At 63.4% G+C, this 54,635-nt stretch carries 53 protein-coding genes and 2 pseudogenes (2 of these 55 cut by a window edge); 28 read left to right on the top strand and 27 right to left on the bottom strand.

Annotation, left to right across the window (positions count from 1 at the left end; translation table 11 throughout):
- Together ACVILI_RS28245 and ACVILI_RS28240 are read right to left on the bottom strand one after the other, a co-directional pair.
- On the bottom strand, positions 1–956 hold the 5' portion of the coding sequence (locus tag ACVILI_RS28245) for a DmpA family aminopeptidase (protein ID WP_038648887.1). The gene continues 76 nt to the left of window position 1, outside the view; 956 of the gene's 1,032 nt are visible here — the first part of the coding sequence; its start codon is at positions 954–956; the stop codon falls past the left edge of the window.
- A gap of 62 nt (positions 957–1,018) precedes the next feature.
- The gene (locus ACVILI_RS28240) at positions 1,019–1,438 is read right to left on the bottom strand and encodes a MerR family transcriptional regulator (RefSeq protein WP_019860490.1); all 420 of its coding nucleotides are present in this window, start codon (positions 1,436–1,438) and stop codon (positions 1,019–1,021) included.
- 112 nt (positions 1,439–1,550) lie between these two features.
- On the opposite strand from ACVILI_RS28240, the gene ACVILI_RS28235 reads away from it, so the two are divergent.
- The gene (locus tag ACVILI_RS28235; RefSeq protein WP_038653214.1) at positions 1,551–3,770 is read left to right on the top strand and encodes a heavy metal translocating P-type ATPase; all 2,220 of its coding nucleotides are present in this window, start codon (positions 1,551–1,553) and stop codon (positions 3,768–3,770) included.
- A gap of 2 nt (positions 3,771–3,772) precedes the next feature.
- Here the strand turns inward: ACVILI_RS28235 and ACVILI_RS28230 are convergent, their stop codons facing one another.
- From ACVILI_RS28230 to ACVILI_RS28220, 3 genes are all read right to left on the bottom strand, one after another.
- Entirely contained in the window at positions 3,773–4,957 is a 1,185-nt protein-coding gene (locus tag ACVILI_RS28230; RefSeq protein WP_038648884.1) for an MFS transporter, read from the bottom strand.
- A 153-nt stretch (positions 4,958–5,110) separates the two neighbouring features.
- Entirely contained in the window at positions 5,111–5,320 is a 210-nt protein-coding gene (locus ACVILI_RS28225; protein WP_019860487.1) for a DUF2061 domain-containing protein, read from the bottom strand.
- Positions 5,321–5,451: 131 nt separating this feature from the next.
- Positions 5,452–7,116, bottom strand: coding sequence for a Na/Pi cotransporter family protein (locus ACVILI_RS28220; RefSeq protein WP_038648881.1), 1,665 nt, complete (start codon positions 7,114–7,116; stop codon positions 5,452–5,454).
- Between the two features lie 387 nt (positions 7,117–7,503).
- On the opposite strand from ACVILI_RS28220, the gene ACVILI_RS28215 reads away from it, so the two are divergent.
- The 9 genes from ACVILI_RS28215 (at position 7,504) to ACVILI_RS28175 (ending at position 16,289) form a co-directional block, all read left to right on the top strand.
- A complete protein-coding gene (locus ACVILI_RS28215) occupies positions 7,504–7,872 on the top strand; it encodes an RcnB family protein (RefSeq protein WP_019860485.1) in 369 nt (122 codons plus the stop codon).
- A 140-nt stretch (positions 7,873–8,012) separates the two neighbouring features.
- A complete protein-coding gene (gene dnaG / locus ACVILI_RS28210; RefSeq protein ID WP_038648879.1) occupies positions 8,013–9,947 on the top strand; it encodes a DNA primase in 1,935 nt (644 codons plus the stop codon).
- A gap of 366 nt (positions 9,948–10,313) precedes the next feature.
- Entirely contained in the window at positions 10,314–12,338 is a 2,025-nt protein-coding gene (gene rpoD, locus ACVILI_RS28205) for an RNA polymerase sigma factor RpoD (protein ID WP_019860483.1), read from the top strand.
- Between the two features lie 183 nt (positions 12,339–12,521).
- The gene (locus tag ACVILI_RS28200; RefSeq protein ID WP_027047268.1) at positions 12,522–12,815 is read left to right on the top strand and encodes a GYD domain-containing protein; all 294 of its coding nucleotides are present in this window, start codon (positions 12,522–12,524) and stop codon (positions 12,813–12,815) included.
- A gap of 102 nt (positions 12,816–12,917) precedes the next feature.
- Positions 12,918–13,187, top strand: a complete 270-nt coding sequence (locus ACVILI_RS28195; RefSeq protein ID WP_038648876.1) for a putative hemolysin — start codon at positions 12,918–12,920, stop codon at positions 13,185–13,187.
- A gap of 26 nt (positions 13,188–13,213) precedes the next feature.
- Positions 13,214–14,272: a DMT family transporter gene (locus ACVILI_RS28190; protein WP_457102676.1), complete on the top strand. Its 1,059-nt coding sequence runs from the start codon at positions 13,214–13,216 to the stop codon at positions 14,270–14,272.
- A gap of 13 nt (positions 14,273–14,285) precedes the next feature.
- Positions 14,286–14,678, top strand: coding sequence for a thiol-disulfide oxidoreductase DCC family protein (locus ACVILI_RS28185; protein ID WP_038653207.1), 393 nt, complete (start codon positions 14,286–14,288; stop codon positions 14,676–14,678).
- Positions 14,679–14,779: 101 nt separating this feature from the next.
- A complete protein-coding gene (locus tag ACVILI_RS28180) occupies positions 14,780–15,394 on the top strand; it encodes a GyrI-like domain-containing protein (protein ID WP_038648873.1) in 615 nt (204 codons plus the stop codon).
- A gap of 220 nt (positions 15,395–15,614) precedes the next feature.
- On the top strand, positions 15,615–16,289 hold the full coding sequence (locus tag ACVILI_RS28175) for a PadR family transcriptional regulator (protein ID WP_064980470.1): 675 nt from the start codon (positions 15,615–15,617) through the stop codon (positions 16,287–16,289).
- Between the two features lie 70 nt (positions 16,290–16,359).
- On the opposite strand, the gene ACVILI_RS28170 is transcribed toward ACVILI_RS28175, so the two are convergent.
- A complete protein-coding gene (locus ACVILI_RS28170; RefSeq protein ID WP_019860476.1) occupies positions 16,360–16,620 on the bottom strand; it encodes a YiaA/YiaB family inner membrane protein in 261 nt (86 codons plus the stop codon).
- A 61-nt stretch (positions 16,621–16,681) separates the two neighbouring features.
- A complete protein-coding gene (locus ACVILI_RS28165; protein WP_038648870.1) occupies positions 16,682–17,359 on the bottom strand; it encodes a PspA/IM30 family protein in 678 nt (225 codons plus the stop codon).
- A gap of 179 nt (positions 17,360–17,538) precedes the next feature.
- Here ACVILI_RS28165 and ACVILI_RS28160 point away from each other — a divergent pair, with 179 nt between their 5' ends.
- Positions 17,539–18,177 (top strand): TetR/AcrR family transcriptional regulator, encoded by a 639-nt coding sequence (locus ACVILI_RS28160; RefSeq protein WP_038648867.1) that lies wholly within the window; start codon positions 17,539–17,541, stop codon positions 18,175–18,177.
- Positions 18,178–18,248: 71 nt separating this feature from the next.
- Positions 18,249–19,025 carry a TylF/MycF/NovP-related O-methyltransferase gene (locus ACVILI_RS28155; RefSeq protein ID WP_038653204.1) on the top strand — a complete coding sequence of 259 codons (777 nt, stop codon included), beginning with the start codon at positions 18,249–18,251 and terminating at the stop codon, positions 19,023–19,025.
- A gap of 6 nt (positions 19,026–19,031) precedes the next feature.
- Here the strand turns inward: ACVILI_RS28155 and ACVILI_RS28150 are convergent, their stop codons facing one another.
- Positions 19,032–19,685 carry a CmcI family methyltransferase gene (locus tag ACVILI_RS28150; RefSeq protein ID WP_240564805.1) on the bottom strand — a complete coding sequence of 218 codons (654 nt, stop codon included), beginning with the start codon at positions 19,683–19,685 and terminating at the stop codon, positions 19,032–19,034.
- Positions 19,686–20,052: 367 nt separating this feature from the next.
- Between ACVILI_RS28150 and ACVILI_RS28145 the strand changes: the two genes are divergently transcribed.
- Both ACVILI_RS28145 and ACVILI_RS28140 read left to right on the top strand, forming a co-directional pair.
- Entirely contained in the window at positions 20,053–20,340 is a 288-nt protein-coding gene (locus tag ACVILI_RS28145; protein ID WP_038648865.1) for an HlyU family transcriptional regulator, read from the top strand.
- 129 nt (positions 20,341–20,469) lie between these two features.
- Positions 20,470–22,908, top strand: a complete 2,439-nt coding sequence (locus tag ACVILI_RS28140; RefSeq protein WP_240564804.1) for a GcvT family protein — start codon at positions 20,470–20,472, stop codon at positions 22,906–22,908.
- Between the two features lie 26 nt (positions 22,909–22,934).
- Here the strand turns inward: ACVILI_RS28140 and ACVILI_RS28135 are convergent, their stop codons facing one another.
- From ACVILI_RS28135 to ACVILI_RS28125, 3 genes are read right to left on the bottom strand one after another with little or no spacing between them, the layout of a single operon-like run.
- Entirely contained in the window at positions 22,935–25,229 is a 2,295-nt protein-coding gene (locus ACVILI_RS28135) for a xanthine dehydrogenase family protein molybdopterin-binding subunit (protein ID WP_240564803.1), read from the bottom strand.
- Positions 25,222–26,586 carry a c-type cytochrome gene (locus tag ACVILI_RS28130; protein ID WP_276315407.1) on the bottom strand — a complete coding sequence of 455 codons (1,365 nt, stop codon included), beginning with the start codon at positions 26,584–26,586 and terminating at the stop codon, positions 25,222–25,224. The genes ACVILI_RS28135 and ACVILI_RS28130 overlap by 8 nt, the downstream gene beginning before the upstream one ends.
- A 2-nt stretch (positions 26,587–26,588) precedes the next feature.
- The gene (locus ACVILI_RS28125; protein ID WP_038648859.1) at positions 26,589–27,047 is read right to left on the bottom strand and encodes a (2Fe-2S)-binding protein; all 459 of its coding nucleotides are present in this window, start codon (positions 27,045–27,047) and stop codon (positions 26,589–26,591) included.
- 429 nt (positions 27,048–27,476) lie between these two features.
- Here ACVILI_RS28125 and ACVILI_RS28120 point away from each other — a divergent pair, with 429 nt between their 5' ends.
- A complete protein-coding gene (locus ACVILI_RS28120) occupies positions 27,477–28,226 on the top strand; it encodes a DUF4142 domain-containing protein (RefSeq protein WP_038648856.1) in 750 nt (249 codons plus the stop codon).
- Positions 28,227–28,251: 25 nt separating this feature from the next.
- The gene (locus ACVILI_RS28115; RefSeq protein WP_038648854.1) at positions 28,252–28,854 is read left to right on the top strand and encodes a general stress protein; all 603 of its coding nucleotides are present in this window, start codon (positions 28,252–28,254) and stop codon (positions 28,852–28,854) included.
- Between the two features lie 53 nt (positions 28,855–28,907).
- Here the strand turns inward: ACVILI_RS28115 and ACVILI_RS28110 are convergent, their stop codons facing one another.
- The 3 genes and pseudogenes from ACVILI_RS28110 to ACVILI_RS28100 all read right to left on the bottom strand — a co-directional run.
- Positions 28,908–30,074: an extracellular catalytic domain type 1 short-chain-length polyhydroxyalkanoate depolymerase gene (locus ACVILI_RS28110; RefSeq protein WP_441936417.1), complete on the bottom strand. Its 1,167-nt coding sequence runs from the start codon at positions 30,072–30,074 to the stop codon at positions 28,908–28,910.
- A 136-nt stretch (positions 30,075–30,210) separates the two neighbouring features.
- Entirely contained in the window at positions 30,211–30,444 is a 234-nt protein-coding gene (locus ACVILI_RS28105) for a hypothetical protein (RefSeq protein WP_027047260.1), read from the bottom strand.
- Positions 30,445–30,558: 114 nt separating this feature from the next.
- Positions 30,559–30,852: pseudogene (locus ACVILI_RS28100) on the bottom strand (ATP-binding cassette domain-containing protein); the annotation flags it as partial.
- 207 nt (positions 30,853–31,059) lie between these two features.
- On the opposite strand from ACVILI_RS28100, the gene ACVILI_RS28095 reads away from it, so the two are divergent.
- Positions 31,060–31,893, top strand: a complete 834-nt coding sequence (locus ACVILI_RS28095; RefSeq protein WP_457102429.1) for an IS5 family transposase — start codon at positions 31,060–31,062, stop codon at positions 31,891–31,893.
- Positions 31,894–32,231: 338 nt separating this feature from the next.
- A complete protein-coding gene (locus tag ACVILI_RS28090) occupies positions 32,232–32,702 on the top strand; it encodes a hypothetical protein (protein ID WP_457102675.1) in 471 nt (156 codons plus the stop codon).
- Between the two features lie 520 nt (positions 32,703–33,222).
- Here the strand turns inward: ACVILI_RS28090 and ACVILI_RS28085 are convergent.
- The 5 genes from ACVILI_RS28085 to ACVILI_RS28065 all read right to left on the bottom strand — a co-directional run bounded on the left by ACVILI_RS28085 (position 33,223) and on the right by ACVILI_RS28065 (position 38,477).
- Positions 33,223–34,017 (bottom strand): ATP-binding cassette domain-containing protein, encoded by a 795-nt coding sequence (locus ACVILI_RS28085; protein ID WP_240564801.1) that lies wholly within the window; start codon positions 34,015–34,017, stop codon positions 33,223–33,225.
- Positions 34,017–35,114, bottom strand: a complete 1,098-nt coding sequence (locus tag ACVILI_RS28080; protein WP_038648845.1) for an ABC transporter permease — start codon at positions 35,112–35,114, stop codon at positions 34,017–34,019. The genes ACVILI_RS28085 and ACVILI_RS28080 overlap by 1 nt, the downstream gene beginning before the upstream one ends.
- Before the next feature lie 155 nt (positions 35,115–35,269).
- Positions 35,270–36,226 (bottom strand): rhizopine catabolism ABC transporter substrate-binding protein, encoded by a 957-nt coding sequence (locus ACVILI_RS28075; protein ID WP_051726859.1) that lies wholly within the window; start codon positions 36,224–36,226, stop codon positions 35,270–35,272.
- Between the two features lie 257 nt (positions 36,227–36,483).
- Entirely contained in the window at positions 36,484–37,383 is a 900-nt protein-coding gene (iolE, locus tag ACVILI_RS28070; RefSeq protein WP_019860459.1) for a myo-inosose-2 dehydratase, read from the bottom strand.
- Positions 37,380–38,477 carry a Gfo/Idh/MocA family oxidoreductase gene (locus ACVILI_RS28065; RefSeq protein ID WP_240564800.1) on the bottom strand — a complete coding sequence of 366 codons (1,098 nt, stop codon included), beginning with the start codon at positions 38,475–38,477 and terminating at the stop codon, positions 37,380–37,382. The genes iolE and ACVILI_RS28065 overlap by 4 nt, the downstream gene beginning before the upstream one ends.
- A 118-nt stretch (positions 38,478–38,595) precedes the next feature.
- Between ACVILI_RS28065 and mocR the strand changes: the two genes are divergently transcribed.
- Positions 38,596–40,065, top strand: a complete 1,470-nt coding sequence (mocR, locus tag ACVILI_RS28060; RefSeq protein ID WP_038648840.1) for a rhizopine catabolism transcriptional regulator MocR — start codon at positions 38,596–38,598, stop codon at positions 40,063–40,065.
- Positions 40,066–40,114: 49 nt separating this feature from the next.
- On the opposite strand, the gene ACVILI_RS28055 is transcribed toward mocR, so the two are convergent.
- Positions 40,115–41,821, bottom strand: a complete 1,707-nt coding sequence (locus tag ACVILI_RS28055) for an AfsR/SARP family transcriptional regulator (protein WP_240564799.1) — start codon at positions 41,819–41,821, stop codon at positions 40,115–40,117.
- 146 nt (positions 41,822–41,967) lie between these two features.
- Here ACVILI_RS28055 and ACVILI_RS28050 point away from each other — a divergent pair, with 146 nt between their 5' ends.
- Together ACVILI_RS28050 and ACVILI_RS28045 are read left to right on the top strand one after the other, a co-directional pair.
- Positions 41,968–42,636, top strand: a complete 669-nt coding sequence (locus ACVILI_RS28050) for a peroxiredoxin (protein ID WP_038648836.1) — start codon at positions 41,968–41,970, stop codon at positions 42,634–42,636.
- Positions 42,637–42,673: 37 nt separating this feature from the next.
- Positions 42,674–43,807 (top strand): NAD(P)/FAD-dependent oxidoreductase, encoded by a 1,134-nt coding sequence (locus ACVILI_RS28045; protein ID WP_038648834.1) that lies wholly within the window; start codon positions 42,674–42,676, stop codon positions 43,805–43,807.
- Positions 43,808–43,860: 53 nt separating this feature from the next.
- Here the strand turns inward: ACVILI_RS28045 and ACVILI_RS28040 are convergent, their stop codons facing one another.
- On the bottom strand, positions 43,861–45,063 hold the full coding sequence (locus ACVILI_RS28040; protein WP_038648832.1) for an MFS transporter: 1,203 nt from the start codon (positions 45,061–45,063) through the stop codon (positions 43,861–43,863).
- Between the two features lie 144 nt (positions 45,064–45,207).
- Entirely contained in the window at positions 45,208–45,666 is a 459-nt protein-coding gene (locus ACVILI_RS28035; protein ID WP_038648829.1) for an Lrp/AsnC family transcriptional regulator, read from the bottom strand.
- Between the two features lie 171 nt (positions 45,667–45,837).
- Between ACVILI_RS28035 and ACVILI_RS28030 the strand changes: the two genes are divergently transcribed.
- Together ACVILI_RS28030 and ACVILI_RS28025 are read left to right on the top strand one after the other, a co-directional pair.
- Positions 45,838–46,572 (top strand): AzlC family ABC transporter permease, encoded by a 735-nt coding sequence (locus tag ACVILI_RS28030; protein ID WP_038648828.1) that lies wholly within the window; start codon positions 45,838–45,840, stop codon positions 46,570–46,572.
- A complete protein-coding gene (locus tag ACVILI_RS28025; RefSeq protein ID WP_038648827.1) occupies positions 46,569–46,868 on the top strand; it encodes an AzlD family protein in 300 nt (99 codons plus the stop codon). Before ACVILI_RS28030 ends, ACVILI_RS28025 begins: the two co-directional genes overlap by 4 nt.
- Before the next feature lie 54 nt (positions 46,869–46,922).
- Here ACVILI_RS28025 and ACVILI_RS28020 read toward each other — a convergent pair whose 3' ends face one another.
- Entirely contained in the window at positions 46,923–47,555 is a 633-nt protein-coding gene (locus ACVILI_RS28020; RefSeq protein ID WP_019860448.1) for an FMN-dependent NADH-azoreductase, read from the bottom strand.
- Between the two features lie 107 nt (positions 47,556–47,662).
- Here ACVILI_RS28020 and ACVILI_RS28015 point away from each other — a divergent pair, with 107 nt between their 5' ends.
- Positions 47,663–48,622 (top strand): LysR family transcriptional regulator, encoded by a 960-nt coding sequence (locus tag ACVILI_RS28015; protein WP_038648821.1) that lies wholly within the window; start codon positions 47,663–47,665, stop codon positions 48,620–48,622.
- A gap of 73 nt (positions 48,623–48,695) precedes the next feature.
- Here ACVILI_RS28015 and ACVILI_RS28010 read toward each other — a convergent pair whose 3' ends face one another.
- Positions 48,696–49,301: a TetR/AcrR family transcriptional regulator gene (locus ACVILI_RS28010; RefSeq protein ID WP_038648817.1), complete on the bottom strand. Its 606-nt coding sequence runs from the start codon at positions 49,299–49,301 to the stop codon at positions 48,696–48,698.
- A gap of 66 nt (positions 49,302–49,367) precedes the next feature.
- Here ACVILI_RS28010 and ACVILI_RS28005 point away from each other — a divergent pair, with 66 nt between their 5' ends.
- On the top strand, positions 49,368–49,793 hold the full coding sequence (locus ACVILI_RS28005) for a VOC family protein (protein WP_019860445.1): 426 nt from the start codon (positions 49,368–49,370) through the stop codon (positions 49,791–49,793).
- 3 nt (positions 49,794–49,796) lie between these two features.
- Here ACVILI_RS28005 and ACVILI_RS28000 read toward each other — a convergent pair whose 3' ends face one another.
- A complete protein-coding gene (locus ACVILI_RS28000) occupies positions 49,797–50,747 on the bottom strand; it encodes a S1C family serine protease (RefSeq protein ID WP_038648814.1) in 951 nt (316 codons plus the stop codon).
- Between the two features lie 223 nt (positions 50,748–50,970).
- Here ACVILI_RS28000 and ACVILI_RS27995 point away from each other — a divergent pair, with 223 nt between their 5' ends.
- The 3 genes from ACVILI_RS27995 to ACVILI_RS27985 all read left to right on the top strand — a co-directional run bounded on the left by ACVILI_RS27995 (position 50,971) and on the right by ACVILI_RS27985 (position 53,455).
- Positions 50,971–51,843, top strand: a complete 873-nt coding sequence (locus ACVILI_RS27995; RefSeq protein WP_240564982.1) for a S1C family serine protease — start codon at positions 50,971–50,973, stop codon at positions 51,841–51,843.
- 8 nt (positions 51,844–51,851) lie between these two features.
- The gene (locus ACVILI_RS27990) at positions 51,852–52,487 is read left to right on the top strand and encodes a helix-turn-helix transcriptional regulator (RefSeq protein ID WP_038648811.1); all 636 of its coding nucleotides are present in this window, start codon (positions 51,852–51,854) and stop codon (positions 52,485–52,487) included.
- A gap of 101 nt (positions 52,488–52,588) precedes the next feature.
- Entirely contained in the window at positions 52,589–53,455 is an 867-nt protein-coding gene (locus ACVILI_RS27985) for an SDR family oxidoreductase (RefSeq protein WP_038648807.1), read from the top strand.
- 81 nt (positions 53,456–53,536) lie between these two features.
- On the opposite strand, the gene ACVILI_RS27980 is transcribed toward ACVILI_RS27985, so the two are convergent.
- Both ACVILI_RS27980 and ACVILI_RS27975 read right to left on the bottom strand, forming a co-directional pair.
- Positions 53,537–54,055, bottom strand: coding sequence for a TIGR00645 family protein (locus ACVILI_RS27980; RefSeq protein WP_019860440.1), 519 nt, complete (start codon positions 54,053–54,055; stop codon positions 53,537–53,539).
- 314 nt (positions 54,056–54,369) lie between these two features.
- Positions 54,370–54,635 (bottom strand): annotated as a pseudogene (locus ACVILI_RS27975) (OmpA family protein); it runs 2,004 nt beyond the window's last position.

The following is a 54,635-nucleotide window of genomic DNA, read 5'->3' as shown; positions in this document are numbered from 1 at the left end:
GACAGCATGGAGTTCAACACCGCCTCGTGCGTGGCTTCCGCCGCCGCGCGAAAAAGGATGTCGATGCGCGCCTCATTGAGCGCGAGCAGGGGCACCAGATCGCGGCTTTCATCGTGGTCGACCAGATTGCCGGTGCTGAAGGCGATGGCGATGTCACCACTGCCATGGCCCCAGAAGGAGCCGAGCCTGGCGATGCCGGCTCCGGCGCGGCGCGCCACTCTTTCAAGCTGGCGGTGTTCGAGCGGCACATCGGTTGCCAGCACGATCATGACCGAACCGCGCTCGACCCCGGCCGGTTGTCCGGGGTCCGGCCGGCGCCCATCGGGCAGAACGAGGTCTCCGGGTCTGCCGAAATTCGACAGAACGAGAACACCGAGGTGATGGCCGCCGCCGAGCGCGATTCTTCTGGACGCCGAGCCGATGCCGCCCTTGAAGCCGAAGCAAGTCATTCCCGTTCCGGCGCCGACATTGCCTTGTTCGACTTCGCCCTCATGCGCGTCCGCCAGCGCGGCGAGGGCGTGTTCCTCTGATATCGCCAGAGCCTGGATGTCGTTCAGCGGACCGTCATTGCATTCGCCGACCAGCGGATTGACGGTTCCGGTGGAGCGGCCGATATCCGGGTTCTGGCGGATGGCGTCGCGGATCAGCGCCGTGGCGCAGGTGCCGACCGAGAGCGTGTTGGTCAAGAGAACAGGCGTTTCGATGGTGCCGAGCTCCTGCACTTGCGTCAGGCCGATGGTCTTGCCGAAGCCGTTGATGACATGGCTTGCCGCCGTCACCTTCTTGCGAAACAGATTTCCGCCATGCGGCAGGATCGCGGTCACGCCGGTGTTGGTGTCGCCGTTGCGCAGCGTGCAATGGCCGACGCGTATACCGGGCACATCGGTGATCGCATTGCGCGCGCCCCCCGGCAAGATGCCGCAGCTCAGGCCGAAACCGCTGACAGTGCTCGCCATGTCTGCTCCTGGTCTCACGAGCGCACGCGCCCAAGCCGAGGTCCGCGCCGGACCGGATTTCGCTATGAGACGTGCTCGTCCGCACACAGCGCATGGTCGGACAGCGCGCGAATGACGTAGCAGTCGCCGACCGTCTTGCCGTCGCAGCAGGAGGCGATGCGCTCCAGCTCGGTTTCCAGCCGCTTCAGTTGGGCGATCTTTTCGCGCACCGAAATCAGCTGTTCCTGCGCGATCTTGTCGGCATGGCCGCAGGGCTGCTCGGGATGACCGCTGAGATCGATCAGGGCGCGGATGTCTTCGACGGCGAAGCCGAGGTCGCGGGCGTGGCGGATGAAGGCCAGCCGTTCCAGCTCGTGCCGGGAGTAGCGGCGCTGGTTGCCTTCCGAGCGCTCGGCCGCCGCGACCAGGCCCATCTGCTCGTAATAGCGGATGGTCGGCACCTTGACCCCGGTGCGGCGGGAGAGATCACCGATCGAAAACATGCATTTTGCCTCTTGAAGCTCTAGTGACTAGAGCAATTACAGTGGCTGGCATCAGGGTTCAAGACCCGTGCGGCGGCACGCCGCGTGGGTGAGAAAGCAGACGGGTGATGGCATGACTTCTCCTCTAACGCAGACACGGTTCAAGATCGGCGGCATGGATTGCGCGTCCTGCGCGGCCAAGATCGACACGGCGGTGCGCCGTCTCGACGGTGTCGCGGATGTCTCGGTTTCGGTGACCGGCGCCAGCATGACGGTCAGCCATGGCGGGCCGCTCAGCGACGTCAAGGTGCTGCGGCAGGTGGCGCGGCTGGGCTACGGCATCGTCAAGGCGGAGGCCAGGACCGATGGGCCGGAGACCAGGGCGCATGATCATGCCGCTCATGATCACGAAGGCCATGACCATGGCGGCGGCCAACAAATCACCAAAGAGGCCGCTGGGTCGTCCCATCTGCACAGCCACCCCGCACCGGGGCAGGCGTGGTGGCGTACCCGCCGTGCGGCGCTGACGCTGGCTTGTGCCGCAGCGGTGCTCGCCGCCTATGGCATAGGCCATCTGTTTCTTTCGGCCGAGCGCTGGGCTTTCCTGGCGGCGTTGCTGGTCGGTCTCGTGCCGATCGCGCGGCGCGCGCTGATGGCTGCCTTGGCCGGAACGCCGTTCTCGATCGAGATGCTGATGACCATTGCCGCTGCTGGTGCGGTGATGATCAATGCAACGGAAGAAGCCGCCGCCGTGGTGGTGCTGTTCCTGATCGGCGAGCTTCTTGAAGGGGTCGCCGCCGGCCGGGCGCGGGCCAGCATACAGGGCCTGGCTGATCTGGTGCCGAAGACGGCGCTTGTCGAGCGGGGAGGCGGCACGGTCGAAGTTCCCGCCGAACAGCTCGCCGTGGGCCACGTCATCGTGGTGCGGCCGGGCGACCGCATCCCGGCCGATGGCGAGATTGTGGAAGGCTCGAGCGACATTGACGAGGCGCCGGTGACCGGCGAAAGCACGCCGAAGCGCAAGGGTGTCGCGGAACCCGTCTTCGCCGGCACGATCAACAGCGATGGCGTGCTGAAAGTGCGCGTGACAGCGGCGGCTTCCGACAACACCATCGCCCGCGTCGTGCGCCTGGTCGAGGAGGCGCAGGAGGCCAAGGCGCCGACCGAGCGCTTCATCGATCGCTTCTCGCGATACTATACCCCGGGCGTGCTGGCGGTCGGCGCGTTGGTGGCCGTGCTGCCGCCGCTCATCGCCGGCGGCGACTGGAGCGAATGGATCTACAAGGGCCTGGCGATCCTCTTAATCGGCTGCCCCTGCGCGCTGGTCATCTCGACGCCCGCCGCGATCGCCGCCGGTCTGGCGACCGGGGCGCGGCGCGGCCTGCTGATGAAGGGTGGCGCGGTGCTGGAAGGCTTTCGCCGGATCACGGCGGTGGCCTTCGACAAGACCGGCACGCTGACCGCGGGCAAGCCTGCCATTACCGACATCGTTGCCTATGGCCGCGATGAGCGCAGCGTGCTGGCGCTGGCGGCGGCGCTCGAACAAGGCTCCAGCCATCCGCTGGCGGTGGCGATCCTGGACAGGGCCAGCGCCGCCAAGGCGCCGGTGCCGCCGGCGCTGGCCGCCAGAGCGATCTCGGGCAAGGGGGTTGAGGGCAGTGTCGGCGGCGTGGCTGTCTTCCTCGGATCCGGCCCGGCGGCGGGCGAACGCGCAGATATTACGGAAGCACAGCGCCTTGCCATCGACAGCCTCAACGGCCAGGGCAAGACCGTGTCGGTGCTGGTCGCCGATGGCGTGGTGGCCGGGCTGATCGCCATGCGTGACGAGCCACGGCCGGATGCGGCGGCTGGCATTGCGGCGCTCAAGGCGGAGGGCATCCGCGCGGTGATGCTGACCGGCGACAATCGCCGCACGGCGCAAGCCATCGCCGCTTCGCTCGGCATCGAGGCGCGGACGGAACTGCTGCCGCAGGACAAGCAGCGCATCGTCGGCGAATTGCAGCGCGAGGGGCTGAAGGTGGCCAAGGTCGGTGATGGCATCAACGACGCGCCGGCGCTCGCCGCAGCCGACATCGGCATCGCCATGGGCGGCGGCACCGACGTGGCGCTGGAGACGGCGGACGCGGCGATCCTGCATGGCCGCGTCCTGGACGTTGCCCGCATGGTGCGGCTGTCGCGGGCGGTGATGGCCAATATCGGCCAGAACATCACCGTGGCGCTGGGACTGAAGGCGGTGTTTCTGGTCACCACCATTTCAGGCATTACCGGCCTGTGGCCGGCGATCCTGGCCGACACCGGCGCCACCGTGCTGGTCACCGCCAACGCCATGCGTCTGTTGCGCTGGCGCGGGTGAGGCTACTCCGCCGGTGCCGTCAGCGGCGGCGTGGCGTTGCTGCGCGCTTCCCAGACCTGGGAGATGGCAGCCACCACCACGGCGACCAGCATGGCGAAAGCGCCCACCACGGGCAAGCTGCGGTAGCCGTAGCCGGCATTGAGCATGGCGGCGCCCAGCGACGCGGCCAGCGCGATGCCGACATTGAAGCCGGACGGGATCAGTGATGAGGCAAGATTGGACGCGTCGGCCGTCCAGGCCAGGATGCGGGTCTGGATCGGCGTGCCGATGGCGAAGTTGAGGCCGCCCCAGATGACGATCGCCACGATCATCGGCACGGGGTAGGGGCTGACGGCATAGATGACCGCCAGCGTCACCGCTTGCAGGGCCAGCATGGTGATGAGCGACGGCATCAGCTTCCAGTCCGACAGCTTGCCGCCGAGGAAGACGCCAAGCGTCGCGCCGACGCCGTTGAGCAGCAGCACCCAGGGCACCAGGTCTTCGTCGAGCCCGGTGACCTCAAGCAAGGTCGGCGTGATGTAGGTGAACAGGCAGAACTGGCCGAGCATCAGCATGAGCATCAGGATCAGCGAGGTCCAGACCTGCTGGCGCGCCAGCACGCGGACCTCACGCGCCAGGCCGGCGGGCTTGGCCTGATACCCGGCGGTGCGCGGCAGAAGGGCAGTCATCGCGAGCGTTGCCGCCACGCCGAGCACACACATCACCCAGAAGGTGGCGCGCCAGCCCCAGATGTTGCCGATGGCGGTGCCCGCCGGCACGCCGATGACGTTGGAGACGGTGAGGCCGGACAGGATGACCGCGACCGCCATGCCGCGTTTGTCCTCGGGAACCAGGCCGACGGCGACCACCATGGCGACGCCGAAATAGGCGCCGTGCGCGACTGCCACGGCGATGCGCAGCAGCAGCATCGAGGTAAAGTCGGGCGCCAGCGCGCAGGCCGCCTGGCCGATGGTGAAGACGATGGCGAGGCCGAGCAGCAAGGTCTTGCGCGGCAGGGATTTGGTGGCGAGCGCCAGCAGCGGGCCGCCAATGGCGATGCCGCAGGCATAGCCGGAGACGAGATAGCCGGCGGATGGAACCGAAACGCCGAGCCCTTCCGCCACTTGCGGCAGCACGCCGGCAATGACGAATTCGGTGGTGCCGAAAGCGAAAGCGGCGATGAACAGGGCAATGAGCGGAAGCGACATGGGAAAGCCTTGGCTGGAACGGCGTCAAACCACGGATGGGCGGCGCGGGCAATCCAGAAATTTTTGTCGCGACTTTAGGTTTTCTTGACCGAACCCCCTCGCGTCAGCCGCTGGCTTGGCAATTGGCAGTGCATGCCGGCAGTGGGCAAGCTGCTAGACCGGGGTCCTGCGCCCGTAAGGGATCTTCAGCCATGCGCGCTCATGAAAATAGTAGAGCAGCGACTTGGTGAAGACCTCCGTCACGCCGATGGCGGCCGCCAGCTTGATGCTACCAGTCACCACAAGCGAGATGATCATCGTGTCGATGGTGCCGGTTATGCGCCAGGAAAGCGCCTTGGCGAAACTGCGCGAATGGGTGTCCATCGATTTCCTCCCGGGGGCATCAGATGCTTAGCCGACGGGCGGGAGGGTGAGCAAAGACTAATTTTGCCGTTCGAGCCGGAACGACGCAAGCTTGTTCCCAAATTGACGCCGCCGTGGCAAATCCCTTCTCGTTAGCTGGCCTTCAGTCGTGATCCTGTGAGAAGGCCGCGCTCTTCGAGCACCGGATAGGCCATCGAGGCCAGCAGTGAATTGATCTGCTTCAGGTCGCGGATGGTGTCGAGGTGGATCGAGCTGGTCTCGACGCTTTTGGCGGTGCCTTCGCGCAGCCGCAGGAAATGGCTGGCGCTGGTTTCCTTCTCGCGGTCGCGCAGTTGGTCCTTCTCCAGCACCAGCTGACGCGCCGTTTCGGGGTCGCGCGAGACCAGCACGTTGAAGGCAAGCCTTGCATTGGCCAGCACCGAGCCGTGGAAGGCGCACAATTCGCTCCAGCCCTCGTCGGTGAACTCCAGCCCGCGATCGACCTTCTTCTTCACGTGCACCAGCATGTTGCGCACGATGATGTCGCCGACCTGCTCGAGCTTGACGCAGGCGCCGATCAGTTCCTGGCAGCGCAGCGCCTCGTCCTCGGTCAGCGGGTTCTTGGTGACCTTGGCGAGGTAGAGTTTGATCGCCGCATGCTTGCGGTCGACACGGTCGTCGAGGGCGGCCAACGCCTTGATCTTGTCGGTGTCGGCACTCTCGTAGAGCTCGATGATGCGCTTCAGCATGATCTCGACTGTCTCGCAGACCCGCACCACCTCGCGCGTCGCATTGGCCAGCGCCTGGCTCGGCACATCCAGCGCGCTCTCGTTGAGCGCGGACAATTCGATGACGTCGAGCGAGGCGGCCGGCGCTGCCTTGGTGCCGAGCGCGACGATCTTCTCCGAGGCGCGGTAGACGAAGCCGGCCAGCGGTAGGCCGGCCAGCAGGATGATGACGTTGAACAGGATGTGGGCGTTGACTATCTGGTCGGCCGCCGTCGCGCCGAGGAAGCCGACATGCGGCCGGACGATCATGAACAGGACCAGCATGACCAGCGAGCCCAGCCCGCGCATCAGCAGATTGCCGATCGGCACGACGCGCACGGCGGGCCCGGCTGACCGGGTCAGCATCGGGGCGATGATGGAAGAGCCGAGATTGACGCCGAGGATGAGGACGACGCCGAGTTCAGGGCTGATCAGGCCGCGGCCGGCCAGGGTCGCCATCAAAAGCACCGCGGCGATGCTGGACTGGAACAGCCAGGTGATCAGCGCCGCCAAGAGATAGGCGGTGACGGAATCGCTGGAGAAGTAATTGATGATGACCGGCATGAGCTGGCTGTTGCGCAGCGGCTCCGACGCCTGGCCGATCATTTCCAGCGACAGGATCAAGAGGCCGATGCCGACCAGGATGCGGCCGGTCTGGCGCCAGTCGCGACGCTCGGTGGCCATAAACATCACCGTGCCGGTGATCAGGCAGAGCGGCACCAGCAGCGTGAGGTCGAAAGTCAGCAGCTTGACCACCAGCGCCGAGCCGATCTCGGCGCCGCGCACGGCCAATTGGCCGGCGGCGCCCGAGACGATACCAGAACCGGCGAAGGAGCCGACCAAAAGCGTCACGGCAGTCGAACTCTGCAGGGCGATGGCAAGGCCGGTGCCGGCCAGCACCGCCATGATCGGATTGCGCATGGTGGCGCGCAGCCTGTGGCGCAGCACATCGCCATAGGCGCGCTCGACGCCGGTCTTCACCATGCGGGTGGCAAACAGCATCAGCGCCACGGCGCCGGCCAGATGCAGAAGGACGACGGAGCCGCTCATTTCGGCGCCTGCATGAGGACAGGGCACGCAGTGCGGGCGGCGCGGCGAACAGGCGGAAAAGCAAGGGTTCGAATCATGATCATGACACTGTGAATAATAGCGGGAATATTTTAGCCGGATAATAAAACTTTGTCGATTTCAAGAGGCCGCCGCGTGGCGACAGGCCGTGTCGGGAAATGGACGGGTATGCAAATGGTTGCACAGCCGGGCTTTGGCCGATCCGGAGAACGGCTGCTTTTGCCGAGTGGCCGACACTCATCTTTGCGATGATGCTCAAATATCTGCAATAAGCACAAGATTTCATTACACAATTGTAATGCCGGCGTTCAGTTTCAGTTCATCCGTCGGCCGCTATTCCTCGGGCATCGACAACCAAGGAGATTTCTCATGAAGCGCATTGTTCTTTCTGTCCTCGCCGTCTCGATGCTGGCCGCCACCTCACTTGCCGGCCAGGCCGCGCCGATGAACGCGCCGGTCGCGCCGCAGTCGAATTACACCAAGGTCGACTGGCAGAAGCCGGGCCACCACAATGATGTGAGGAAGCGCGTCTTCAAGAAGAAGGTCGTCGTGAAGCGGAACCACTGGCGCAACGGCCAGAAATATTCGGGCTGGAGGCAGCACCAGCCGATCCGCGACTATGGCCGGTACGGCCTGCATCGTCCCGGCCGCGGCCAGGAATGGATCCGCGTCGGCAACGACTATGTGCTGGTGAGTGTCCTATCCGGCATCATCTTCGGCGCGATCGCCGCGCATTAAGCTTCCAGCATTGGCCTGGAAAAGAGGGCGGCCCGCAACGGCCGCCTTTCTTTTTGCCCTGTGGAAACCGGGTATGGCCGGTATTGGGGGTCGTCGGATTTCGCTGGCATGATTATATGGTGGGGAAACGAGTTCCCTCAATGCGCTTTCCGCCCGCCTTTCTCGACGAGATCCGCGACCGCGTGCCGATTTCATCGGTTATCGGCCGGCGCGTCGCGTGGGATCGCAGGAAGACCAACGCGTCGCGTGGCGACTTTTGGGCCTGCTGCCCGTTCCATGGCGAGAAGAGCCCGTCTTTCCACTGCGAGGACAAGAAGGGCCGCTACCATTGTTTCGGCTGCTCGGTCTCGGGCGATCATTTCAAATTCCTGACCGAACTCGACGGAATGAGTTTCCCCGAAGCGGTCGAGAAGATCGCCGACATGGCAGGCGTGCCGATGCCGGTGCGCGACGCCCAGGAAGAGCGGCGCGAGAAGGAACGCGCCAGCCTGACCGACGTCATGGAGATGGCGACCACCTTCTTCCAGGAGCGGCTGCAGGGGCCTGAGGGGGCAAAGGCCCGCGCCTATCTCAGGGACCGCGGGCTGACGCCGGCGACGCAGCAGTCGTTCCGGCTGGGCTACGCCCCGGACAGCCGCAACGCGCTCAAGGAACATCTTGCCGCCAAGGGCGTGCCGAAGGCCGATATCGAAGCCTGTGGGCTGGTGCGGCACGGCGACGACATTCCGGTCTCCTATGACTGGTTCCGCGACCGCATCATGTTCCCGATCCCGGATTCGCGCGGCAAGATCATCGCTTTTGGCGGCCGGGCGCTGGCGCCCGATGCGCTGGCCAAGTACATGAACTCGCCCGACACCGAGCTCTTCCACAAGGGCAACGTGCTTTACAATTTCGCCCGGGCGCGCAAGGCGCTCGCCAAGGATGGCACGGTCATTGCCGTCGAAGGCTATATGGACGTCATCGCGTTGGCGCAGGCCGGGTTCGAGAATGCCGTGGCGCCGCTCGGCACCGCGCTCACCGAAAACCAGCTCGAACTGTTGTGGCGCATGGCGCCGGAGCCGATGCTGTGCTTCGACGGCGACAAGGCCGGGCTGAAGGCGGCATGGCGTGCCGCAGATCTGGCATTACCGTCGGTGCAGGCCGGGCGCTCGGCACGTTTTGCGCTGCTGCCGGAGGGCAAGGATCCCGACGACCTGGTCAAGGCCGAAGGGCCGGACGCGTTCCGCGCCGTGCTCGCCGACGCGCGGCCGCTGGTCGACCTGTTGTGGATGCGGGAGACCGCGGGCGGTGTCTTCGACACGCCGGAGCGCCGGGCGGAACTGGGAAAGACGCTGCGGGAGTTGACCAGCCGCATCCGCGACGAAAGCACGCGCTATCACTATCAGCAGGAAATGCGTGAGCGGGAAAAGAGCTTCTTCGGCTCGCAGCGCGATACACGGCAAGGGCGCCAGGACTGGAAACCGGGGCAGGGCAAGGCAGCCGCACCCGGTGGGCAGTTCGCCAAGCCTGGTGGCGGCCGCATGGCGATCACCGAAAGCCTCGGCCAGTCGGCGCTGGTCAAGCGCGGCAGCGAGGGCATGTCGGTGCGCGAGGCGACGATCATCGTGGCGCTGGTCAACCATCCGGCGCTGATCGACGAGAATTTCGCCCATGTCGAATTTCTCGACCTCGCCAATTCCGAGCTGCAGCGGCTGCACGCCGCCATCCTCGACGCGATGGCGCATGACATGGCCAATGACCGCCACGCCGTGGTGGCGACGATCGAGCGTGCCGGCTGCGCCGAGATCTGGGAGCGCGCCGTCGGCCTGATCCGGCGGGCACGGCAATGGCCGGCGCTGGAGACGGCAGCACTCGACGACGCCCGCGACGCTCTGAACCAGGCGCTGCACTTGCAGCGCAGCGCGCGCACCTTACATAAGGAGCTGAAACAGGCGGAAGCGGCGCTCGAAGCAGATCCATCGGACGAAAACTTCCGCCATCTGATCGAAATTCAGGCGCAATTTCAGGATGTACAGGCGACGGAAGCGCTGATCGAAGGATTCGGCGTTTCGTCGGGCAGGGCTGGGCGAGCCTAAGTGCAACTGAGTGCAGGAATGAGAGCGTGGCCGGGCTTCCCAGGGGAGCAAGGCGCGCTAAGTCGGGTAATTGATTCGCTTTTTTCATGCGAATCATGCCAGAGGCGCTTGACCTTCAGACAGAATGGCGGAATCAGGACGATTCGAAACGTTAACCCGCACCCGCGCCGACGGGAAATGAGCGATGTGAGGTACTGGTCACTGGACAGGCAGGCCGCCTGCCACAGATATCAGGGTTAATCTGGACTTAACGATCAATGAAGTTAGTGGCCCGGTGAAGCGCGTTTCGAAACGAGCCTATCCGATTTGACTGGTCCGACAGCTTACGCGGCCCCGATGCCCGGCCGCTAGGAGAAGATAAAAATTATGGCGACTAAGGAAAAGGAAGAGGTCGAGACCGAACGCGAAGGCGCCACCGATGGCCCTCTGCTCGACCTTTCCGATGATGCTGTCAAGAAGATGATCAAGGCCGCCAAGAAGCGCGGCTATGTCACGATGGACGAGCTGAATTCGGTGCTGCCTTCCGAGGAAGTGACCTCCGAGCAGATCGAGGACACGATGGCGATGCTGTCCGACATGGGCATCAACGTCGTCGAGGATGACGAGCAGGGCGAAGAGGCCGAGGCCGGCGACACCGCGGCGGACGCCGAGGAAGACGCCAACGAGCTGGCCGAACAGACCGGCACGGCGGTCGCCGCCACCACCACCAAGAAAGAGCCGACCGACCGCACCGACGATCCGGTGCGCATGTATCTGCGCGAAATGGGCTCGGTCGAGCTGCTGTCGCGCGAGGGCGAAATCGCCATTGCCAAGCGCATCGAGGCCGGTCGCGAGACGATGATCGCGGGCCTGTGCGAAAGCCCGCTGACCTTCCAGGCCATCATCATCTGGCGCGACGAGCTCAACGAATCCAAGATCCTGCTGCGCGAGATCATCGATCTCGAAGCGACCTATGCCGGCCCGGAAGCCAAGCAGGCGCCGGTGGTCGAGCGCATCGAGGAAGCGCCGAAGGCCGAGGAAAAGCCGCGCCGCGGGCGTGACGATGAAGACGACATCACCAATGTCGGCGCCGATACGCGCGGCATCGGGGACGATGACGAGGAAGACGAGGACGAGGCGAGCCTGTCACTGGCGGCGATGGAAGCCGAACTGCGTCCGCAGGTGATGGAGACGCTCGACGTCATCGCCGACACCTACAAGAAGCTGCGCAAGCTGCAGGACCAGCAGGTCGAGAACCGTCTGGCCGCCGCCGGCACGCTGTCGCCCAGCCAGGACCGCCGGCTGAAGGAGCTGAAGGACCAGCTGATCAAGGCGGTGAAGTCGCTGTCGCTCAACACGGCGCGCATCGAGGCGCTGGTCGAGCAGCTTTACGACATCAACAAACGCCTGGTGCAGAACGAGGGCAAGCTGTTGCGCCTCGCCGAAAGCTATGGCGTGCGCCGCGAGGAGTTCCTGAAGGAATACCAGGGTTCCGAGCTCGATCCCAACTGGACGCGCGCGATCGGCAATCTGACCTCGCGCGGCTGGAAGGAATTCACCAAGAACGAGAAGGATGCGATCAAGGACCTGCGCGCCGAGATCCAGCACCTGGCCACCGAAACGGCGATCTCGATCCTTGAATTCCGCAAGATCGTCAACCAGGTGCAGAAGGGCGAGCGCGAAGCCGCGATCGCCAAGAAGGAAATGGTCGAGGCCAATCTGCGCCTCGTCATCTCCATCGCCAAGAAATACACCAATCGCGGCCTGCAGTTCCTCGACCTGATCCAGGAAGGCAATATCGGCCTGATGAAGGCGGTCGATAAGTTCGAATACCGCCGCGGCTACAAGTTCTCGACCTACGCGACATGGTGGATCCGGCAGGCGATCACGCGTTCGATCGCCGATCAGGCGCGCACCATCCGCATCCCGGTGCACATGATCGAGACGATCAACAAGATCGTGCGCACCTCGCGCCAGATGCTGCACGAGATCGGCCGCGAGCCGACGCCGGAGGAACTGGCCGAAAAGCTCGCCATGCCGCTCGAAAAAGTGCGCAAGGTCTTGAAGATCGCCAAGGAGCCGATCTCGCTCGAAACGCCGGTCGGCGACGAGGAGGATTCGCATCTGGGCGATTTCATCGAGGACAAGATGGCGATCCTGCCGATCGACGCGGCGATCCAGGCCAATCTGCGCGAGACCACCACGCGGGTTCTCGCCTCGCTGACACCGCGCGAGGAGCGTGTGCTGCGCATGCGCTTCGGCATCGGCATGAACACCGACCACACGCTGGAAGAAGTCGGCCAGCAGTTCTCGGTCACCCGCGAGCGTATCCGCCAGATCGAAGCCAAGGCGCTACGCAAGCTCAAGCACCCGAGCCGGTCGCGCAAGCTGCGCAGCTTCCTCGACAGCTGAGACAGACCGACAGCAAAATCTAAAAGGGCGCCACTGGCGCCCTTTTTCGTTTGTGGCGCGCGCTCTTGCAGCTCGCAGCCTTCGGGAGGATAATTTCCAGGTCGGATGCATTTTCTGGGCGACAACCCGGATGCCCGCCCCGGCGAAGATGCCGTGCTCCGTGGCCCCGGAGGGAGGTGTGCCATGACAAGCTACATCGTGCTGATGAACTGGACGGAGCAGGGCGCGAAGAACGTGCGCGACTCGCCGAAGCGGCTCGATGCCGCCAGGAAGCAGCTGGGCGACATGGGCGGCTCGTTCAAGGCGTTCTACCTGACGATGGGTGAATACGACATGGTGGCGGTGGTCGAAGCACCCGACGATGCCGTCCTGGCACGTTTCTCGCTGATGCTTGCGGCGGCCGGCAACATACGGACGCGGACGCTGAAAGCCTTTCCCGAATTCGCCTACCGCGAGATCATCTCGTCGCTTGGATAGCAAGCGGCAGGTTTGAAGGCGATGACAAGGGTATCCGGCCTGACGGCGCTTTGCCGCAGGACAGGACGCTTCGCCGTGATAGACTGCGGCCAGGGGAACGCGATGAAGAAAGTCTCGATACTGGCTGCCAGCATTGCCTTGATATCGTCGATGCCTTTCGCCGCAGGTGCTGCCGCGCAAAAACCGGTCGGCATGGCCAATCCGGCATCCGCCCATTGCGGCGAGATCGGCGGGCGTCTGGTGATCAGGAAGGACAGAGCCGGCAACGAATACGGGTTTTGCCGGCTGCCCAAAGGGCGCCTGTGCGAAGAGTGGGCGCTGTTTCGCGACAACAAATGCATCGGGCCAAAGGCGGCGATGGGCGGCAAATGACATGCGCGCTGTCATAGGGTGAGATGATGTCCGAAACACATTCGCATCTTTGGCCCGGCGTGCCGCTCGCCCTTGGCTCGGCCGCTCTGTTCGGCGCGACGCCGCCGCTTTCCAAGCTGCTGCTCGATGCCGTGAACCCCTTCATGCTGGCTGGCCTGCTCTATCTCGGCGCCGGTCTCGGCCTCGCTCTCTATCGCTTGCTTCGCGGCAAGCAGGCGGCGGCTGGCGAACCGCAACTGGCCGCCCGGGAAATCCCTTGGCTGGCGCTTGCAATCGGCATGGGTGGCATCCTCGCGCCGGTGCTGTTGATGTTCGGCCTCAGCCTCAACACGGCATCCAGTTCAGCGCTGCTGCTCAACCTGGAAGGGTTGGCGACGATGGCGATCGCCTGGCTCGTCTACCGCGAGAATGTCGACCGGCGCCTGCTTTTCGGCGCCGTCGCCATCCTGGCGGGCGCGGTGCTGTTGTCGTGGGACGGCGGCGGCGTTGCCTTCAACCCGGGCGCCCTGCTGGTGGCGGGGGCTTGCGTGGCCTGGGGGCTGGACAACAATTTCACGCGTAGGATTTCAGCCACCGACCCCGTGGTGATCGCCATGCTGAAAGGCCTGGTGGCGGGTGCAGCCAATGTCGGGTTGGGGCTGGCTTCCGGGGCGTCGTTTCCCACGACGCCCATTGTCGCGGCCACGGCCGCGGTCGGCTTCCTCGGCATCGGCGTCAGCCTGGTGATGTTCATCCTGGCGCTGCGCCATCTCGGGACGGCGCGCACAGGCGCCTATTATTCGCTGGCTCCGTTCATTGGTGCGCTGCTGGCCATCGCCATGCTGGGCGATGCCGTCACACTCAAGCTGGGGATCGCGGGGCTTCTGATGGGCGTCGGCCTGTGGCTGCATCTGTCGGAACGCCACGACCATGAGCATGACCATGAGGCGCTAGAACACGAGCACAGCCATGTGCATGACGAGCACCACCAGCACGATCATGACGGGCCTTTGAGTGAGCCGCATTCGCATTGGCACCGGCATGCGCCGATGCGCCACCGGCATCCGCATTATCCGGACCTGCATCATCGGCATAGCCACGGCTGAGCATGCCAAGATCATGCTCAAGCAAACACCCAAGCCTGAACTGACCGTCTGGTACAACACGCGTTGCCCTGTCTGCGATGCGGGCATCATCTGGCAAAAGCGGCGGCTGATCGAAGCGGTCAAGGCCGGGCGGATCGAGTTTCGCGACATCAATCTGGAGCCGGCGGCGCTTGGCCGTTTTGGCGCCTCGCTGGAAGACATCCGCCGCCGGCTGCACGCCACCGACGCGGCCGGCCGGCTGCTGGTCGGCGCCGATGTCGCGATTGCCATATGGCAGGCGACACCGGGCGAGGGCTGGCTGGCCACGCTTTTCGGCAATCCGATGGCCTTGCCGCTGACACGCCTTGCCTATGATCGCTTCGCCGACCTGCTCTACGCCTGGAACCGGCGCAAGGGCCGCTGGTAATCCTTGTCTTGCCTGTCGCCTCTCGCAGCGTTGACTTCAATCAATGCTGCCCCGCTCGATAGTACCGACTATGGAACCATCACTTTTGATAAGGGTCTGGGATGGAGAAGATCGACTTCAAAAAAATCATGAAGGCGTTCTGGCAGCCTCCTGCCGGTGTGTTTTCCCTGGTCGATGTTCCCAAGCTGCAGTTTGCGATGATCGACGGCAAGGGTGACCCGAATACCTCCGAAGAATACCGGCATGCGATCGAATGGCTCTACTCGGTGAGCTATCCCCTGAAGTTCATGTCGAAAAAGGAACTCGGCAAGGATTATGGCGTGGCTCCGTTGGAAGGCCTCTGGTGGGCCGAGGACATGTCGAGCTTCCTGACGGGCGACAAGGATCTCTGGTCGTGGACCATGATGATCATGCAGCCGGACTGGATCCCAGCCGAAATGTTCGAGGCGGCTCTCGAAAAGGCGCGCGCGAAGCTCGGCCAGCCGCCCGAAAGTCTCAGATTGCAGTCCTTTCACGAAGGGCTGGCGGTGCAGATCATGCATATCGGACCCTATAGCGCGGAAGGGCCTACGATCCTGCGCCTGCATGAGGAATTCCTGCCCGCCAACGGTCTCGTCGAAAACGGAAAGCACCACGAGATCTACCTGGGTGACCCCCGCAAGGCGGCACCAGAAAAACTGAAAACGGTGATCCGCCAGCCGGTCAAGAAACGATAGACCTGACGACACCGCAGGTCGAAGGGGCCTGAAGGTACCTTCCAGCCCGATGTCAGCGCTCGCGCAATGGTCGTCGACCCGCGAAGCGCCTTCTAGCCGCGTGTCCGGCGAAAGCAAGCCTCTGGTTCCATGCCTCGATACATCGTAAGATATATCTTGACTCCGAGAGGGCAGCTGCTTAATTAAGATATATCGTAAGATAGAACTCAAAGGAGCAATCATGCACAGACATAGTCATTTCGGCGAACGCATGTTCATGCACATGGCCGGCAAATTCGGTGGCAGAGGGGGCGGCGGCTTTGGTCCGTTCGGCCATGGCGGTCGTGGCGGCGGACGCGGTGGTCCGGGCGACATGTTCCGCGCCGGCCGCATGCTGGCCGACGGCGACCTCAAGCTGATCACGCTGTCGCTGCTGGCCGAGGCGCCGCGCCATGGCTACGACATCATCAAGGCACTGGAAGAGCGCACCAGCGGCATCTACAGCCCGAGCCCGGGCGTGGTCTACCCGACGCTAACCTTCCTGGAAGAGGCCGGCTATGCCGTCTCGTCGAGCGAAGGCAACAAGAAGGTGTTTTCCATCACCGAGGCCGGACAGGCGCATCTTGCCGACAATCGCGAGATGATCGACGGCGTGCTCGACCACCTCGAGCGCTTTGGCCGCAAGATGGCCAAGGCGCGCGATTGGTTCGGCTGGAACGATGATGGCGAGGACCGCCGCGGCGGCCGGGGCGGCCGTGGCGAGCGTTCGGAGACGCGCGACGAATTCCGCGCCATCCGCCACCGCCTGCGCGCTGCGCTGGGCGACATCGTCGATGCCCCGGCCGAAAAGCAGGCCGAGGCGATCGCCATTCTCGAAGCCGCGGCGGAAGCGCTGGAAGCGCTGACGCACCGCTGATCCAGGCGCAACAAACGCATGAAAAAAGCCCGGGGCGACCCGGGCTTATTTGCGTCAGCGCAGATGCGGATCATTCCTTGCCGACATATTCGCTGATCAGCTTTTCGTTGCGGGCCTTCTCGATCTTGGCGGTCATCTCGGCCGACAGGCGCTCATCGGTGCGGTACTTGACCAGGTTCACGAGGCTGCCCGTGAGCAGAAGGATGCCCATGGCCCAGTAGCCCTTGGTCGACAGGTCGACTGGCGCCAGCCACAGCGACAGGCCGAGCATGAAATAGGCGGCTCCGACCGAGGCGGTGTTGAACATGATGTAGGTCTGATTGGCGTTCATTGGAGTTGTCCGTGGGTTCGATGGTGTTGGGTTGATGGAGTCAGGTCTGCGAAGACCGGTTTCAGTTGATGGTCTTCAGGCGCTCGAGCACGTCCCTGGCGCGCACCCTCACCGCCGGACCGTGTCCAGCATCGGCAAGGCGATCGCAGATCGCTTCGTGACGCAGTTCGCCGTCGATCTCGTCGAGAATGCCTGCCTCCTCGAACGGATCGCTGGCTGCCGTGATGCGGGCGAGCAATTCCTCGGCGTCGTTGAGGCTTGCCGAATGGCCGATCGACCTGACGAGGCGTGACTGCGCCTTGCGCTCGGCATCGATGGCGCGGGCCGAGATCATACCCTGGTTCAAGTCGATGATGCGGCGATGCGCCCGCTCCACCGAAACGCGCATCCGTAACGTCTTTTCGCCAAGGCTCTGCACCGTGGCGCGGCGGACTTCGCGCTCATTCTCCAGTTCGGCGATGGCCGCGGCACCGCTTTCGGCAAGCCCGGTGTTGCCGGCGGCCAGCGCGCTGAGCGTGCGGCTTTCGAGATCGGCGTGGCGTCGTTCGAGCTGGTCGAGACCGGCCTGCTCGGCGCGCTGGCGAACGATCAGCGTGGCGAGTGTCTGCTTGGCGGCGGCAAGGCCCGTCTCGGCGTCGCGGATGCGTTGCGCCAGAAGGTCGATGGCGAAGCGATCCTTCAAGCCGTCCTCGGCCCGTGCGCTGGCGCCGTCGAGCAATGTTCTGATCAGGCTAAGCATGGTTCTTCTCCCTTCGAGTGTTGCCGTGAACAATGTTCACGAAGCCAACATAGCAGGAAATGAACATTGTTCAAGAGGATTTTTGAACACTGTTCACGAAATCCCGGATGTGGTAAACGGAGGGGCGATCGTGGTTCGAACAGCCCGGGTCGAGGGCAAGGGCATCCATAAGGACAAACATGGCACTGGACAGGGAAGAAATAGGCGAGCGGGTGCTGGCGATTGCCGAGGTGCTGCTCAACGAGGGCGGCATGGACAATCTGAAGGCCAGGACCATCGCCGAGCAGGCGGGCATTTCGGTCGGCTCGGTCTACAATCTGTTTTCCGACCTCGACGGGGTGCATCGTGCCGTCAACATGCGGCTACTCGAACGGTTGGGCGCGGCAGGGGCGGCGGCGATGGCCGATCTTTCCCAGCGCGGCATCACCGATGTGCGCCAGCGCCTGCTGGCACTGGCCAGCGCCTATGTGCGTTTCGTCGAGGCGCATCCGGGCAGCTGGCCGGCGCTGCTGGCCTTCAACAGGCGCCGTCCGACGCTGACCGAGCCGGATGCCTATGAGGCGCGGCTCGACCAGCTGTTCGAGATCATCGCCGGCGTGCTCGCCGGCGGCGACTTCGACCTCGACGACCACACGCGCCGGATCGCGGCCCGCACATTGTGGTCAAGCGTGCATGGCATCGTCACCAGCGGCTATGCCGGCAGGTCCGTTCGCCGGCAGGCCGACGAGATCGACCAGCAGATCGAGCTGCTGGTCGCCGTCTTCATCAGGGGGCTGGAGCACGGCGGCGCATTCGCGCATGCTGGGACAACAGCGTAGTGGCTTGACGTCGAGGGTTGACGCGTCGCTCGGATTCGCGAACGTGGCAGAGCGGGGCAATGAAGAGCCGGATGATGACGACAGTCAACGATTCTACCCCAGCAGCGCGGGAATTATATCTTGATCTCCTGGTCAGGATATTGCTCAACACCATTTACCGGGATCCCGCCATCAACCCGGGGGTCCGTCCGATGGTGGTCGAGCCGTTCAACCCGAAAACCCGCGCGATCGGCAAGGATTGGCCAACCCAAGCTCACACGATGGTCGGCCAGGCTCGCCTCGAGAACTTGCGCAATCTATCGCAGCAGGTGCTGGACGACGGCATCGTTGGCGACTTCATCGAAACGGGCGTCTGGCGCGGTGGCTGCTGCATCCTGATGCGCGGGGTTCTTGCCGCGAACCAGATCCATGACCGCAAGGTCTATGTCGCGGACTCATTCGCCGGCCTGCCGGCGCCAAACGAAGAGCTCTATCCCCGGGATGCCGGATGGAACCTTAACGTGTTCAAGGAGTTGGCAGTCTCGCTGGAGACGGTCAAGGACAATTTCTCACGTTATGGGCTGCTCGACGAGCAGGTCGTGTTCGTGGAAGGGATGTTCAGCGACACGCTGCCGTCGCTGTCGGCCGGGCCGTTCGCGCTGCTGCGGCTCGATGGCGATCTGTACGAGTCGACCATTGTGGCGCTGAATTCCCTTTACCCCAAATTGTCCCGGGGCGGTGTTGTCATCATCGACGATCGCGCCCTCGATCCATGCCAACGCGCGGTGATCGATTTTCGCGATCGACACGGCATCACGGCACCGATGCAGGAGGTCGACTGGACCGGATCCTGGTGGCGCAAGGAATGAAAGTTGTTAGCGAACGCGACGGAGATAGCCGTTGACGTTCCACGTCACATTGGTGCCGAAGTGGTCGCAAAGGCCGGTATCGATTTCATAGTCCTGTCCACGATCGCGCAAGAACAGCTCGACCGCACGGCGCGGGCCGCCCATCAGCCTGGCGACATATTCAGGGCCATAAAGATCGTCGACAATACCGTCCTCGACGACAATATACTCTCCGGCAACCAACCAACGATCGAAGAAGCGGAGCACGGCGAGCGTCGTCTCGCAATGATGGTCCGCGTCCTCGATGACGAACATCGGTCTGAGGAGGTTCTCCATCAGATCCGCCGGTAAGGTTGCCGCCAGGTTGCGACCGTCGCCACGATGAAACGTCACGTCCGGCACGCTGATCGAGGGCGGCGTGATGTCGATCGAGTGAATGACGCAGTCGACCCCGAAGCTGCGCAGGATATCGGCAAACCAGAGCGCGCTGCCGCCCCATTTGGAGCCGATCTCGATCAATGTCCGGGGCTTCTGCTGCCAAAGCAGCATTTGGTACAGCGCCAGATCGAATGGATTTTTGTAGGTGGGCACGCCCTTGTAAGTGTAGCGCATCGCGCCGTCTTGAATGCGCGCAAGCGGTGCACCAAGCAATGCACTTCCGATGGCAAGACGTTCAATCATACGGTTGTCCTTCAAGCCGACGTCAAACCCGATTATCCGGTATGCCGCCGAGAAAAAGCGTGAGCGGGACACTCTTCGATTGGCGGTTCAGAAGGCAGTTGCGGAAGAAACTCGTTGGCCATGAACGGCTTACTGGTACGAAATATCGTCACCCATATTCAAGGACATTCATGGCAGGCAGCGGTATATTGCCGATCGCGATTGAATTCCCATGCGCCCCCCGCAACCCACACCGGTCACCAGGACAGGGGGGAACAGTGAGAGGGGGCTGGAACGCGGCGGCACATTCGCGCATGCTGGAACAACAGCGCCGTGAATCGCGAACTGGGCAGGCCGCGATTGCAGGGCGAACAAGGAGATTTGAGCGATGTCTTTTTTGAAACGTCTTTTCGGCGGCGGTGAAGCGGCCGAGCCCAAGAGTGCGGCACCCGCCAAGCAGGTCGAGCACAAGGGTTTCCTGATCAGCGCCACGCCCTACAAGAACGATGGCCAGTACCAGACCTGCGGCATCGTCTCCAAGGAGATCGACGGTGTGGTGAAAGAGCACAAATTCATCCGCGCCGACCGCTTCGCCGGCCTCGACGACGCCGTCGACATCTCGATCAAGAAGGGCATCCAGCTGGTCGATGAACAGGGCGAGCGGATGTTCGGCTAGGGCTCGGCCACGTGCCGCCAGCATAAATCCAGCTTATCATTACCCCTAGTTTTTGAAGACGTTACAGTGTCTTTCGCCATCTGTAGCTTCGACGCTACAGATGGGAAATGACTGGGATTTGGTGGGTTGATGCAGACACATGCGCGGGTGGTGATTGTTGGCGGCGGGTGCGTCGGCGCGGGCATCCTCTACGGTCTGGCGAAGCGCGGCTGGACCGACATCGCGCTGCTCGAACGCACGCAGCTGACGGCCGGCTCGACCTGGCATGCGGCCGGCCTCGTCCCGTCCTATGCCCGCAACATCAATATTGGCCGGATGATCAACAAGACCATCGAGATCTATGAAGGGCTCGAGGCCGAGACCGGGCAGCCGGTCGGCTGGCACAAATGCGGCCAGCTGCGCATTGCCAATTCCAGGGACCGGCTCGACGAATACAAGAGCTATATGAGCGTGGCCGAGGTTCAGGGCATGCGGGCGCATTTGCTGTCGCCGGCGGAGGCGAGGGCGCTCTGCCCGCTTCTCGACAACAAGCAGATGCTGGGCGCGCTCTATCATCCCGATGACGGCCATATCGCGCCGGCCGACGTGACCCATGCCATGGCCAAGGGCGCGCGGGATCTGGGCGCCAAGATTTATCTGAACACCGAGGTCACCGGCTTTCAGCGAACCGCCGGCGGCGAATGGCGGGTCCAGACGAACAAGGGCGACATCATCTGCGAGCATGTGGTCTGCGCGACCGGCAATTACGCGCGCCAGACCGGCGCGCTGCTCGGCCTCGACATCCCCGCCATCCCGATCCTGCACCAGTACTGGATCACCGAGCCCGTGCCGGAGATCGTCGAGCGTAAAAAGCAGGGACGCGCGGAAATGCCGATCCTGCGCGACGAGGGTTTCGAAGGCTATCTGCGCGAGGAGGGCGACGGCTTCATGTTCGGGCCCTACGAGCGCACCGAACACCTCAAGCTGTTTGCCGAGGATGGCGTTCCAGCCTGGTTCGGCGCCGATCTCGTCGAAGAGGATTTCGAGGCGGTGTCGTGGAACTGGGAGCAGGCAACGCAGCTCGTGCCGGCGCTGGGACGCGCCGGGATCAAGGCCAATGTCCGTGGCCCCTTCCAGATGACGGCGGATGAGCTTCCCCTGATGGGGCCGGCCTGGGGCCTGCCCAATGTCTGGCTGGCCGAGGGCGTGCCGGGCGGCATATTGTGGGGCGGCACGATCGGTTATTATCTGTCGGAGCGGATCGTCGAGGGCGGCAACAGCCTCGACATCTCCGATCTCGATCCGCGCCGCTTCGGCGACTACGCCAACAAGGCCTGGACGCGCGAAAAGGTGCGCGAGGCCTGGGGCACGCATGCGGAGCAGAAATATCCGGGACAGGACATGCCCGCCGCCCGACCGCAGAAGACCGCACCGTCCTATGCGCGGCTGACCGGACTGGGTGCGGTCTGGGGCGTGCTCAACGGCTGGGAAATGCCCAACTGGTTCGCGCCCAAGGGCGTCGAGGCCAAGGACCAGTACAGCTGGCGCTGGACCGAAAAGGGCGTGTTCGTCGGCGAGGAGGTGCAGGCCGTGCGCAACGCCGTCGGCCTGGTCGAGATGACGCCGATGACCAAGTTCGAAGTGTCGGGGCCAGGTGCGGGCGCCTGGCTCGACAGGATTCTCGCCAACCGGTTGCCTGCGACCGGGCGGGCCGTTCTGGCGCATCACCTCACCGCCGCCGGTGGCGTGCAGGCGGAATATATGGTGGCGCGGCTTAGCGACGATAGTTTCTACCTGATTTCGACGCCGCGCGCCGAGCGCTGGAATTTCGACGATCTCACAAAACTGCTTCCCGCCGATGGCAGCGTCAGCCTGAAGAACGTCACCAACGAGCGCGGCTGCTTCACGGTCGTTGGGCCAAAGGCACGCGAAGTTCTACAGCCGCTCACCGAGATCGACCTGTCGAATGCGGGCTTTCCCTGGTTCGGCGTGAATACCGGCAGTGTGGCGCTTGCCAGCGACGTGCGGCTGTTGCGCGTCAACTACGAAGGCGAGCTCGGCTGGGAACTCTATCATCCCATGGCCTACCAGCGGCAATTGCTCGACGCGATGCTGGGAGAGGGCGAGAAGCATGGCATGCGCCTCGTCGGCCTGCATGCGCTGGAATCGCTGCGGCTGGAGAAATCCTACCGCGCCATGTATCGCGACATGAATCCCGAGCTCAACGCGCTGGAGAGCGGGCTTGAACGCTTCATCCGTCTCGACAAGGGCGATTTCGTCGGCCGCGACGCGGTCCTGAAATACAAGGCGAGGAACGATCAGCGCAGATCGGTGACGCTCAGAATAGAGACCGAAGGCGCCAGCACGCTCGCTTCCGAAGGTCTGTACATCGGCGGCGAGCTGGTCGGGCGCATCACGTCGGGCGGCTACGGCTACACGCTCGGACATGATGTGGCGCTGGCGCTGCTGCCGGAACGTCTCGGCACGCCCGGCACGAGGCTCGACGTCGCGATCCTGGGAGAATGGAAGACCGCTGAGGTCATCGCGGATTCGCCCTATGATCCCACCTCGGCCAGGGCGCGGATGTAGCGCGCCCGCCATGAAGCGTTGATGCCTCAAACCGCCAGCGAATAGCCCAGATCGCGCAATGGCAGCTGGCGCACGCGTTCTCCGGTGGCGGCGAAGATGGCGTTGCCAAGGGCTGGCGCCAGCGCCGGGAAGGCGGGTTCGCCCATGCCGGTCGGCGGATTGTCCGACTGGATGAAATAAGGATCGATGGTCATCGGCGCGAAGGGCATGCGCAGGATCGGATAGGCGTTGTAGTTCTGCTCCTGTATCAGGCCATTTTCGATGTTGATCTTGAGCCCCATGGCGGTCGAGAGCGCGTCGGTCGACGCGCCCTGCGCCTGGGCTTCGGATCCGGCCATGTCGATGATCGGGCCGACATCGAGCACCACCAGGATGCGTGCGATCTTGATCCGCTTGTTGGCGTCCACGCTGAGTTCGACCGCCTGCGCGACATGGCCGGCATGGGAATAACACCAGGCCAGGCCCAGTCCGCTGCCCTTCGGCAGCGTCTTGCCCCAGCCAGCCTTGTCGGCGCACATCTTGATCACGCCGGTGGCCCGGCTGGGGCTGAAGTTGACGGTTCTGTCCTTGGGCACCAGTTCAGGCACGTCGCGGTTCACCGCGTCGAGAAGGAATTCGACATGGTCGCGACCCGATGCAAGCGACAGTTCATGCATGAAGCTTTGCGCGGCGAAGACCTGGGCATTGTCGCCCGGCGCGCGCCAGGCGCCGGTGGGGATCCTCAGCGGGAACATGGTCTTGGCGCGGCGCAGGTTCGGCGCCTTGATCGAGTATCTCAGATTGTCGGTAAGGTTGGCGCCTGAAGCCTCTTTCTTCCCGTCGGCGGTGAAGGTGATGAAGTGTTCCTGCCAGGCGTCGAGCCTGCCCCCCTTGTCGATCGCGCCCTTGAACTGGTGGTAACCGGCGGGCCGGTAGAAGTCGTGGGCGAAATCGTCTTCGCGGGTCCACTGCAGCTTGACCGGGTCCTTGACCCTTTTGGCGATGGCTGCTGCCTCGCAGGCATAGTCGTTGACCAGCCGCCGCCCGAAACCGCCACCGACCCGGGTCTGGTGCATCACCACTTTTTCCGGCGCAATGCCTGCCACCTTGGCGACTATCGGCAAGCCCCGATCGGGTTGCTGGGTGGGCACCCACATTTCCATCACCCCGTCATGCCAATGCGCGGTGGTGTTCATCGGCTCCAGCGGCACATGCGCGGCGAAGGGATATTCGTAGTAGGCCTCCACGGTCTTGGCGGCATTGGCGAAGGATTTGTCGACGTCACCGATGTTGTCGTCGGGCTTTTGCGGGAAATTGGCCGCCTGCTTTCTGGCCTCGGCAGAGAATTGCGACGTCGAGTCCTTTGAAGCTTCGCTCAGATCCCAATCCACCTGAAGCTTGTCCTTGGCCTGGAACGCGCTCCAGGTATCCCTGGCGATGATGGCGACGCCCGGCATCACTTCGACCATCATGCCGGTGCCGTCCACAGCGAAAGCGTCGAGGACCCCGTGCAGGGCCTTGATCTCGTTCGCATTGAAGGACCTGACCTTGCCGCTGGCAGCCGGACATTTGGTGTAGGTGGCATAGACCATGCCGGGAAGCTGGACATCGATGCCGAACAACGGCTGGCCGCTGACCACCTTGGGATCGTCGACGCCGCGATAGCGCTTGCCGATCAGGCGGTAGTCGGCGCGGCTCTTAAGCTTCAGGCTCTTGGGATCGGGCACGGGCATTTTCGCGGCGGCGACGGCAAGCGACCCATAGGTCGCGGACCTGCCGCTGGCGGCATGGGTCAAGACGGAATCCCTGGCGGTAATCTGCGAGGAATCCACCGCCCATTGCCCGGCGGCCACGGCGACCAGCATCGCCTTGGCACCGGCACCGGCCTGGCGCAGCTGGTCCCATGCATGCGGGATGGAGGTCGAGCCGCCAGCGCCCTGGCTGCCATAGACCTTGGGATTGATATCGGCCTGTTCCATGACGACATGGTTCCAGTCGGCGTCGAGTTCGTCGGCAATGATCACGCCGAAAGAGGTCTTGATGCCCTGGCCGATCTCCGGGCATTTGGAATAGATGGTGATCGTGTTGTCCGGAGCGATACGGATGAAGGCGTTCATCGCCTGGTCCTTGCCATCAGGCTCATCGACGTTCGCCGTTTCGGCGGCGAACGCTGTACCTCCCAGACGGAACCCCAGCACCAGCCCTGCGGCGCTTGCGCCGGCCAGCTTGAAGAAGGTGCGCCGTCCCATGGTCAGCGACACCCCGGCTGGCGGCACCGAACGGACCTCGCGTATCAGTGCCGAGAGGTAGGCGTCGGATTGGGCAAACTGTGTGTCAGCCATTGGGTGCCTCCTTGGATTGCTGCGCCGCCTGCTGTCGCAAAGCGCTCACATCCTTGCCTGTTAAGTCAGCGCCTTTGGCGCCGAACCGAGCGGTGACGTAGTTGGCCACCGCCGCGATGTCGTCGTCCGAATAGCCAGCGCCAAAGTCCGGCATGAAGATCCTGCCGTCGGTGGTCTTGCGGTTGACGCCGTTGATGACGGTCTGCGCCACATTGGTGGCGCTGGGGTCGTTCACCGCGCGCACGCCGGTCAGCGTGGCAAAGCCGGTGACCGGGCTGACACCGGTCCAGTCGTGGCAGGAGGCGCAGGCGCCGGCGAAGATCTTTTCGCCCCGCGAATTGGCATCCGCCGCCACGCCTTCCCTGTACGAGGCAGGTGCTGCGGTGGTGACGGTGCGCGGCAGGTCGCTCGCATGGGCGGGGATGCTGCGCAGATAGGTCACCAGGGCACGGGTGTCGTCCGGCACGAGATAGCTCAGACTGTCGTCGGCGGCTTCACCCATCGGGCCGGCGGCGCCGCCATGACCCTTGGCATGACCGGTGGACAGATAGGAAGTGAGATCCTCGTCGCTCCAGTCGCCGAGGCCGGAAACGTTGTCGCCGGTGATGTTGTAAGCGCGCCAGCCGGCGGTAAGGGTGCCGGCGAATTTGCCATGATTGTCCAGCGCAAAGGCCAAATTGCGCGGAGTATGACATTCGCCGCAATGGCCCATCGCTTCGGCAAGATAGGCGCCCCGGTTCCATTGCGGGCTCTCACTGGTGTTGGGGCGGAAGCGTTCATCGGGATTGAACATGACGTTCCAGAGCGCCAGCAGGCTGCGCTGGCTGAAGGGCCAGGAAAGCTGGTTTTGCCTGGCCGGGGCATTCACCGGCGCCAGCGTGAAGAGATAGGCCTTGATGGCCAGCGCGTCGGCATCCGTCATGTAGGTGTAGGAGCTGTAGGGCATGGCGGGATAGAGTTTCGCGCCGTCGGCGCGAATGCCCTTGTGCACGGCCGCGAGAAACTGGGTGTCGGTATAGTTGCCGATGCCGGTCTGCTTGTCCGGCGTGATGTTGGTCGAATAGATCGTGCCGAACGGCATGTTGAAGGCGAACCCGCCCGCAAAGGGCGCGCCGCCCGGAGCGGTATGGCAGGCCTGGCAGTCCGCCGCATGGGTCAGATATTCGCCGCGCTTCACCAGATCGGCGCTGGCAAGCTGAGCGGGGACGCCGGTGACATCGGCGCCATGGTAATCCGCCAACGCCACGGTCGAGCCGCCGGCAAAGGACATCGGATCGCGGCCGAGATAAAGCCAGCCCGCGAAACCAAGTGCGACGACGACGATGACCGCAACGACGATGCCGATGATTTTCTTCATGGTCAGGCCGATTTGGCGGCGGCGTTCTTGATGGCCCGGCGGATGCGGATATAGGTCCCGCAGCGGCAGAGATTGCCCGCCATGGCGGCGTCGATGTCGTCATCGTCGGGCTGCGGGTTCGCGTCCAGCAGCGCCGTGGCCGACATGATCTGGCCGGCCTGGCAATAGCCGCATTGCGGAACCGAGGCTTCCATCCAGGCCTTCTGCACCTTGGCGCCGTTGGGCGTGCTGCCGATCCCTTCTATCGTGACGATGGCGCGGGTGCCGACATCGCCGACGGTCAACTGGCAGGAGCGCACCGGCTTGCCGGCCACATGCACCGTGCACACGCCGCATTGGGCGATGCCGCAGCCATATTTGGTGCCGACGAGGCTGAGATGGTCGCGCAGCACCCACAGAAGCGGCATGTCTTCCGGCACATCGACGTCTCGCGACTGTCCGTTGATTGTAAGCGTGAGCATGTGTCCATCCCTGGCTGACGGCGTAATCGATCGAACGACAGATTTGCTCGTCAAAATGATAGGGGAGGGATGGCCGGCAAGTAGGGAACGGATCGTACACATTTCCGGCATCGCCGCTGCCGGGCGGCCGAGCAGAAGCAGAGGGTTGGCTTCGTCAGTCGCGGTTCTTTTGCTATCCCGTGCCGCGCGTCTCCGGCCCACTTCGCCAGTTCCCGTTTCAGGCCCACCAGAGCTGATACCAATGGAAGAAGGGGACCGTTAGTAAAAATCGTGCGCCAACCAGTTTCGCACACGTCAATTTCAGTGCCCCGCGCCCTCGTTAGATAAAACCAAAGCCGGCCACCGCCGGATAATCTCCGGTCGCCCGGAACAAAGCTGACTGGCGCAGGTTAGGTCCCCAGCACATGTGTGCATGAAAGGATCCTTCCCATGAAAACGCGCCTACTTCTGGCCTCACTGGCCACAGCTACAGCCATGGCTTTTGCCTTGCCCGCGCTTGCCGCCGACAGCGCACAGGACTTCGTCGACAAGGCCGCGGCCGGCGGCATGTTCGAGGTCGATTCCAGCAAGCTTGCCGAAAGCAAGGTGCAGGATAAGAGCGTCAAGGATTTCGCCCGCAAGATGATCGACGATCACGGCACCGCCAACGCAAAGTTGGAAACAATCGCCGGCGAGCAGAAGCTGACGGTTCCGAAGGAGCTGGATGCCAAGCACAAGGGTGACGTCGACACTCTGCAGAACGGCAAGGATCCGATCGACGGCCCCTATGTGCAGATGCAGCGCGACGCGCATGCCGATGCCGTCAAGCTGTTCGAGAGTTACGCCAAGGACGGCGACAACGTCGAGCTGAAGACATTCGCCCAGCAGACCGTGCCGACGCTCAAGATGCACCAGGAGATGATCGAAAAGATCGCGGCGACCATGGGCACCCAGTCGTCAAGCTCGCAGACGCCAAAGGTCACGGTTGGTGACAAGCCCGAGCAAGCTCCTCCGCTTCCCGGTGCAAACAGCTTCACCGAAGACCAGGCGAAGGGCCGCATCCAGGATGCCGGTTTCGCCGATGTGTCAAAGCTGACCAAGGACGACCAGGGCATCTGGCGTGGCCAGGCCAACAAGGACGGCAAGAACACCACCGTGGCGCTGGACTACAAGGGCAACGTCGTTGCCGGCACCAACTGAAACTAAGATCCAGGAGATCGAAATCATGAAGACCGTAACCGGACTGTTCGACAATTATGACGATGCTTCCGACGCCGTCGGTGAATTGGAAGCCAGCGGTGTGCCGCATGACGATATCAGCATTGTTTCCAGCAATGCCGACAATCAGCACGACGATGACGGCTCCAAGGCTGCGGATGACGCCGCCGGCGGCGCAGGACTGGGAGCAGCGATCGGCGGTGCCGGTGGACTGCTCGCCGGACTTGGCCTGATGGCTATTCCCGGCGTTGGTCCCGTGGTGGCTGCCGGATGGTTGGCTGCCACTGCGGTTGGAGCCGTTGGCGGCGCGGTGGTTGGCGGCGCGGCTGGCGGCATCGTCGGGGCGCTCACCGATTCCGGTATCCCCGAGAATGATGCCCACGTCTACGCCGAGGGCGTGCGTCGCGGCGGCACGCTGGTCACTGCCAAGGTCGATGATCAGATGGTGCCGGCGGCCGAAAGGATCCTGGGCCAGGCTAAGTCCGTCAACCTCCAGGAACGGCGTGGCGAATACCAGGCCGACGGTTGGACCGGCTTCGATCCGGACGCGGAGAATTACCGCTCGAACGAAATCGGCCGCGACGGCGCTCGCGACGTGAACCGAGTTTGATCGACAGGGCCTCGCTGCCGAAAGGCGGCGGGGCCTTTCTGCCGAAGCTTGGGTTAGCGCATCAAGCCGGCCGCACGAAGCGCATCTTCAATGACCTTGCCAACGCCTGTAGCAGAAGCGCGTGAACCATCGGCCTCCGGTTGTTCGACAGGTTCCACACGCGCTGGCCTCGGCCTTTCCGGCGCAACATAGGTGCGCAAGGCCGCAGCTGCCGTGGGATGCGTCGCCGTAGCGTCAACCGTCGCCTCGCTTCGGGCATCGGCGCCTGCGAGATTCCAAAAAGCCGCCATGCGTCTCGTCGACGATATTCCAACATCCAGCATGAACGGCGCTGCGTGGCCCAAACCGTCCGGTCCCACCGTGTTCAAGGGGGTGCCATGGCCCATGCCGGCAATGGTGTATTTTTCGATCACCTCATTGCCATCGGCGTCGCACCAGACCTGCCGCGTTTGCCCGTCGACAGTCTCCGTTCGACCATGGCCCGCATCGACGCGGTGAACGCCTTGCCATTGGGCGACAAGGGCATCCGCGTTGGACGGCGCCACCGTGCGATCGGCCGTGCCCTGCCAGATCGAAATCTTCGGCCAACGCCCTTTGTGCGATGACGCCTGCACCAGGCGCCGCTGGAGTTCCGACTTAGTCGGGCCACCATGCCCGCGCATGCGATCGAACGCTTCCGGAATCGTCGATGCGCTGCCATAGGCAAGGCCCGCAATGATCGCGCCGCCGGCGAACACGTCCGGATAGGTTGCCAGCATTGCCGCTGCCATGGCGCCGCCCGCTGAAAGACCGGTGATGAAAATGCGCTCTCGGTCCAGGCCATGCTTCGTCACCATGGCTTCGATCATCCGGCGGATGGAAAGCGCTTCACCGCGATCGCGGGTTACATCTTCGGGCACGAACCAGTTGAAGCAGAGATTGGCATTGTTGGCTCGCTGCTGTTCGGGGAACAACACCGCAAACCCTTCTTCGGCCGCCAGACGCGACCAGCCAGCGCTGTGATCGTAGCCCGCCGCGGTCTGCGTGCAGCCGTGCAGGACGACAACCAAGGCTGCTCCCCTCGGCAAGTCCTCGGGTGCGTACAAACGCGCCCGCAGGGCACCCGGATTGGATCCGAACTCGGCGAGATCGGACAGACTGTCGGGGTGGTTTTGTTGGGAAAATGCCGTCCTGCCTCGCATGGCCGAAAGGCGAGCGATCGTATCTGAGATATTCCGCAAATCGAAATCCTAGCCGCCGGAGTGGCGGAAGCCCGAGCACAATGCACTTGCAGCAACATCGTTGCTGCACTGCACAATAACAAGCTTACGCAGGGGTAGGTGAGAGGCGGATGCTCCGTTCGAGGCCGTTCCGATTCTACTGGTCCGAAAAACTCACGCTCACGCCGCGCTGGCGAAAATAGGCCTGCATCAATTTGCGGCCCGAGCGGTTGTTTTGCGCCAACTTGGCCGGATCGAACACAGCCTGTTTCATCCCCTCGCGTGTCAGCGCGGCCTTGAGCGTCGCGATATGTGCGTCGATGTCGGCATTGTCCGCCCGAAGCGATGCATAGATATTCTCGGTCGCCTCGGCCACGGTCAGTTCGCTCACAGCTGTCGTCCTCTTGTTGATTGGGCGGCGGCTTAGCACAGATTCGCGGCGCCGCCGATACCGATGCGTAGCGGCCAGACTGGTCAGCCACACGGATCCGATCGGCGCCGCGCCCTAGGCCGGGCTGCTCCTGGCCGATTTGGCCAGTTCCTGCTCCAGATCCACCAGTTCCTTGCCGCCTGCCATCAGGTTGAGCAGCTGGTCGCGGGTGATTTCGCCCTTGGCGTAGGTGCCGGTGCTCCGACCTCGCTTCAACAGCGTGAAGCGGTCGCCGACGACATAGGCGTGATGGACGTTGTGGGAAATGAAGATGACGCCGATGCCGCGCGCCTTAGACTGCACGATGAGCTTCAGCACCACCGATGCCTGGTGGACACCCAGCGCCTCCGCGCGGATCAAGACGGCCGCCGTCTTGCGAAAAATATAAACTCGATCTAATTTAGTAGATAATAATATCTGGCGGCGCTTTCTAAGTGGTGACGAGGGGCGATATGATTACGAAGAGTCGGATTTTGGCTGGCCTCAGTTCCATCTCAGAGACTGCCTCAAAAAGAAGTGGGTGATTTCAATAGGTTGTGATTCCGTCGGATTTGCAAAGATTCGATGGAGCTCACGATGGCCTGGACTGAAATCACCCGTCGGCACTATGCCCGGCGCGCGACCCGTTATGCAAGCGATCTGACGGATCGTGAATGGAGCCTGGTGCAGCCCTTTCTGCCAGCGGCGCGACGTGTCGGGCGTCCCCGCACCACAGATTTGCGAGAGGTGTTGAACGCGCTGCTCTACATCGCCTCGACGGGTTGCCAGTGGCGTATGCTGCCGAAGGATTTCCCGCCCTGTTCAACCGTTCAGCGTTATTTCTACGAATGGAGAGCAACGGGTCTGTGGAGCCGGATCAACCATCATCTCGTGATGGAAGCACGCGAGTTGGAAGGCAAAGAGGCCAGCCCGACGGCAGGCGTCATAGACAGCCAGAGCGTGAAAACCACCGAAAGCGGCGGCATTCGGGGTTATGATGCCGGAAAAAAGATCAAGGGACGCAAACGTCACATCCTTGTCGACACGCTCGGCCTGATGGTCGGTCTCATGGTCCATACCGCTGACATTCAGGACAGGGACGGTGCTCCGGACCTCTTGAAATCCATCCGCCAAAGATGGCCTTGGCTGCTGCATGTCTTTGCCGATGGCGGCTACGCGGGTGACAAGCTGAAAAGGCGACTGCGGAAAATCGGGCACTGGACACTGGAAATCATCAAGCGATCCGACAAGGCAAAGGGCTTCGAGGTTCTACCGCGCAGATGGGTCGTTGAACGGACCTTCGCATGGCTCGGCAGATGCAGAAGGCTGGCGAAGGACTTCGAGAAATCCGTCGCTTCCGCCGAGGCGTGGATCATGATCGCCCACATACGCCTCATCACGCGCCGTCTCTCAAGATATTGCTATCATTGACCTCTTTTCGAGTCCGACTCTCAGTACTGGTGTCTGCCTGCGGGATCAGGGTTCCTGACATCCAAGAGTTTGGAGATTCTGACGCGCAAAGCCAAATGGTTCAATCGATAGTTCATAATATAAATTGCGAATTGCGTGACTCTTTTTCAGAAATATATTCGAAGAGATCTAGAACATATTTTGATGACTGGGGCGTTCAGTCGCTTTTAAGTCTTACAATAGCGGAGAAAGTGAGTGTTTCCCCGTCGGCTAATTGGATGCCTCACGGCCCTGTATCCACCGTCTTCAACCTCTCCGGAGGCGGTTCTCTGTCATCGGAGGCAACGCGGATTGATAAATTGAATACCTTCAATACCGTAAAGGAGCTTCGAGACATGGGGCCTTGCGATAGCAAAGGACGGCCTGGTGGCTTCATGCTCATGCAGAGCGATCTAAAACTTCGCGATTGGCTGTATGACACCCTTGCAGTGCAAGAGACCAGACAAGGGAATTTCGATGACAAAGCACTGACAAAGGATGTGGTGTTTCATGAAATAAAATTTGTCGTCAGCTCAACCGGGGAGGTGTCGCCCGCATGGAAGCTGACGCGTGCCACGATCAACAATACCGGCACATTGTTCTCGACAAATCGAGATCGAACACATGATCTTCAGATCACCCTCGGGCCTACCGATCGCCAAGACCCTGGGCCTGGAAAAGTGAAGCCTCGAGGCCCACCGAGGCCAGGCTTCACAGCTGCCAATACCGCTCTGTCGGGTGATATCGCGGCATCCGTAGCAAGTGGGATCAAACGTGGGCTTGAACAATAATGGGAGGAAGTCTTGGCACCTCGTGCGCGTGATAAACATTCAGCAAAGCAAGCTGACAAATTGGCTCTTCGTAAGGCTGTCTCACAGGCTGTCGCCGATCGGGCTCAATACGCGTGCACCCATGGACAAGGGAAATGTTTGAGATGGGAATGGGATGACGCAGATCAGTATTGGACAATCCCGGCAGGAACATGTGACTGCAATACTTGTACGCATTTCCTCGATCAAGACGCGCATGCGCTAACTTTGGCGTCTCTCCTGAAGAATGTTAAAATGGCGGGCAAGTAGTGTTTCTCGAGGCCTATGCTGAGATTTTACGGCGTGCGTGGTAGCAGTGCCAAAAATGCTGCCAAGAGTACGTTAGACGAAGTTTTCATGCGGCGGGCACCGAAGAGACGATGAGCATATAAGACTGCTGAGCGGGTTGATGCCCACTAAGCAGCCCTACGGCTTCATAAGTCAGTGCGGGACCTCTAGGAAGGTTCTGTGCGCCAGCTAATTTCTTTGATCTTTTGCTCTACTAAATGGCGCTGTTCTTGGCCGGCTTCGCCAGTTCCTGCTCCAGATCCACCAGTTCCTTGCCGCCTGCCATCAGGTTGAGCAACTGGTCGCGGGTGATTTCGCCCTTGGCGTAGGTGCCGGTGCTCCGACCTCGCTTCAACAGCGTGAAGCGGTCGCCGACGACATAGGCGTGATGGACGTTGTGGGAAATGAAGATGACGCCGATGCCGCGCGCCTTGGACTGCACGATGAGTTTCAGCACCACCGATGCCTGGTGGACACCCAGCGCCGAGGTCGGCTCGTCCAGGATCAGCACCTTGGCGCCGAAATAGACGGCGCGCGCTATAGCCAGGCATTGCCGTTCACCGCCCGACAGCGTGCCGACCGGCTGTTCGGGGTCGCGCAGTTGGATGCCCATCGCCGACATTTCGTCATAGGCGGTGCGGTTGGCGAATTCGGCGTCGAACTGGCTGATCGGCCCGAATTTGCGCATCGGCTCTCGCCCGAGGAAGAAGTTGCGCGCCACGCTCATCAGCGGCACCAGCGCCAGGTCCTGGTAGACGGTCGCGATGCCGCTGTCGCGCGTATCGGCGGGCGAGGCGAACCGCGTCGGCTTGCCCTGCACGCGGATTTCGCCTTCGTCCGGCGTGTAGACGCCCGACAGGGTCTTGATCAGCGTCGACTTGCCGGCGCCATTGTCGCCGAGCAGGCAATGCACCTCGCCGGGGCAGACATCGAAGGACACGTCCTTCAGCGCCACGACTGAGCCGAAATATTTGCTGACCGATTTCAGTTCGACATAGGGCTCGGCCATCACCGGCTCCTCATGGCGCGGTTGCGCACATAGCTGTTGAACAGTACCGCGATGACCATCATGGCGCCCATGAACAGCTTGAACCAGTCGGTGTCGATGCCGGTGTAGAAGATGCCCATCTGAACCACGCCGAAGATGAGGGCGCCGAACATGGCGCCGATGGCTGACCCGTAGCCACCGGTGAGCAGCGTGCCGCCGATGACGACGGCGATGATGGCCTCGAATTCCTTTTGCGTGCCGCGCAGCGTGTCGGCGGAGCCGGTGACCAGCACCTGGATCGCCGCGAACAGGGCGGCCGCGAGTGCCGTCATGACGAACAGCGTGATCTTGGTGCGCGCCACCGGCACGCCGAGATTGCGCGCGGCATTGGCTTCGCCGCCGGCGGCGAAAATCCAGTTGCCGAAGCGGCTCCGCGTCAAGAGCCAGGTGCAGGCCAGTGTCAGCACGATCCACCACACGATCGACACCGGAATGCCTGATATCGACGGCATTCCGTCCGCCCGCTTGCCGATCAGGCCGAAGTCGGCCAACCAGGCGATCAGGCCTGAGAATACCTGGCCAGAGAACAGGCTGTTGAGCGGATCGTTCTGCGCCAGCTCGTGCACGCCCGACACCTGGGTCCGCCCTGAAATGCCGCGCGTGAGGCCAAGAGTGAGGCCGCGCAGCATGAACAGGCTGCCAAGCGTCACGATGAAGGAGGGCAGTCCGGTCCTGACGACGGCGAGTCCGTTCAGAGCGCCAATGCCGCCGCAGACGGCGAAGGTGAACAGCAGCGAAAGCCAGATCGGCCAGCCCCAGAACACGGCGGGGATGGCGATGAGGATGCCGGCAAAACCGATCATCGAGCCGACCGACAGATCGAACTCGCCGGCGATCATCAGCAAGGCCACGGGGGCGGCGAGAATGCCAAGCTGGGCCGAGACTTCGAGGAAGTTGACGATGCCCTTGGCGCTGAACAGTCCCGTGTTTCCCGCCGTGATGGCGAAGAACACGAAGACCAGCACGGTGCCGGCGGCCGCGCCAAGCTCCGGCCTGCTCAGCAGGCGGCTGAGGCGTGAGACGGACCGGACCCGCTCGTCGCGAATCTCTGAAACCATGGCTGCTTGCCCTTCACATAGAGCCGTTCACCGTTTCTCGGAAACGCCGAACAGGACTATCTCCTTGCCTTGACGCAATTCCGGACGGAAAACCGTTCACACTTTTCCTGGAATCGCTCTGATGAAACGGCCGGGGCGGGACCCGGCCGTCTGTGTTAGCGCTTGCCTTGTTTCGACAGCTCGATGACCGAGGCGGCGGTGTCCTTCGTGACGAAGCCTGGGCCGGTCGGATAGTCGGCGATCGGCATGATCTTGTACTTCTTCCAGAGATCGAACATCGCGACCGGGATATAGCCCATGGCATATTGCTGGGCGTCGATGCCCCATTCCATCTTGCCGCCGACGACGGCCTGCAGGATCGTGGGCGAAAGATCGAACGTGCCGGTCTTCACCTTGCCCGACAGGCCCAATTCATCAAGCGCGGCCAGCGTCGGTTCGGCGCCGCTGGCGCCGACGGCGAGGATGAATTGTGTATCGGCATGAGCGGTCATGTAGGCGATCACGCGGTTCTTCATTTCGGTCGGGTCGATGACGCCGTTCATCACCGGCACGTCGACGCCCAGACCCTTGGCGAAGCCGGCGCAGCGGTCGTCGAGGCTCGAATTGCCGACCTCGTGGTTGGCGCATACCGCCTTGGTGAGGCCGAGCGCCTTGATGCGCTCGCCGGCCATGACGCCCGCCTGGAATTCATCCTGCCCCATGAACAGCAGGCCGCCAAGGTCGTGGGTGAGCTTCGAGCCGCCGGAATCGATGACGATCACCGGGATGCCGGCGGCGACGGCGTTCTTGACCGGAGTTGTAAGGGCGGCCGCGTCGGGGATCGAGACGACCAAGCCGTCGGGCTTCGAGGCCGCGATGGCGTCGATCATCTGCCCCATCTTGGCCATGTCGAAGGTCTCGGGCGCCAGATATTCGGCCTTGACGCCGAGCGTCTTGGCGGCATCGTCCATGCCGTTCTTGACGACCGACCAGTAGGGATCGCCGCTCTGGCCATGGGTGACGAACACCACCCGCGTTTGGTCGGCGACCGCAAGGGTCGTGGCCGCCGCCATCATCGTGAAGCCGGCCAGCAGGCCGAGCGCAGGCTTTATTAATTTCGCAAGCACAGACATAACAACCTCCTGTTTGTTTTCCGCCGCCGCAATTACGGTCGGCAGTCCAGTTGCCCCTTTAAGCTGTGTTGATATTCAGCTGATGCCGGCCTGCAAATGGCAGCTTTCTGCGCTTCCGGTGCTCACGGACCTAATGTCCGCTCCGCTCCGGTTCTCGAAAGCCGTCATTTTCGGCTCGGCCTGACCTGAATCTCAACACACCTTTTCCAGTTTCATTCCTCAGCACTGGTTCCCTGGAGGCCGAATAGTGGCCTCGATCATTCCATGACGGTAAATCCGGCTTGCCTCGCCATGCGCGACAGGTTCTTAAATCCCATCGTCGCATAGGTCAGCGGGTTGGCCTTGTTGGGGTCCTGCTCGGCCTCGACGACCAGCCAGCCGCTGTAACCATTATCGGCCAGCACGCGCAAAATGGCGGGATAGTCGATGAAGCCGTCGCCAGGGACGGTGAAGATTCCTTCCATGACGGCGCCCATGAAACTCATGTCCTCGGCGCGGGCACGCTCGAGCACGGGTTTGCGCGCGTCCTTGCAATGCACATGCACGACGCGTTTGACCTGCGCCTTGATCAGGGCGAGCGGGTCGCCGCCCGAGAAGATCGAATGGCCGGTGTCGTAGAGCAGACCGACCGCCTCGCCGGTATGCCGCATCAGCAGGCCAACCTCGGCATCGGTCTCGACGATGGTTCCCATATGATGATGAAAGGCCATGCGCACGCCGAAATCCGCCATCCTTTCGGCGAGTGCCGTCAGCTTGCGGCCATAGGCCGGCCATTCTTCCGGGCTCAGGGCCGGGCGTTGCGAGATCGGTCCCCAGATGGCGTTGTGGCGCCCGCGCGAGGTGTCGGCATAGACGACATGGGTAGAGCCCATATCCTTCAAGAGCTGGAGATGCGGCGTGATCGCATCCATTTCCGCGCTGACGTCCTTCTCGTCGCAGCGGCCATCATACCAGCCGGAAATCACCGCGAGGCCATAGCGGTCCATGATCGGCTTCAGCTCGGCCGAGCGGCGCGGAAACTTGCCGCCAAGTTCGGTGCCGGCATAGCCGGCCTGCCTGGTTTCGCTGAGGCAGACTTCAAGCGGCGTATCGCCGCCGAGTTCCGGCACGTCGTCATTGGTCCAGGTGATCGGATTGATGCCGATGCGAACCGTCACGGGCGAACTCCTGATTGCTTCGATTGGGCGAGGTGGTGGCGGGTCAGCCCAGCCAGCAGCGTCATGTCGCGGCGCGCATGCTCGGCGGTGTTGCGCACCGGCGTGCTCTCGACGATTGCCGACCAGAAACCCTTCAACTCCTCGACGAAAGCCTCTTCATAGCCGCTGCGGATGTCGCGGCTGGAAAGCGTGTGGCCGTCGCCGGTGCGGACGGTCAGCCGCGTCGGCTGGTGGTTGAGATAGGGCGAGGGAAATTCCAGTTCGAGCGAGGCGTCGTCGAAATGGAGCGTGATGCGCTCGCGGTAATCGGGCAGGCCCGGAGTGGCGATATGCGCCATGGTCCACAATGCCTGGCCGCCGAGCAGCCGGACAGTGCCCTGGCCAGCTTCGCCTTTGGCGAAGAGCGAGGCACCGACGATTTCGCCATCGGCGACGCCGAGCGCATCGAGCAAGCCATGGACGGCGTTGACGTCGTGCACGATCGACGAGGAATAGGCGCCGACAAAGCCGCGAAAGGCGTGGGGATCGTCGATCCCGGGCACCGCGCGGTCGACCTGCTCGCGCTGCCTGGCTTCGGTCGAGGCAATCAGTTCCGGCGCGACGTCGTCACCCCGGCAAGTGGAGGCGTGCCGGATGAAGGGCCAGGCGTCGGGATCGTTGACCTCGACCGAAACGGAGCGAAGTGTCCGCGCCGTGCCGGGCAGCATGGTCAGCGCCGCCTCGTAGCTCGGGTCGAAACGCTTCATATAGCCGACCTGGAGGACCTTTCCGGCGCGATCCCTGGCGGCGATCAATTCGTCGATGTCCTGCGCGCCGTAGCAAAGCGGCTTTTCGCAGAAGACATGCAGGCCCCTGGCAAAGGCAGCGAGGCTCTGTTCGCGGTGCAGCGCATCCGGCGAGGCGATGACCACGGCGTCAAGCGGCATGGCGAGCAGCGCGTCGAGATCGGAAAATGTTTCGAGGCCGAATTCCTGTGCGACGAAAGCGCGGACTTTTCGCGACGGATCGTAGACGCCAAGGATCTTGAACTGCCGGTGCAGCTTGAGCAGGTTCGGAATGTGCTCGACCTGGGCGACGCCGCCTGCCCCGATCACTCCCACCCTTATGCACTGCATCGGCCAGCCCCATCTGAACCCGAACGCTTTTTTCTTGAGGGTAGGCCTCCTTTGGTTCCATTGTTAGAACCAGATTCTATTGATTTTCGGGAACCAGATGAAGACCAGCTTTCCCGTCGACGGCATCGCCCTGGATCGCGACAGCCCCGCCAATCTGCACCGGCAGCTCTATGTCCAGTTACGCGGCCTGATCGAACGGCGCGTGCTGCCGAGCGGCCACGCACTGCCCTCGACACGGGTCATGGCGCGGGATCTGAATGTCGGGCGTAACACGGTGATTGCCGCTTGCGACCAACTGGCGCTGGAGGGCTATCTGTCGATACGTCCGCGCAGACCCTCAGTGGTGATGGACCTACCGACGCGTTCGGCAGTTGCGGAACAAATGTCGGTCGAGGACGCCAATCCGCTATCGCGGCGCGGGCAGACCATGCTTGCCCAACCCTATCATCATGGCCGGCCGGGTATGCTTGCCTTCCATCCCGGCATGCCGGATCCGGACAATTTTCCGTTCAACACCTGGTCGAAACTGCTCAGCCGCCGCGCCAAGTTCGCCCATATCGACCTTTTCGGCACCTATCACGTCAAGGGCTATCCGCCGCTTTGCGAAGCCATAGCGCGCTATCTCACCGCCTCGCGCGGCGTGAAGTGCACCGCCGAGCAGATCGTCGTGACCAATGGCGCACAGTCGGCTTTCGATCTCCTGGCCCGGCTGCTGATCGATGATGGCGACACGGTGTGGATGGAGGAGCCTGGCTACTACGGCGCCGGCTCGGCCTTCGTCTCAGCCGGGGCGAAACTGGCGCCGCTGCGTGTCAGCAATGCCGGCTGGGATCTCGATCCGCCTGATGTCGTGCCCCGCATGATCTTCGTGACGCCCTCCTGCCATCACCCGCTCGGCATAACCATGCCGATGGAGCAGCGGCTCAACCTGCTGCACATGGCCGAGACCTGGCGCTCGTGGATCATCGAGGATGATTACGACGGCGAATATCGTTTTCAGGGCCAGCCCATTCCGGCACTGCAGGGCATCGGCGCGTCGAACCGCGTGGTCTATGTCGGCACTTTCGCCAAGATCCTTTTCCCGGCCATGCGTCTGGGCTTCATGGTGGCACCCAAGGCGATCGACCATACGATCGTCTCGGCGCTGAGCGTGAGCGGCCAGTTCGCCCCCTTGCTGACCCAGGCCGCGCTGGCGGACTTCATGAATGAGGGGCACTTCACCCGCCATCTCAGGCGGATGCGGCGGCTCTATGCGGAGAGACGGCAGTTCTTCCTGGAAAGCGCGCAACGGCACCTCGGAGAATGGCTGGATTTCCACGCGACCGAATCCGGCATCCAGGTCGTCGGCATTTTCCGCGACACATGCGGCGACAGGGCGGTTGCCGAGGCGGCGCTCCAGCAAGGCATCAACGTGTCGGCCCTGTCGATCCAGTACCGCCACGGCACGCAGCAGAACGGCCTTGTCATGGGCTTCGCGGCCGCCGATGCGCAGACGACCGAAAAGACGATGCAAAAGTTTCGCACCGTGCTGCACAGCCATTTTTCGCGAATGAACAATTCAAGATAAGAAATTGAGATTATGTGCTTTTTAAGCCTGCATCGTGCTGCTGGCGGTGCTAGCCTAGATCTGCCATCCGTTCCCGACAGCGCACCTCGTCGATCGGCCTGCCAAGCGCAGCGAAGCGTGTGGCTGCTTCCTCGAACGCCGCGACGGCCCGGGTTTTGTTACGCTCGGCCCGGCGCTGCACGCCGCGTGCTTCCCACACGGCCGCCACCCAGGGGCCGCCGTTCCACATGCCGGCGACCCGCTCAGCCTCGTCGAGCCGGCGATTGACCTGTTCGATCTCGCCCGCCTCGGCCAGGGCAACGGCAGCCGCCGTACGGAAGGTCATCGAGCAAGGCTGGCAATTGCAGCCCGATGACAGCATGCGGTCACCTTCGCGAATGGTCTCGGCGATCCTCTCGGAGGTGGCGGCGGCGCGCACCTCAAGCCCTTTCAGGCTGATCAGCAGGTGCGGCGCCAGCCAAGAAGAACGGGCAAGGGTGGTGGCGCGGTGGATCAACCGTCCCGCCTGCCATTTCTGGTGGCGGGCAAGCGCGAGTTCCGTCAGGCGCTGGAGCGCCATTACGCGGCCGGCCACGGTTCCCACCTGCGCGTAGAGTCTTTCGGCGTCGGTCAACATGCGTTCGGCCTCGGCCAGCTGGCCCGAGAAGAGCGCTGCCTCGCCCAGCACGAGCGAGGCCAGGCCGCGCCCGGCGACCGAGCCGGCGCCTTCGGCCACCGACAGGAGCTCTCGTGCAGAGGCGGCTATGTCGTGGTGGCCCTTGGCACTGCAGAGGCAGAATTCGGCCAGGCACAGATGCCCGTCAAAAACGTTGGAGACGAAGGCTGGCTTGGAGCGGACCCATTCGATGAACTCCGCCCTGAACAGTTCGCGCCACTGGCCCTGCATGTGCGCCACCAGGCCGATCAGGGCGCTGGCCTCGCCAACCTCGCGGGCCAACCCCGCGCCCATGGCCAGTTCGCGGGTTTCCCGGCCAACCTGGCCGGCCTTGGCGAAGTCGCCGCTTTGCAGGTGCAGCAGGCCCCAGGCCAGCGAGGCGCGGATGCGGTCGCTCAAACCGACGGGGTCGATAGAGGGCACGGCCAGCGCCTTTTCATAGAGCTTCACGGTTTCGGCGCCCGGGCCGACGCCGAGGTCGATCCGCAGGCTTTCGCTCAGCTGGTTGAACAGCCGGATCGCCTCGGCGCGGTTGCCGGCGTCGAGCGCCGATTGCATCAGGGCGCATTGTGCCTGCTCGTCGGCCGGGTCCAGCGCGATCAGGCGCTGCCAGAGCTTGCCGGCCCGCAGCACCTCGGCATAGCGCTGCCGCAGGGACTGGCGGGGCGTTTCGAACCAGTCGACATAGGGGTCGTCCGGCAGCAGGTCTCCCGTGTAGAGATCGGCGGCCGCTTCACAGGCGGCGGGATCTTCGCCGCGCAAGGCAAGCCTGGCGGCGGCCTCGAAGGTCTCGACGTCGATCTCGAGGTCGGCGGCCGGGGCGAGGGCAATGATATCGGCCGCCTGCTCGATGAGGCCATGGGCGCCCAGCGCGCGGCGGGCAAAGTGGATGGCCTTGCGCAGATTGGCGCCCGCGGCCTCCGGATCGAGATCGGGCCAAAAGGCCTCCATGACCTGTTCGCGGTGGATACGGTGGGAGCGGGCGACGGCCAGCAGCTTCACCAGCGCGGCGCCTCGATGCCGGCGCCACGCCGCGGCCGCTACGACCTGATCGTCCAGACTGACGCTGAAGCCGCCAAGCAATTGAATTCGGACACGCAATCGAAAGGCCCTTTCAGGATGCGAGGCCCGCGCGTGCCCGAAATCCGGCCGTCACAAACACCTGCGCGGCGGGGAACGCTGGCGGAACATAGGTTGCCTAGTCTGCACCCGTAGTCAATTCCAGCCGTCTCTCACAGGAGGATCAAATGTCTCTTCGTATCGCCGACATCGCGCCCGACTTCACCGCCGAAACCACCCACGGCCCAATCAGCTTCCACGACTGGCTGGGCAATTCATGGGGCATCCTGTTTTCTCATCCCAAGGATTTTACCCCCGTCTGCACCACTGAACTCGGTTACATGGCCAAGCTGAAGCCCGAGTTCGACAAGCGTAACGTCAAGATCATCGGGCTTTCCGTCGATCCGGTCGAGCGTCATGCCGGATGGGCTGATGACATTGCCGAGACCCAGGGACACGCGCCGAATTTCCCGATGATCGGCGACCCCATGCTGGCCATTGCCAAGCTCTACGATATGCTGCCCGCCACGGCCGGCGACAGCGCCGAGGGGCGTACGGCGGCCGACAACCAGACGGTGCGCCATGTCTACGTCATCGGGCCCGACAAGAAGATCAAGCTGATGATCGCCTATCCGATGACCACCGGCCGGAACTTCGACGAGATCCTGCGTGTGGTGGACTCCATGCAACTGACCGCCAAGCATCGCGTCGCCACGCCGGTGAACTGGCGGCAGGGCGACGACGTGATCATCGCAGGTTCGGTATCGAACGACGAAGCCAAGGTGCTCTATCCCGAGGGCTGGAAGCAGCCCAAGCCTTATATCCGCATCGTGCCGCAGCCTCACAGCAACGCCTGAGCGTTGCCAAAGACATCAGGCAACAGGAGGTGACAGTATGAAAACCCGTATCCTTATCCTCGGCGCCGGTTTCGGCGGGCTCGAGCTCAGCACGTCCTTGTCCGAAGCTTTGGGTGACAGCATTGCTGTCACCCTGATCGACAAGTCGGATTCCTTCGTGTTCGGCTTTGCCAAGCTTGACCTGATGTTCGGCCGCGCAACCGAAGCGGCTGTGCGGCTGCCCTACGCCGTCTATGCCAAGGCTGGCGTCACGATGAAGCGCGAGACCGTCACCGCCATCGACCCGGAACGGCGGCGCGTGACGACGGATAAAGGTGTGCATGAGGCGGACATATTGGTGATCGCTCTCGGCGCTGACTATGATGTCTCGGCCACACCAGGCATCACGCTCGGCCGCAACGAATTCTACTCGGTTCCGGGCGCCGCCCATATGGCCAAGGTGCTGCCCGGTTTCACCCACGGTCATGCCGTGATCGGAGTCTGCGGCGCGCCTTACAAATGCCCGCCCGCGCCCAGCGAATGCGCCTTGATGCTGCATGACTACCTGACCGAGAGGGGCGTCCGGGGCGACTGCCAGATCACCTATGTGAACTCAATGTCGAGCCCGGTGCCGCCTTCTCCCGAAACGTCGAAGGCGCTTCTGGCCGCCTTCGCCGAGCGCGCCATCACCTTCATCCCCAGCACCCGGGTGGTTTCCGTGGACGAGGGCCGCAAGGTTGTGACGCTCGACAATGGCGGCGAACTGCCCTGCGATCTGTTCCTGGGCGTGCCCCGGAACCGCGCGCCCGATGTCGTCGTCGAGGCCGGCATCACGGAGGGTGGCTGGGTCACAATCGATCCGCGCACACTCGAAACCCGCTTTCCCGGCGTCTACGCGCTGGGGGATCTGGCCAATACGGGTGCGCCGAAGGCGGGCGTCTTTGCCGAGGGCGCCGCACGCACCGTTGCTGCGAACCTGATCGCCAGGCTCCGCCATGAGGAACCGACGGCCAAGAACCCGGGGGCAGGATCCTGCTACATCGAGTTTGGTGCCAACCGGATCGCCAGGGTGGATGTGGATTTCTTCTCCGGCCCAAAACCCACCGGTGCTTTCTATGAACCGTCTGAGGCTTTGCGGGTCGACAAGGTGAATTTCGGCTCCAGCCGCAAGGCCCGCTGGTTCGGGCATTGAGCTTCGACAAAAGTGGGCGCCGATGAATTGTCACCAGCGCCCGTCCATCCGCTTCAGGCCAACTGCAACTGCCTGCGCGGCAGGGGTGGGAAGGCGATCGCTATGCCCGCGGCGCCCAGGCCGATAAGGGCCGAGCCGATGAACAGCCAATGGTAGCTGGCATAGGCGTCGAACACCATGCCGCCGGCGAGCGGGCCGAGCGCCATGCCGAGGCTGGACAGCATGGTGGCGGCGCCGAACACGGTGCCGAGGATGCGCTGGCCGAAATATTCGCGCGCCAGCACGGCATAGAGCGGCATGACGCCGCCATAGGTGGCGCCGAAGATGACGGCCAGCACATAGAACTGGTCGAGCTGGCTGACCGAGAGATAGGCGGCAATGACGATCGCCTGGATTACCAGACCCGCGATCAGCACCGGCTTGACGCCGAGCCTATCGGCCAGCACGCCGTAGAGAAGCCGGCCGCCCAAGCCAGCGAGGCCCTCGACACTATAGATTGTGACGGCCGCCATGGGGGCGACGCCGCACAGCATGGCGTAGCTGACCATGTGGAAGATCGGCCCGGAATGGGCGGCACAACAGGCAAAAAAGGTCAGCCCGAGCACGATGAATTGCGGCGAGCGCAGTGCCTGGGCCACGCTCATGCCGGTGCCATCGGCGACCGGCGCGGAAGCCCCGCCCGCCACGGCGGGCTTTGGCGGCTGACGCACCAGAAGCACCGCCGGCAGCAGCAGCACCCAGGCCATGATGCCGATGTCGAACATGGCGGTGCGCCATTCATAGGCCGAGATCAGCCAGCGGGCGAAAGGCGAGATCGTCATCGGGGCAACGCCCATGCCGGCCGAGACCAGCGAAACCGCAAGGCCGCGGTTGGTGTCGAACCAGGCCGTGGTCAGCGCGATCATCGGTGCGAAGAAGGCGCTGGCGGCAAGCCCGACGAGGACGCCATAGCTGATCTGGAAGGTCAGCAGCGAGCCGGCGCGGCTCGCCACCACAAGTGCCAGGCCGAGCAGCACGGCACCGATCGCCACGACGATGCGGGCGCCGAAGCGGTCGGACAGCGCGCCCCAGGCGAAACCGCCTAGGCCCATGACCAGGAAGTTGAGCGTCATGGCGCTCGAAATGCCGGCGCGCGACCACTGCGTGTCGATCGCCATCGGTTCGAGAAAGATCGCCAGCGAAAACATCGTGCCGATGGCGACACAGGACATCAGCGCGCCTGCCGCGACGATGACCCAACGATAGGAAAGTTCCATGCAAATCTCCCATGCCAGAGGGCAGCGCTGCGCGCTGCTTGCGTCCGAAGGACGATGGCACCGAAACCGATCCTACAATCTGGTTGCATTTTTTATCCAGTCCGAAACGCTGCTCCAGGCATGCGGGCCGCTCTGTGGCACCAGTCAGATCGGCAGTTCCGACGTGTACTTGATCGTCCAGCTCGGCACGTCGGTCTTGACGTTCTGGACGCCCTTGATGCGGCTCAGATGCTCCGACTGGAAGCGGCGATAGTCGTTGACGTCGGCCGCCACCACGCGCACCAGGGCATCGCAGTCGCCGAGCATCAGGTAGCATTCCATGACCTGCGGCAGCTTGGCCACTTCGGTGGCGAAGTGCTGGATCGTGTCCTCGTCCTGCGTCTTCAGCCAGATGCGGGTGAAGAAGGTGAGGCCCTTGTCGATGCTGGCCGGGTTGAGCACGGCGACATAGCGGTCGATGACGCCTGCCTCCTCCAGCAGCTTGACACGACGCAGGCAAGGCGAGGGCGACAGGCCAACCTCGTTGGCCAAATCGTTGTTGGCCATGCGGCCGTGGCGTTGCAGCGCCCGCAGGATGCGCCTGTCGATGTCGTCGAGTTTCATGGCTCTGGATTCTATATCTTTAATAATATGTGACATTCAGTGCCAAAAATGGAGGAATTGCAACAATCTTCGCAACCAAATTGCGGAGAAGTGTGGGTATGTTTGCCGCCGGTATCATGAGAGTTCAAAACCCAGGGAAGCGGCGGCCGCGAGGCCGGCCGGCGGCAGAGCATGAGCATTTCACAGGCAGTCGAAGCGGCGGGCGATGGTTCGGCATCCGAGTTCCGCCGGGGCGTGGCGTCCTGCGCGCCGGTGCTGTTGGGCACCATCCCCTATGCGCTGGTGCTTGGCGCGCAGGCAACCCAGAAAGGGTTGAGCACGCTCGAACTGTCCATGATGACGGGGCTGAACTTCGCCGGCGGCTCGGAATTCGCTGCGATCCAGTTGTGGACGTCGCCGCCGCATATCCTGCTCATCGTCGCCATCACCTTCCTGGTCAACAGCCGCCATCTGCTGATGGGAGCAGCACTTGCGCCGTTCCTGCGCGATCTGCCGCGACGCAAGGTGTTTCCAGCACTTTTCGTCCTGTGCGACGAAAGCTGGGCGCTGGCCCTGGCCGATGCCAAACAGCGCGCCGCGGCGGGCATCACGCCGGCCTTCAGCCCGCGCTACTATATGGGCGCGGCACTGGCGATGTACCTGACATGGTTTTCCTTCACCACGCTTGGCGCCTTGCTCGGCCCGATGCTCGGTCATGTCGAGACCTATGGTTTCGACATGGCGTTTCCAGCCGTCTTCCTGGTGCTGATGCGCGGCATGTGGAAAAGTGTTTCGGCGGCGCGGCCCTGGCTGGTCAGCCTGGTCATTGCTGCCCTTGTCTATCTCTTCATTCCTGGTGCCTGGTATGTCGCGGCGGGCGCGGTGTCGGGGCTGCTTGCCGCCTGGCTGATGGCAGGTGACGCATGATCGACACGGCGACCCTTCTCACCATCGTGCTGATGGCCGGCGTCACCTATCTCACGCGGATCGGCGGCTATGTCGTGCTGCGCAACCGCGTGCTCAGCGCGCGTGCGACCGCGGTGATGGAGGCAGCACCCGGTTGCGTGCTGATCTCGGTCATCGCGCCGGCCTTCGTGTCGCGCAATCCCGCCGACCTTCTGGCGCTGGCCATCACCTTCATCGCGGCGACGCGGCTTCCCATGCTGCCGACCGTGCTGATCGGCATCGCTTCGGCGGGGCTGCTCAGGCATTTCATCGGCTAAAATGAAAAAGGCAGGCGCGAACGCCTGCCTTTCGAGTTCAGATGATCGAGAGCCTTACGCGGCAACTGCGGCCTGCTGGCTGGCGACCACGGCGTCGACCTTGGCGGTCGCCTTGGCGAGCGCCGCGGTGACCGCGTCAGGACCCATGCCGACGCCTTCGATGCGGATGACGTCGACATCGGTCATGCCGAGGAAGCCGAGCACGCCGCGCAGATAGGGAATGGCGTGATCGAACTGAACGGCCGCACCTTCCGAATAGATGCCGCCCGAAGCCAGCACGATATAGACCTTCTTGCCGGTGACGAGGCCCTTGGGGCCGTTCTCGCCATAGGCAAAGCTCCGGCCGGAGCGGGCGATGTGGTCGACCCAGGACTTCAGCGTCGAGGAGATGTTGAAGTTGATGAAGCCGGTGGCGAGGATCACCGTGTCGGCGGCGAACAGTTCGTCGAGCACGACGTCGGAGACGCCGACGACTTCCGCCTGGCGCGGGGTGCGCGCTTCAACCGGCGTGTAGATGCCGGTCGCGTAGTCGGCATCGATATGCGGCAGCGGGTTGGCGACGAGGTCACGCACGACAAGCGTGTTCGACGGATCGGCGGCGAGGAGCTTTTCGGCGAATTCGGTGGCGATGCGGGTCGAGTGCGAGGCAGCGCCGCGCGGGCTCGAGGTAACGAGAAGAATGGACATAGCGGGTTTCTCCAGTGGAATGAATTGTCTCGCTAGATATGGGATATCCATCCATCAGATAAACTGGTATATTTTATATACGATCCATCCACAAAATAGATACAGCGATGCAGCCCAATCCGACACTCGACCAGCTTCAGATATTCGTTGCCGTCGCCGACAGCGGGAGTTTCTCGGCCGCCGGCCGCAGGCTCAACCGGGCGCAATCCGTCATAAGTTATGGCATCGCCAATCTCGAGGCGCAGCTGGGGCTGAAGCTGTTCGAACGCGAGGGCACGCGCGAGCCGCAACTGACCGAGATCGGCCGGTCGATGCTTGAGGATGCAAGGCGCATGATCGGGGTGCTGCAGCGTATGCGGTCGCGCGTCGACGGCCATCATCATGGACTGGAGGCCGAAGTGGCGCTGTCGGTCGACGCGACGTTGCCGTCGCCCGTGCTGGTGCGGGTGCTGAAGGCGTTCGAGGCGCAGTTTCCGACCGTGATGCTGCGCCTGCATATAGGCTCGCTTGGATTGATCCCGGACCACGTCGTCAATGGACAGGCCGATCTCGGCATTGGCGGTCTGCTGGGCGAGGTCGACGTCCATCTCGTGCGCATCGGCTTCATGTCGATGGTGCCGGCGGCGGCACCCGGCCATCCCTTGGCGCTGCTGCCGAAGCCGGTGAAGATCGAGGATGTGCGCGAGCACACGCAACTTGTCGTCACCGATCAGTCCGAACGCACAAAGGGGCGCGACTATGGCGTGTTTGCCTACCGCACCTGGCGGCTTTCGGACATGCGCACCAAGCATACGCTGATGCGCGAGGGGCTGGGCTGGGGTGGGCTGCCGCGCTGGCTGATCGCCGACGATCTGGCCACCGGCCGTTTGGTGGAACTTGATCTCGAACCCTACGAGGAAATTAGTTCGCCACTGTTTGCCATGCATCGCAACGATCGCAGCCCGAAACCGGCAGCCGCCTGGCTGATCGAACGGTTCAAAAGCGAACTCGGCTGCTTCAACGAGTTCAAGCCGGGCGAGGTGCCTACAGCGCCGCGCGTCCCTGGGGACGCGCAAAGGACGCTGTAGAACCTTGATTTTGCGCATGATCTCCAGCGAACGTCGATTCCGATTTTTGCTGATGCGAACCTTTGGTTCGGGGTCATGCGCTGGGACGAGCCGGAGACAATCCATCAATCAGCGCCAAAAGCACGGCGCGGTAATCCTGCGCCGCGGCGCCGGCCTCGATGGCAAGTGCGGCGCGGTCGAAGGCGGAGGCAAGCAGCGCGGTCAGCGCATCCACCGGCAATCTCGTCATCGTGTTGGCCCGCATCGCCGCGACCAGGCCCTCGCGCAGCGAGCGGTTGCCATGGCGGCTGTCGATCGCATCCATGGCGGCACGGCCAAGCACGGCCGGGCCATCAAGCAGCAGCAGCCGCGTGCGGCCGGGCGCGCGCATGGCGGCAAGATAGGCGTCGGAGCCGGCGATCAGCGCATCGCGGGCCTCGAGCGAGGGTGGCGAAGCGCGCTCGATCTCTTGCGCCACCGCCTGCGCCTCCTGCTCGACCACGGCGGCGAACAGCGCCTGCTTGTCGGCGAAGTGATGGTAGAGCGCGCCGCGCGTCACGCCGGCAGCGGTGACGATCTCCGGCGTGCCGGTCTCGGCATAGGATTTTTCCGTGAACAGCTTTCGCGCCGCCGCGATCAATTCGGCGCGAGTCGCCTCAGTGCGGTCGCGGTTGGAACGGCGCGCGGATTCCTGTTGCATACATGCAGCCTGTATGTTAATTCGATTTACATGCAGACTGTATGTTATGTCCAGGGAGAAGGAAAGATGAAGACCACGAGCTATTACCCCGTGCTGATGACCGGCGACGTCGCCGGGACGGCGGCCTTCTATGTCGAGCATTTCGGCTTCCGGCCGTTGTTCGAAAGCGACTGGTATGTGCACCTGCAATCGGTGGATAATAAACGCGTCAATCTCGGCATCGTCCAGGGCGACCACGAGACGATCCCGGAGGAGGGGCGGGGGCGCAGTTCGGGCCTGTTGATCAATTTCGAGGTCCGCGACCCCGATCCGGTCTATGAGCGGATCCTCGCCGCTGGCCTGCCGATCCTGCGAACGCTGCGTGACGAGCCCTTCGGCCAACGCCATTTCATCACCCGGGACCCCAACGGCGTGCTGATCGATGTCATCAAGCCGATCCCGCCCAGCGAGGAATTTCTGGCGCAATATGCCGAGGGCGCAGCGGGGGTTTGACCCTCAGCCCGCCCTTGCCGCCGGCGTCACCGCCACCTGGCTGACGCCGGTGCGGCGTACCACCGTGCACAGCGTTTCGCGGCCGATGCGCTCGGCGTCGAGCATGCGCACGAGGTCGTCGACGCCGGTGACCGGGCGCCCGTCGATAGCCGCGATGATGTCACCTTCCTTGAGGCCGGCCTTGGCCGCCGGGCCGTTCTTTTCGACGCTGCGCAGCCGCACGGCGGTGCTGGTCGACACTTGCGACAACAGCGCCGCGCGGCGCGGCAGATTGGTTGTATCGGCCGAGACGCCGATGAAGGCGCGCCGCACGCGGCCGAAGCGGATGATCTCCGAAATGACGAAATTGGCGGTGTTGGAGGCGACCGCGAAGGCAATGCCTTGCGCGCCGTGGATCATGGCGGTGTTGACGCCGATGACCTCGCCGGCCGACGACACCAGCGGCCCGCCGGAATTGCCGGGATTGAGCGCGGCATCGGTCTGGATGACGTCGTCGATCAGCCGGCCCGTAGAAGCGCGCATCGAGCGGCCGAGCGCCGAGACGACACCCGAGGTGACAGTCCATTCGAAGCCGAGCGGATTGCCGATGGCGATGGCGATCTGGCCGCGCCGCAGCCGCTTGGAATCGCCGAGCGGCGCGACGTCAGTGAAGCTGCCATCGGCGCGCACCAGCGCGATATCGGTGTCGGGATCGCGGCCGAGCACGCGGCCCTCGCTTGAGGCGCCGTCCGGCATCGACACGCGCACCGTCCTGGCGTCTCCGACGACATGGAAATTGGTGACGACCAGCCCGTCCGGCGCGATGACGAAGCCCGAGCCATGTCCACCCTGGCCGCCAATGCGCTCGATGCGGCAGACGGCCGGACCGATGCGGTCGACCGCGTCGGCGACCGTCATCGAATAGGCGTCGAGCAACGTCTCGTCAGATTGGAATTTGGCGGCGGCGAGGGCCATGGATGGGCTCCGTGTTTTCAGGCTTGATCGTGATTTTCCTGTTCGTGCCGTTATCCCGAAACCGCTGAGCACTTTTGGGCGGCACGCACTATATGTGCGGAGCGGCTGGAACGGCCGCGACCTGACCAGATGGCCAGTCAAACCGCCAACTAGCCGTCAGGCGAGTACCTCCAGGGGCGCCGTCGGGCGATATCTGGGACATGACGAACCCCAGGAGACATCCATGAGTGATTTCAATCTGAATGCGTTTTCGCAAGCCGTTGCCGACCTTGCCGGGAAGGCTGCGCCGGCAATGGCGAGCTTCGCCACCCATCACCATCGCACGGCAAGCGCCTTCCACTGGAGCGACGGTTATTTCGTCACCGCCGAGGAGGCTGTCGAGGCCGGCGAGGAGATCGAGCTGACGCTGGCTTCGGGCGTGACGGTGAAGGCCGAACTGGTCGGCCGCGATCCGTCGACGGGCGTTGCCTTGTTGAAGCCCGCGGATGCGGCTGGCGCGCCTGTCCTTGCCAGGGCCGATGCCGTTCGACCTGGCAATATCGCCATCGCCATCGGCAACAGCCAGGGTTCGGCGCTGGCGGTGTCGGGCTCGGTCGGCGAAGTCGGTCCGGCCTGGCGCTCGATGCGCGGCGGCACGATCGACCGCCGCATCCATCTGGCTGTCGGCGCCGGCGGCCGCTTCGAGGGCGGCCCGGTGCTGGACGCCAAGGGCGCGCTGATCGGCATGCTGTTATTCGGGCCGCGCGGCCGTGCGCTGGTCATGCCCTATGAGACGATCGAGCGGGCAGTGGCGACATTGCGCGAAAAGGGCCATGTCGCGCGCGGCTATCTCGGCGCCGGCCTACATCCGGTGCGCGACCGCGACGCCCATGGTGCGATGGTGATGAGCCTCGACGACGCCGGTCCGGCCAAGGCCGCCGGCCTGTCGCTGGGCGACATCATCGTGGCATGGAACGGCGAGGCCGTGCATGGCCCGCGCGACCTGATCCGTCGGCTCGGCCCTGACAGCGCCGGTGCTTCCGTGACGCTTGGCGTTGTGCGTGGCGGTGAACAGCGCGATGTGACATTGACCATCGGCGAAAAGCCGCTGAGCTGAGAGGATCGATGGAAACGCTCGCCGGCGACCGGATCGTGAGCAACAGCGCCGCCTCGCGGCGGCTGGTGGTGCTGGTTGCGCTCGGCGATGCCGCGCGCGCCGAGCGCCTGGCCGCCACGCTTGCCGCCAGCGACGACCTGCTGCCAGTGGTGGCCGGCGGCGGCAGGGCCGATGTCGCCATCATCGATGACAGGAGCGGAGATGCCGCGCCGGCCTCCATACCGCGCGTGCTGCTGTCAGGACGCACCGGCGGCGAGCGGCCCGCCGGCGAGGTGTTCGCGGTCATGCCCGCGAGCGCCGACGATCTGCTGATCGCCGCGGCGGTGCGGCTGGCGGCGGCCGGCTATCGCGTCACGGGCGAGGGCAGAAGCGGGCGCCATGAGGATTTCCATGCCGGCCAGGACGAGCCGTTCGAGGATGAGGTCCTGGACGAGCATGCCGCCCGTCCAGCGCTGTCGCCGCGCGAGGCCGAAGTGCTGGCGTTGCTCGCCGAAGGCGCGCCCAACAAGGTGATCGCTCGGCGGCTCAACATTTCCGTGCACACGGCGAAATTCCATGTCGCGGCGATCCTGATCAAGCTGGGGGCGGCCAACCGCACCGACGCCATCGCCATTGCGATGCGGCAGGGGCTGGTGCTGGTTTAGCCTCCGCTGCGTAACCCACATCCGGGCATCTCGGGCCTTGCGCTGTGGTCGCCCGCCGCGCAAAGGTTCGCGCCTGCCATTTTGCAAGGGAGGCGCAAGGAATGTCGCTCAAGGGAAAGACGCTGTTCATCTCCGGCGGGTCGCGCGGCATCGGGCTGGCGATCGCGCTGCGGGCGGCGCGCGACGGCGCCAATGTGACGATCGCCGCCAAGACCGCCGAACCGCATCCCAAGCTGCCGGGCACGATCTACAGTGCGGCGCAGGAGATCGAGCAGGCCGGCGGCAAGGCGCTGCCTGTGCTTTGCGACATCCGCGAGGAGGCGCAGGTGGCCGAGGCTGTTGCAAAGACGGTCGAGAAATTCGGCGGCATCGATATCTGCGTCAACAATGCCAGCGCCATCCAGCTCACCGGCACGCTGGAGACCGACATGAAGCGCTACGACCTGATGCACCAGATCAACACGCGCGGCACCTTCCTGGTCTCCAAAATGTGCATTCCACACCTAAAGTTAGCCGATAATCCTCACATCCTGAATCTGGCGCCGCCGCTCGACATGAAGGCCAAGTGGTTCAAGAACCACGTCGCCTACACCATGGCCAAGTTCGGCATGTCGATGTGCACGCTGGGGATGAGTGCGGAGTTCGCCAAGGACGGCATCGCGGTCAATTCGCTGTGGCCGATCTCGACCATCGACACGGCGGCGGTGCGCAACCTGCTCGGCGGTGCGACGGTCGCGGCGATGAGCCGTTCGCCCGACATCATGGCCGACGCCGCGCATGCCATCTTCATGCGGCCCTCGCGTGAGACATCAGGCAATTTCTACATCGACGAAGAGGTGCTGCGCGCCGAGGGCGTCAGCGACTTTTCGATCTATGCGCCCGGCGCGACCGGACCGCTGGCCGGCGACTTTTTCGTGCCGGACGAGGTGTTTGCGAATTCGGAGACGAAGGTCAGAAGCATTTACTGACTGGAACCACGCCCTGCCGGCGCTGCCCTTCATCCGCCTGCCGGCACCTTCTCTCCGTATAGTGACGGGCGAGAGGGAGCCTCACACCTCTTCCTTCTTGCCTTTGCTCAAACCCATCAGCCTGTCGATATAGGCCAGCATCAGCGCCGAGACGACGAAGGCAAGGTGGATGATGGTCAGCCACATCAGCTGGTCGGTCGAATAGGAGGATGAGTTGAGGAACACCTGCAGGAGGTGAATGGAGGAGATCGCGACGATGGTCGAGGCGACCTTGACCTTCAGCGAGCCGACATCGATCGTGCCCAGCCAGTGCACGCCGCCGCCGTCCTGGTCGTCGAAGCGGCTGACGAAGTTCTCGTAGCCCGAGATGATGACCATCACCACCAGCGAGGCGACCAGCGCGGCATCGATCAGGCCGAGCATCTTCAGGATTGTGTCGGTGTCGCCGAGCATGAATACCGTGGTGATGAATTCGTAGAGCTTCTTGCCGAAGGACAAGGCATAGACGGCCAGTGCCAGGCCGAGCCCGATATAGAAGGCGACCAGCAGCCAGCGCGAGGCGAGGATGATCGATTCGATGGCGAGTTCGAGACGCTTCATGAATGGTTCCGGTTGTTCCCTGGTCGGTGGCCGTATTTCGGCCAGGCCGATGCTTTTTGCAAGAGAGCAAAAAACCCCGCCGGAGAGGGCCGGCGGGGCTCAATGCATCCCGCTGGAGTCGGGACGGGGCAGGGAACGCCCAGCCCTGAATCTGGGGTCAGCAAGCCTGTGATTCAATGAGCCGGTTCCGATGCCGGTACAAATCTTCTTGAGCCCGGTGCCGGGATCCGAAGCTTTCCCATCCCCGATCGAGTCGGGGATGGGTGCTTCTCGCCTTGAGTCCGCAAGCCAGGTCATGGTTTTGAAATCATGACCTAATTGTTGCTGGCGACCGGTGCCACCAGCGAGGTGATGCGGCGGATGGCGACGCGCCGGTTCTCGCGGTTGGGCGCCGAGGTGTTGACCTTCAGATACTGCTCGCCATAGCCCTGCGTCGTCAGGTTCTCCGGTGGGATGCCGAAGGCATTGGTCAGCGCTTCGGCAACCGCTTCGGCGCGGCGGTCCGACAGGGCAAGGTTGGCTTCCGGCGTGCCGACGGCGTCGGTGTGGCCCTCGATCAGGAAGGTCTCGGCCGGGTTCT

The organism is Mesorhizobium sp. USDA 4775 (assembly GCF_054062655.1).
The sequence above is the reverse complement of the archived record's forward strand: the minus strand, read 5'-3'. Positions and strand labels throughout refer to the sequence as shown.

What these genes read in the sequence shown, in the direction of transcription:
- ACVILI_RS28240 (WP_019860490.1), bottom strand. Translation starts at nt 1,438, where the DNA reads ATGTTTTCGATCGGTGATCTCTCCCGCCGCACCGGGGTCAAGGTGCCG.
- ACVILI_RS28235 (WP_038653214.1), top strand. Translation starts at nt 1,551, where the DNA reads ATGACTTCTCCTCTAACGCAGACACGGTTCAAGATCGGCGGCATGGAT.
- ACVILI_RS28230 (WP_038648884.1), bottom strand. Translation starts at nt 4,957, where the DNA reads ATGTCGCTTCCGCTCATTGCCCTGTTCATCGCCGCTTTCGCTTTCGGC.
- ACVILI_RS28225 (WP_019860487.1), bottom strand. Translation starts at nt 5,320, where the DNA reads ATGGACACCCATTCGCGCAGTTTCGCCAAGGCGCTTTCCTGGCGCATA.
- ACVILI_RS28220 (WP_038648881.1), bottom strand. Translation starts at nt 7,116, where the DNA reads ATGAGCGGCTCCGTCGTCCTTCTGCATCTGGCCGGCGCCGTGGCGCTG.
- ACVILI_RS28215 (WP_019860485.1), top strand. Translation starts at nt 7,504, where the DNA reads ATGAAGCGCATTGTTCTTTCTGTCCTCGCCGTCTCGATGCTGGCCGCC.
- dnaG (WP_038648879.1), top strand. Translation starts at nt 8,013, where the DNA reads ATGCGCTTTCCGCCCGCCTTTCTCGACGAGATCCGCGACCGCGTGCCG.
- rpoD (WP_019860483.1), top strand. Translation starts at nt 10,314, where the DNA reads ATGGCGACTAAGGAAAAGGAAGAGGTCGAGACCGAACGCGAAGGCGCC.
- ACVILI_RS28200 (WP_027047268.1), top strand. Translation starts at nt 12,522, where the DNA reads ATGACAAGCTACATCGTGCTGATGAACTGGACGGAGCAGGGCGCGAAG.
- ACVILI_RS28195 (WP_038648876.1), top strand. Translation starts at nt 12,918, where the DNA reads ATGAAGAAAGTCTCGATACTGGCTGCCAGCATTGCCTTGATATCGTCG.
- ACVILI_RS28190 (WP_457102676.1), top strand. Translation starts at nt 13,214, where the DNA reads ATGTCCGAAACACATTCGCATCTTTGGCCCGGCGTGCCGCTCGCCCTT.
- ACVILI_RS28185 (WP_038653207.1), top strand. Translation starts at nt 14,286, where the DNA reads ATGCTCAAGCAAACACCCAAGCCTGAACTGACCGTCTGGTACAACACG.
- ACVILI_RS28180 (WP_038648873.1), top strand. Translation starts at nt 14,780, where the DNA reads ATGGAGAAGATCGACTTCAAAAAAATCATGAAGGCGTTCTGGCAGCCT.
- ACVILI_RS28175 (WP_064980470.1), top strand. Translation starts at nt 15,615, where the DNA reads ATGCACAGACATAGTCATTTCGGCGAACGCATGTTCATGCACATGGCC.
- ACVILI_RS28170 (WP_019860476.1), bottom strand. Translation starts at nt 16,620, where the DNA reads ATGAACGCCAATCAGACCTACATCATGTTCAACACCGCCTCGGTCGGA.
- ACVILI_RS28165 (WP_038648870.1), bottom strand. Translation starts at nt 17,359, where the DNA reads ATGCTTAGCCTGATCAGAACATTGCTCGACGGCGCCAGCGCACGGGCC.
- ACVILI_RS28160 (WP_038648867.1), top strand. Translation starts at nt 17,539, where the DNA reads ATGGCACTGGACAGGGAAGAAATAGGCGAGCGGGTGCTGGCGATTGCC.
- ACVILI_RS28155 (WP_038653204.1), top strand. Translation starts at nt 18,249, where the DNA reads ATGATGACGACAGTCAACGATTCTACCCCAGCAGCGCGGGAATTATAT.
- ACVILI_RS28150 (WP_240564805.1), bottom strand. Translation starts at nt 19,685, where the DNA reads ATGATTGAACGTCTTGCCATCGGAAGTGCATTGCTTGGTGCACCGCTT.
- ACVILI_RS28145 (WP_038648865.1), top strand. Translation starts at nt 20,053, where the DNA reads ATGTCTTTTTTGAAACGTCTTTTCGGCGGCGGTGAAGCGGCCGAGCCC.
- ACVILI_RS28140 (WP_240564804.1), top strand. Translation starts at nt 20,470, where the DNA reads ATGCAGACACATGCGCGGGTGGTGATTGTTGGCGGCGGGTGCGTCGGC.
- ACVILI_RS28135 (WP_240564803.1), bottom strand. Translation starts at nt 25,229, where the DNA reads ATGGCTGACACACAGTTTGCCCAATCCGACGCCTACCTCTCGGCACTG.
- ACVILI_RS28130 (WP_276315407.1), bottom strand. Translation starts at nt 26,586, where the DNA reads ATGAAGAAAATCATCGGCATCGTCGTTGCGGTCATCGTCGTCGTCGCA.
- ACVILI_RS28125 (WP_038648859.1), bottom strand. Translation starts at nt 27,047, where the DNA reads ATGCTCACGCTTACAATCAACGGACAGTCGCGAGACGTCGATGTGCCG.
- ACVILI_RS28120 (WP_038648856.1), top strand. Translation starts at nt 27,477, where the DNA reads ATGAAAACGCGCCTACTTCTGGCCTCACTGGCCACAGCTACAGCCATG.
- ACVILI_RS28115 (WP_038648854.1), top strand. Translation starts at nt 28,252, where the DNA reads ATGAAGACCGTAACCGGACTGTTCGACAATTATGACGATGCTTCCGAC.
- ACVILI_RS28095 (WP_457102429.1), top strand. Translation starts at nt 31,060, where the DNA reads ATGGCCTGGACTGAAATCACCCGTCGGCACTATGCCCGGCGCGCGACC.
- ACVILI_RS28085 (WP_240564801.1), bottom strand. Translation starts at nt 34,017, where the DNA reads ATGGCCGAGCCCTATGTCGAACTGAAATCGGTCAGCAAATATTTCGGC.
- ACVILI_RS28080 (WP_038648845.1), bottom strand. Translation starts at nt 35,114, where the DNA reads ATGGTTTCAGAGATTCGCGACGAGCGGGTCCGGTCCGTCTCACGCCTC.
- ACVILI_RS28075 (WP_051726859.1), bottom strand. Translation starts at nt 36,226, where the DNA reads ATGTCTGTGCTTGCGAAATTAATAAAGCCTGCGCTCGGCCTGCTGGCC.
- mocR (WP_038648840.1), top strand. Translation starts at nt 38,596, where the DNA reads ATGAAGACCAGCTTTCCCGTCGACGGCATCGCCCTGGATCGCGACAGC.
- ACVILI_RS28050 (WP_038648836.1), top strand. Translation starts at nt 41,968, where the DNA reads ATGTCTCTTCGTATCGCCGACATCGCGCCCGACTTCACCGCCGAAACC.
- ACVILI_RS28045 (WP_038648834.1), top strand. Translation starts at nt 42,674, where the DNA reads ATGAAAACCCGTATCCTTATCCTCGGCGCCGGTTTCGGCGGGCTCGAG.
- ACVILI_RS28040 (WP_038648832.1), bottom strand. Translation starts at nt 45,063, where the DNA reads ATGGAACTTTCCTATCGTTGGGTCATCGTCGCGGCAGGCGCGCTGATG.
- ACVILI_RS28035 (WP_038648829.1), bottom strand. Translation starts at nt 45,666, where the DNA reads ATGAAACTCGACGACATCGACAGGCGCATCCTGCGGGCGCTGCAACGC.
- ACVILI_RS28030 (WP_038648828.1), top strand. Translation starts at nt 45,838, where the DNA reads ATGAGCATTTCACAGGCAGTCGAAGCGGCGGGCGATGGTTCGGCATCC.
- ACVILI_RS28025 (WP_038648827.1), top strand. Translation starts at nt 46,569, where the DNA reads ATGATCGACACGGCGACCCTTCTCACCATCGTGCTGATGGCCGGCGTC.
- ACVILI_RS28020 (WP_019860448.1), bottom strand. Translation starts at nt 47,555, where the DNA reads ATGTCCATTCTTCTCGTTACCTCGAGCCCGCGCGGCGCTGCCTCGCAC.
- ACVILI_RS28015 (WP_038648821.1), top strand. Translation starts at nt 47,663, where the DNA reads ATGCAGCCCAATCCGACACTCGACCAGCTTCAGATATTCGTTGCCGTC.
- ACVILI_RS28010 (WP_038648817.1), bottom strand. Translation starts at nt 49,301, where the DNA reads ATGCAACAGGAATCCGCGCGCCGTTCCAACCGCGACCGCACTGAGGCG.
- ACVILI_RS28005 (WP_019860445.1), top strand. Translation starts at nt 49,368, where the DNA reads ATGAAGACCACGAGCTATTACCCCGTGCTGATGACCGGCGACGTCGCC.
- ACVILI_RS28000 (WP_038648814.1), bottom strand. Translation starts at nt 50,747, where the DNA reads ATGGCCCTCGCCGCCGCCAAATTCCAATCTGACGAGACGTTGCTCGAC.
- ACVILI_RS27995 (WP_240564982.1), top strand. Translation starts at nt 50,971, where the DNA reads ATGAGTGATTTCAATCTGAATGCGTTTTCGCAAGCCGTTGCCGACCTT.
- ACVILI_RS27990 (WP_038648811.1), top strand. Translation starts at nt 51,852, where the DNA reads ATGGAAACGCTCGCCGGCGACCGGATCGTGAGCAACAGCGCCGCCTCG.
- ACVILI_RS27985 (WP_038648807.1), top strand. Translation starts at nt 52,589, where the DNA reads ATGTCGCTCAAGGGAAAGACGCTGTTCATCTCCGGCGGGTCGCGCGGC.
- ACVILI_RS27980 (WP_019860440.1), bottom strand. Translation starts at nt 54,055, where the DNA reads ATGAAGCGTCTCGAACTCGCCATCGAATCGATCATCCTCGCCTCGCGC.